General features: G+C 40.8%; 48 protein-coding genes and 4 tRNA genes (1 of these 52 running past the window's edge). 13 read left to right on the plus strand and 39 right to left on the minus strand.

Features of this window, described 5'->3' with window-relative positions:
* Positions 1–445: 445 nt before the first annotated feature.
* Together HPC41_RS08375 and HPC41_RS08380 are read left to right on the plus strand one after the other, a co-directional pair.
* Entirely contained in the window at positions 446–1,852 is a 1,407-nt protein-coding gene (locus tag HPC41_RS08375; protein WP_172393590.1) for a Gfo/Idh/MocA family protein, read from the plus strand.
* Between the two features lie 176 nt (positions 1,853–2,028).
* Positions 2,029–2,967 carry a formylglycine-generating enzyme family protein gene (locus HPC41_RS08380; protein WP_246250491.1) on the plus strand — a complete coding sequence of 313 codons (939 nt, stop codon included), beginning with the start codon at positions 2,029–2,031 and terminating at the stop codon, positions 2,965–2,967.
* Positions 2,968–3,011: 44 nt separating this feature from the next.
* Here the strand turns inward: HPC41_RS08380 and carB are convergent, their stop codons facing one another.
* Together carB and HPC41_RS08390 are read right to left on the minus strand one after the other, a co-directional pair.
* Positions 3,012–5,831, minus strand: coding sequence for a carbamoyl-phosphate synthase large subunit (gene carB, locus HPC41_RS08385; RefSeq protein ID WP_172393592.1), 2,820 nt, complete (start codon positions 5,829–5,831; stop codon positions 3,012–3,014).
* 258 nt (positions 5,832–6,089) lie between these two features.
* The gene (locus tag HPC41_RS08390; RefSeq protein WP_172393593.1) at positions 6,090–8,348 is read right to left on the minus strand and encodes a beta-N-acetylhexosaminidase; all 2,259 of its coding nucleotides are present in this window, start codon (positions 8,346–8,348) and stop codon (positions 6,090–6,092) included.
* A gap of 149 nt (positions 8,349–8,497) precedes the next feature.
* On the opposite strand from HPC41_RS08390, the gene lipA reads away from it, so the two are divergent.
* Complete coding sequence (lipA, locus tag HPC41_RS08395) at positions 8,498–9,379, plus strand: lipoyl synthase (protein WP_172393594.1); 882 nt, start codon at positions 8,498–8,500, stop codon at positions 9,377–9,379.
* 184 nt (positions 9,380–9,563) lie between these two features.
* Here lipA and HPC41_RS08400 read toward each other — a convergent pair whose 3' ends face one another.
* The 6 genes from HPC41_RS08400 to upp all read right to left on the minus strand — a co-directional run bounded on the left by HPC41_RS08400 (position 9,564) and on the right by upp (position 14,384).
* Positions 9,564–11,198, minus strand: coding sequence for an amidohydrolase (locus HPC41_RS08400; RefSeq protein WP_172393595.1), 1,635 nt, complete (start codon positions 11,196–11,198; stop codon positions 9,564–9,566).
* Positions 11,199–11,402: 204 nt separating this feature from the next.
* Entirely contained in the window at positions 11,403–11,813 is a 411-nt protein-coding gene (locus HPC41_RS08405; RefSeq protein WP_172393596.1) for a BrxA/BrxB family bacilliredoxin, read from the minus strand.
* A gap of 135 nt (positions 11,814–11,948) precedes the next feature.
* Positions 11,949–12,482: an AAA family ATPase gene (locus HPC41_RS08410; protein WP_172393597.1), complete on the minus strand. Its 534-nt coding sequence runs from the start codon at positions 12,480–12,482 to the stop codon at positions 11,949–11,951.
* A 23-nt stretch (positions 12,483–12,505) separates the two neighbouring features.
* Positions 12,506–13,108: a nicotinamide riboside transporter PnuC gene (gene pnuC, locus HPC41_RS08415; RefSeq protein ID WP_172393598.1), complete on the minus strand. Its 603-nt coding sequence runs from the start codon at positions 13,106–13,108 to the stop codon at positions 12,506–12,508.
* A 51-nt stretch (positions 13,109–13,159) separates the two neighbouring features.
* A complete protein-coding gene (locus tag HPC41_RS08420) occupies positions 13,160–13,633 on the minus strand; it encodes a ribonuclease H-like YkuK family protein (RefSeq protein WP_046672303.1) in 474 nt (157 codons plus the stop codon).
* Between the two features lie 103 nt (positions 13,634–13,736).
* The gene (gene upp / locus HPC41_RS08425) at positions 13,737–14,384 is read right to left on the minus strand and encodes a uracil phosphoribosyltransferase (RefSeq protein ID WP_172393599.1); all 648 of its coding nucleotides are present in this window, start codon (positions 14,382–14,384) and stop codon (positions 13,737–13,739) included.
* Between the two features lie 283 nt (positions 14,385–14,667).
* Between upp and uvrB the strand changes: the two genes are divergently transcribed.
* From uvrB to HPC41_RS08445, 4 genes are all read left to right on the plus strand, one after another.
* Complete coding sequence (gene uvrB, locus HPC41_RS08430; protein ID WP_216660712.1) at positions 14,668–16,701, plus strand: excinuclease ABC subunit UvrB; 2,034 nt, start codon at positions 14,668–14,670, stop codon at positions 16,699–16,701.
* Between the two features lie 281 nt (positions 16,702–16,982).
* Entirely contained in the window at positions 16,983–18,014 is a 1,032-nt protein-coding gene (gene proB, locus HPC41_RS08435; RefSeq protein ID WP_172393600.1) for a glutamate 5-kinase, read from the plus strand.
* Positions 18,011–19,261 carry a glutamate-5-semialdehyde dehydrogenase gene (locus tag HPC41_RS08440; protein ID WP_172393601.1) on the plus strand — a complete coding sequence of 417 codons (1,251 nt, stop codon included), beginning with the start codon at positions 18,011–18,013 and terminating at the stop codon, positions 19,259–19,261. Before proB ends, HPC41_RS08440 begins: the two co-directional genes overlap by 4 nt.
* 11 nt (positions 19,262–19,272) lie before the next feature.
* Positions 19,273–19,677 carry a hypothetical protein gene (locus HPC41_RS08445; RefSeq protein WP_172393602.1) on the plus strand — a complete coding sequence of 135 codons (405 nt, stop codon included), beginning with the start codon at positions 19,273–19,275 and terminating at the stop codon, positions 19,675–19,677.
* 55 nt (positions 19,678–19,732) lie between these two features.
* Here the strand turns inward: HPC41_RS08445 and HPC41_RS08450 are convergent, their stop codons facing one another.
* Positions 19,733–20,869: an acyl-CoA dehydrogenase gene (locus HPC41_RS08450; protein ID WP_172393603.1), complete on the minus strand. Its 1,137-nt coding sequence runs from the start codon at positions 20,867–20,869 to the stop codon at positions 19,733–19,735.
* Positions 20,870–21,143: 274 nt separating this feature from the next.
* Between HPC41_RS08450 and HPC41_RS08455 the strand changes: the two genes are divergently transcribed.
* Positions 21,144–21,779 (plus strand): peroxiredoxin, encoded by a 636-nt coding sequence (locus HPC41_RS08455; protein ID WP_172393604.1) that lies wholly within the window; start codon positions 21,144–21,146, stop codon positions 21,777–21,779.
* Positions 21,780–22,022: 243 nt separating this feature from the next.
* Here the strand turns inward: HPC41_RS08455 and HPC41_RS08460 are convergent, their stop codons facing one another.
* Together HPC41_RS08460 and HPC41_RS08465 are read right to left on the minus strand one after the other, a co-directional pair.
* Positions 22,023–23,129: a S1 family peptidase gene (locus HPC41_RS08460; RefSeq protein WP_246250494.1), complete on the minus strand. Its 1,107-nt coding sequence runs from the start codon at positions 23,127–23,129 to the stop codon at positions 22,023–22,025.
* Between the two features lie 24 nt (positions 23,130–23,153).
* A complete protein-coding gene (locus HPC41_RS08465; protein WP_172393606.1) occupies positions 23,154–23,726 on the minus strand; it encodes a sigma-70 family RNA polymerase sigma factor in 573 nt (190 codons plus the stop codon).
* 290 nt (positions 23,727–24,016) lie between these two features.
* On the opposite strand from HPC41_RS08465, the gene HPC41_RS25090 reads away from it, so the two are divergent.
* The 4 genes from HPC41_RS25090 (at position 24,017) to HPC41_RS08480 (ending at position 29,905) form a co-directional block, all read left to right on the plus strand.
* Positions 24,017–25,306, plus strand: a complete 1,290-nt coding sequence (locus tag HPC41_RS25090) for a sugar-binding domain-containing protein (RefSeq protein WP_216660713.1) — start codon at positions 24,017–24,019, stop codon at positions 25,304–25,306.
* The gene (locus HPC41_RS08470; RefSeq protein WP_216660714.1) at positions 25,254–28,064 is read left to right on the plus strand and encodes a glycoside hydrolase family 2 TIM barrel-domain containing protein; all 2,811 of its coding nucleotides are present in this window, start codon (positions 25,254–25,256) and stop codon (positions 28,062–28,064) included. The genes HPC41_RS25090 and HPC41_RS08470 overlap by 53 nt, the downstream gene beginning before the upstream one ends.
* 401 nt (positions 28,065–28,465) lie before the next feature.
* Positions 28,466–29,707 (plus strand): MFS transporter, encoded by a 1,242-nt coding sequence (locus tag HPC41_RS08475; RefSeq protein WP_172393607.1) that lies wholly within the window; start codon positions 28,466–28,468, stop codon positions 29,705–29,707.
* 12 nt (positions 29,708–29,719) lie between these two features.
* Positions 29,720–29,905 carry a hypothetical protein gene (locus HPC41_RS08480; protein WP_172393608.1) on the plus strand — a complete coding sequence of 62 codons (186 nt, stop codon included), beginning with the start codon at positions 29,720–29,722 and terminating at the stop codon, positions 29,903–29,905.
* 43 nt (positions 29,906–29,948) lie between these two features.
* Here the strand turns inward: HPC41_RS08480 and HPC41_RS08485 are convergent.
* The 9 genes from HPC41_RS08485 to HPC41_RS08525 all read right to left on the minus strand — a co-directional run bounded on the left by HPC41_RS08485 (position 29,949) and on the right by HPC41_RS08525 (position 35,559).
* Positions 29,949–30,025: transfer RNA gene (locus tag HPC41_RS08485), tRNA-Asp, on the minus strand.
* Between the two features lie 25 nt (positions 30,026–30,050).
* Positions 30,051–30,124 (minus strand) — tRNA-Asp (locus HPC41_RS08490).
* 31 nt (positions 30,125–30,155) lie between these two features.
* Positions 30,156–30,232, minus strand: a tRNA-Asp gene (locus tag HPC41_RS08495).
* A 61-nt stretch (positions 30,233–30,293) separates the two neighbouring features.
* Positions 30,294–30,367: transfer RNA gene (locus HPC41_RS08500), tRNA-Asp, on the minus strand.
* A 73-nt stretch (positions 30,368–30,440) separates the two neighbouring features.
* On the minus strand, positions 30,441–31,514 hold the full coding sequence (gene prfA / locus HPC41_RS08505) for a peptide chain release factor 1 (RefSeq protein WP_172393609.1): 1,074 nt from the start codon (positions 31,512–31,514) through the stop codon (positions 30,441–30,443).
* Positions 31,515–31,612: 98 nt separating this feature from the next.
* Complete coding sequence (locus tag HPC41_RS08510) at positions 31,613–31,942, minus strand: DMT family transporter (RefSeq protein ID WP_172393610.1); 330 nt, start codon at positions 31,940–31,942, stop codon at positions 31,613–31,615.
* A 64-nt stretch (positions 31,943–32,006) separates the two neighbouring features.
* A complete protein-coding gene (locus HPC41_RS08515) occupies positions 32,007–32,597 on the minus strand; it encodes a Crp/Fnr family transcriptional regulator (RefSeq protein ID WP_172393611.1) in 591 nt (196 codons plus the stop codon).
* Positions 32,579–33,334 carry a UDP-2,3-diacylglucosamine diphosphatase gene (locus tag HPC41_RS08520; protein WP_172393612.1) on the minus strand — a complete coding sequence of 252 codons (756 nt, stop codon included), beginning with the start codon at positions 33,332–33,334 and terminating at the stop codon, positions 32,579–32,581. The genes HPC41_RS08515 and HPC41_RS08520 overlap by 19 nt, the downstream gene beginning before the upstream one ends.
* A gap of 56 nt (positions 33,335–33,390) precedes the next feature.
* Positions 33,391–35,559 (minus strand): M1 family metallopeptidase, encoded by a 2,169-nt coding sequence (locus HPC41_RS08525; protein WP_172393613.1) that lies wholly within the window; start codon positions 35,557–35,559, stop codon positions 33,391–33,393.
* Between the two features lie 217 nt (positions 35,560–35,776).
* On the opposite strand from HPC41_RS08525, the gene HPC41_RS08530 reads away from it, so the two are divergent.
* The gene (locus tag HPC41_RS08530; protein ID WP_172393614.1) at positions 35,777–37,900 is read left to right on the plus strand and encodes a prolyl oligopeptidase family serine peptidase; all 2,124 of its coding nucleotides are present in this window, start codon (positions 35,777–35,779) and stop codon (positions 37,898–37,900) included.
* Between the two features lie 120 nt (positions 37,901–38,020).
* Here HPC41_RS08530 and HPC41_RS08535 read toward each other — a convergent pair whose 3' ends face one another.
* The 19 genes from HPC41_RS08535 to HPC41_RS08625 form a co-directional block, all read right to left on the minus strand.
* The gene (locus HPC41_RS08535; RefSeq protein WP_172393615.1) at positions 38,021–39,259 is read right to left on the minus strand and encodes a thioredoxin family protein; all 1,239 of its coding nucleotides are present in this window, start codon (positions 39,257–39,259) and stop codon (positions 38,021–38,023) included.
* Positions 39,260–39,518: 259 nt separating this feature from the next.
* Positions 39,519–40,757, minus strand: a complete 1,239-nt coding sequence (locus HPC41_RS08540; RefSeq protein ID WP_172393616.1) for a thioredoxin family protein — start codon at positions 40,755–40,757, stop codon at positions 39,519–39,521.
* 112 nt (positions 40,758–40,869) lie between these two features.
* Positions 40,870–42,057 carry a C1 family peptidase gene (locus HPC41_RS08545; RefSeq protein WP_172393617.1) on the minus strand — a complete coding sequence of 396 codons (1,188 nt, stop codon included), beginning with the start codon at positions 42,055–42,057 and terminating at the stop codon, positions 40,870–40,872.
* Between the two features lie 197 nt (positions 42,058–42,254).
* Positions 42,255–43,307 carry a TerC/Alx family metal homeostasis membrane protein gene (locus tag HPC41_RS08550; protein WP_172393618.1) on the minus strand — a complete coding sequence of 351 codons (1,053 nt, stop codon included), beginning with the start codon at positions 43,305–43,307 and terminating at the stop codon, positions 42,255–42,257.
* Entirely contained in the window at positions 43,307–44,278 is a 972-nt protein-coding gene (locus HPC41_RS08555) for a polyprenyl synthetase family protein (RefSeq protein ID WP_172393619.1), read from the minus strand. The genes HPC41_RS08550 and HPC41_RS08555 overlap by 1 nt, the downstream gene beginning before the upstream one ends.
* 49 nt (positions 44,279–44,327) lie before the next feature.
* The gene (locus HPC41_RS08560) at positions 44,328–44,891 is read right to left on the minus strand and encodes a DUF3109 family protein (RefSeq protein ID WP_172393620.1); all 564 of its coding nucleotides are present in this window, start codon (positions 44,889–44,891) and stop codon (positions 44,328–44,330) included.
* 5 nt (positions 44,892–44,896) lie between these two features.
* Positions 44,897–45,682, minus strand: coding sequence for a DUF3108 domain-containing protein (locus HPC41_RS08565; RefSeq protein ID WP_172393621.1), 786 nt, complete (start codon positions 45,680–45,682; stop codon positions 44,897–44,899).
* 95 nt (positions 45,683–45,777) lie between these two features.
* A complete protein-coding gene (locus tag HPC41_RS08570) occupies positions 45,778–46,323 on the minus strand; it encodes a DUF2480 family protein (RefSeq protein ID WP_172393622.1) in 546 nt (181 codons plus the stop codon).
* Positions 46,324–46,387: 64 nt separating this feature from the next.
* On the minus strand, positions 46,388–48,493 hold the full coding sequence (locus HPC41_RS08575) for a peptidylprolyl isomerase (RefSeq protein ID WP_172393623.1): 2,106 nt from the start codon (positions 48,491–48,493) through the stop codon (positions 46,388–46,390).
* A gap of 300 nt (positions 48,494–48,793) precedes the next feature.
* The gene (gene lptC, locus HPC41_RS08580; RefSeq protein WP_172393624.1) at positions 48,794–49,417 is read right to left on the minus strand and encodes an LPS export ABC transporter periplasmic protein LptC; all 624 of its coding nucleotides are present in this window, start codon (positions 49,415–49,417) and stop codon (positions 48,794–48,796) included.
* 4 nt (positions 49,418–49,421) lie between these two features.
* The gene (gene bamG, locus HPC41_RS08585) at positions 49,422–50,750 is read right to left on the minus strand and encodes a BamG family beta-barrel-assembly machinery protein (protein WP_172393625.1); all 1,329 of its coding nucleotides are present in this window, start codon (positions 50,748–50,750) and stop codon (positions 49,422–49,424) included.
* Positions 50,751–50,926: 176 nt separating this feature from the next.
* Positions 50,927–51,910, minus strand: coding sequence for a DUF6427 family protein (locus tag HPC41_RS08590; protein WP_172393626.1), 984 nt, complete (start codon positions 51,908–51,910; stop codon positions 50,927–50,929).
* A gap of 17 nt (positions 51,911–51,927) precedes the next feature.
* Positions 51,928–52,137: a CcmD family protein gene (locus HPC41_RS08595; protein WP_172393627.1), complete on the minus strand. Its 210-nt coding sequence runs from the start codon at positions 52,135–52,137 to the stop codon at positions 51,928–51,930.
* Positions 52,138–52,340: 203 nt separating this feature from the next.
* Positions 52,341–53,009, minus strand: coding sequence for a cytochrome c biogenesis protein (ccsA, locus tag HPC41_RS08600; protein WP_172393628.1), 669 nt, complete (start codon positions 53,007–53,009; stop codon positions 52,341–52,343).
* A gap of 35 nt (positions 53,010–53,044) precedes the next feature.
* Positions 53,045–53,704: a heme exporter protein CcmB gene (locus HPC41_RS08605; protein ID WP_172393629.1), complete on the minus strand. Its 660-nt coding sequence runs from the start codon at positions 53,702–53,704 to the stop codon at positions 53,045–53,047.
* Positions 53,705–53,781: 77 nt separating this feature from the next.
* A complete protein-coding gene (locus tag HPC41_RS08610; RefSeq protein ID WP_172393630.1) occupies positions 53,782–54,180 on the minus strand; it encodes a hypothetical protein in 399 nt (132 codons plus the stop codon).
* A 103-nt stretch (positions 54,181–54,283) separates the two neighbouring features.
* Complete coding sequence (locus HPC41_RS08615) at positions 54,284–56,119, minus strand: ABC transporter ATP-binding protein (RefSeq protein ID WP_172393631.1); 1,836 nt, start codon at positions 56,117–56,119, stop codon at positions 54,284–54,286.
* Positions 56,120–56,290: 171 nt separating this feature from the next.
* Entirely contained in the window at positions 56,291–56,842 is a 552-nt protein-coding gene (locus HPC41_RS08620) for a hypothetical protein (RefSeq protein WP_172393632.1), read from the minus strand.
* 172 nt (positions 56,843–57,014) lie between these two features.
* Positions 57,015–57,671, minus strand: the 3' portion of a protein-coding gene (locus HPC41_RS08625) for an SAM hydrolase/SAM-dependent halogenase family protein (RefSeq protein ID WP_104385071.1). The gene runs 132 nt beyond the window's last position; only the last 657 of its 789 coding nucleotides appear in the window; the start codon falls outside the window, past its right edge — the gene reads right to left on this strand; its stop codon occupies positions 57,015–57,017.

The raw sequence follows: 57,671 nt of genomic DNA on the forward strand, positions 1-57,671 counted from the left end.
AATTGGCAAGAGGCTATAAGCGCCTGTACCCATCAAGTAAATTAGTTCAGTTTAAACAGGTCTTAAGAAAACAATATAAGATTCGGCAGTCCCACCATCTTATCGGCCGTTAGGCTTGCCATCTCAAGCACATCGATTTTTCAAGAGTAAATATAAATCCGGAATTCGTATATGTATCTAATTGATACTCTTTTGAAGAAAAAGACAAGACATTAATAAATTAAACAATCGTTTGTGTAGATTAAGCAAACGATTGCTTTTAAATTTGATTTTTTATTATAAAAAAAGTGTTATATCATTGTTATAGCGATTATGTTCTTTAGTTAGAACCAAGTATAAATCCAAATCCAAACGGATTTTTCTTATTGACTGTTTAGTTTGTTTTAAAATAGGTGATTTTTAGAGGGACCATTTTGGTCCCTTTAAATTTATATGACTTTAAATTATGGATTCTAGAAGAGATTTTTTAAAAAAGGCGGGGATTTTATCATCATTGGCTGTTTCACTTCCTACTTTAGTTAATGCCAATGCAACAACCGATGGATTTAATATGTGCGGTTATGCTGCGCCCAAAATTGATAAAGTGCGAGTTGCCGTAATTGGATTGGGAATGCGCGGTCCGGGGGCAGTCGAAAGACTATCTTTTATCGAAGGTTGTGAAATCGTCGCTCTTTGTGACAAACACTCGGAGCGGGTTGAGAAAGCACAAAAGATTCTTACTTCAAAAGGTTTGATAGCCGCAAAATCTTATTTCGGTGAAGACGGCTGGAAGTCATTATTAAAGGAAGAAAAGTTGGATTTGGTGTATATCTGTACTCCATGGGACTACCATGCACCCATGAGTATTGCAGCAATGAAAGCTGGTAATCATGTGGCTTGTGAGGTGCCAATTGCACTGACAATAAAGGATTGTTGGGAGGTGGTGAAAACATCTGAAGCAACAAAAAAACATTGTATGATGTTAGAGAATTGCTGTTACGATTTCTTTGAGATGTTAACCTTAAATATGGCACGTCAGGGCTTATTTGGAGAACTAATACACGGTGAGGGTGCTTATATCCATGATTTGTTGGATCTAAATTTCGCAAAGAATGGTTACGATCAGATGTGGCGCTTAAGGGAAAATATTAAATATAACGGTAACCTCTATCCAACTCACGGACTTGGACCTGTGGCGCAGTGTTTGGACATTAATCGAGGAGACAAGATGGATCATCTTGTAGCCATGTCATCCAATGATTTTATGATGGGTGAGAAAGCGAAAGAGCTTGCAGGCAAAGATTCTTTCTTTCAGGAATTCGCCGGAAAGAAATACCGGGGCAATATGAATACGACGCTTATTCGTACGGCTAAAGGGAAAACAATTATGTTACAGCATGATGTCACTTCACCGCGGCCATATTCGAGGTTACATACATTAAGCGGTACAAAGGGCTTTGCGCAAAAATATCCAACCGAGAATATTGCCTTTGGACATGAATTCATCAAAGAAGAGAAACTAAAAGAATTGTATGATAAATATACACCTGAATTGGTGAAATATATCGGCGATAAAGCGAAGGAAGTTGGTGGTCACGGGGGAATGGACTTTATGATGGACTGGCGCTTAATCGACTGTTTGCGGAACGGATTACCATTGGATCAGGATGTTTACGATGCCGCTTCATGGAGCAGCATCGTTCCATTGAGCTTTGAGTCCGTTGAAAAGAACTGTAAAACTGTGGCTATACCGGATTTCACAAAAGGCGCCTGGAAAAGTAATAATCCTGTAGACATCACATTAAAGGGTGGTGGTAATACACCTATCCGCTCAAAAAATGCGAAAATAGAAAATGTACAATTGGATGTTTAATCTGAGTATCTGAAGTAATAATAGGAGGGGAGCATTTTATTGTTCCCCTTTTATGTTTATCTTTAGGTATGTTTATCAATCTGACGCTACTCACCTGTCTATCTCTGTTTTCCACGAAGGATACGCTCGATACGCTCTCATGTTGTGTTGGGGAAAATATACCCACACGAGCAAGCATGATTAAATCTCAGTTTTCCAAACAAAGCAATTCCGAAGTTGGAAAGATGGTTCTAGTTGAAGGTGGTAAATTCCTGATGGGAAGTTTGAATTTCGAAGATAGTAAACCTGTACATCCTGTCGAGCTTCATTCATTTTATATGGATGAACATGAAGTAACAAATGCACAATTTACCCAATTTGTAAAAGAAACAGGATATGTGACTGTAGCTGAGCGGAAATTGGACCCGAAGGACTTTCCCGGTGTAGATCCGAATATGCTTGTTCCCGGATCTGCGGTATTTTCTAAGCCCAAAGAACTCAATTCATTAAATAATTACCTGATGTGGTGGGATTATGTCCCTGGTGCAAACTGGCAACATCCCGAAGGACCGAATAGCTCAATAAAGGACAAAATGAATTATCCCGTTGTTCAGGTTGCCTATGAAGATGCCGCAGCTTATGCGAAATGGGCAGGCAAGCGATTGCCTACAGAAGCGGAATGGGAATATGCGGCCAGGGGGCGTAATGATGCAAACGACGACTTGTATTATTGGGGAAAGGACTTGAAGCCTAATGGTAAATGGACCGCAAATATTTATCAGGGAAAGTTTCCTGTACAAGATTCAAAAGAAGATGGATTTGAGGGGACAGCACCTGTAAAATCATTTCAGGCAAATGCGTTGGGACTGTATGATATGGAAGGGAATGTGTGGGAATGGTGTGCTGATTTTTATAGACCCGATTATTATCAGCATAGTACAGCCGCTAATCCCAAAGGACCACAAGATTCTTATGATCCGCAGGAGCCAAATCTTGAAAAACGCGTTCAGCGGGGAGGCTCATTTCTTTGCAATGATCAATATTGCGAAAGGTATAAAGCCGGAAGCAGAGGAAAAGGGGAAGTCAACAGTCCTACAAATAATGTTGGATTCCGCTGTGTAAAAGATATAAAATAGAAAAGGCTTGCAAATGCAAGCCTTTTCTATTTTATTGAAACGCCTTATTGTGCATTCAAAAACATTGATTTTTGATTGTACAATTCTCTGAAATAAGGATCGTGAAGATCTTTGATAAAGCGAATTGCTTCACCAGTTGATTTCATTTCAGGGCCTAATTGCTTGTCTACTTCAGGGAATTTATTGAAAGAGAATACAGGTTCTTTAATCGCGTATCCTTTTAGTTTACGTTCGATTGTAAAGTCTTTCAATTTATTGACACCCAACATGACTTTAGTTGCGATATTGATGTAAGGAACATCATAAGCTTTAGCGATAAAAGGAACTGTACGCGATGCACGTGGATTAGCCTCGATGACATACACATTTTCACCTTTGACAGCAAACTGAATGTTTAATAGACCTCTTACGTTCAACGCTTTTGCTAGTTTAATAGAGTATTCTTCCATTTTGTCCTGAACAGCTTGTGATAGGCCAAATGGAGGCAATACCGCCGATGAGTCACCAGAGTGGATACCTGCAGGCTCGATGTGTTCCATCATACCAATGATGTGTACATCTTCACCATCACAAATTGAATCTGATTCAGCTTCTTCTGCACGATCCAGGAAGTGGTCGATCAGGATATGGTTTCCGGGAAGGTTTTTCAACAAGTTGACGACAGCTTTTTCTAAATCTTCATCGTTGATGACAATGCTCATGCCTTGTCCACCCAATACGTAAGAAGGACGAACCAATACTGGATAGCCAACTTCGTTTGCAACTTGTAATGCTTCTTCTGCTGAAGTTGCGACACCGTATCTTGGATATGGAATATCGAGTTCTTTCAATAGATCAGAGAAACGGCCACGGTCTTCCGCCAAGTCCATATTCTCGAAAGATGTACCGATAATTTTCACGCCAAGTTGCTCTAAGCGCTCAGCCATTTTAAGTGCTGTTTGTCCACCCAATTGAACGATAACGCCTTCTGGTTTTTCCAATTCGATGATCTCACGTACATGCTCCCAGAATACAGGCTCGAAGTATAATTTATCGGCCATGTTGAAGTCTGTAGATACAGTCTCCGGGTTACAGTTCACCATGATCGCTTCATAACCACATTCTTTCGCAGCTAATAAACCATGTACACAGGAGTAATCAAACTCAATACCTTGACCGATACGGTTTGGACCTGAACCTAAAACGATGATTTTCTTTCTATCTGAAGAAATGGATTCGTTTTCTTCTTCGAATGTCGAATAGTAGTATGGCGTCTGCGCAGGGAATTCAGCAGCACAAGTATCTACCATCTTGTAAACACGGTTGATGCCAAGCTCCTTACGACGATCGTAAACTTGATCCTCTGTTACATTTCCTAATAACCATGCGATTTGTACATCTGAATACCCTTTTTGTTTTAAGGTCATGAAGAAATCACGAGGGATGTTATTTAATTGATAACGACGTAACTCTTGCTCAAGGTGTACTAACTCTTGGATCTGTACTAAGAACCATTTGTCGATACGTGTTGCCTTACGAATTGATTCTAAAGGAACACCTAATTCGAATGCATCTTTGATATGAAATAGACGGTCACCGCTTGGATGCTCAAGGCTATCCATGATCTCGTCCAGGTTTCTCCATTGACGGCCATCAGCACCTAAGCCAGCGCGGCCGGTCTCCAAGGATTGACATGCTTTCTGTAAAGCTTCGATAAATGTCCGGCCGATTGCCATGACTTCACCTACCGCTTTCATTTGCAGGCCTAATTCCTTGTTTGCTCCTTTAAATTTATCAAAGTTGAAACGCGGGATTTTCACGATAACGTAATCCAATGTTGGTTCGAAATACGCTGAAGTTGTTTTCGTGATCTGATTCTGCAACTCATCTAGGTTATATCCGATTGCTAATTTAGCGGCAATTTTTGCAATTGGGTACCCCGTTGCTTTCGATGCTAAAGCGGATGAGCGAGATACGCGTGGGTTGATTTCGATCGCGATGATTTCTTCATTTTCTGGATTTACAGAGAATTGAACGTTACATCCCCCTGCAAATGTACCGATTGAACGCATCATTAAGATCGCTTGATTCCGCATATCTTGATAACATTTGTCCGATAACGTCATTCCTGGTGCAACTGTGATCGAGTCTCCCGTATGGATACCCATTGGATCGAAATTTTCAATTGTACAGATGATAATGACATTATCGTTGGTATCGCGAAGCAATTCCAACTCAAATTCTTTCCAGCCCAATACCGCCTGTTCGACCAAAACTTCGTGTGTTGGTGAAGCATGCAACCCTCTGTTCAAAGCGGCATCGAAATCTTCTTTTCTGTGTACAAATCCACCTCCTGTACCAGCTAAGGTGTAGGAAGGACGTATAACAAGGGGGTAACCAATTTCTTGTGCTGCTTCTTTACCTTCCAGGAAAGAGTTTGCAATCTTTGAAGTTGCAACACCCACACCAATATCAACCATTAATTGACGGAATTCTTCACGGTTTTCAGTTTTTTCAATGGCAGCAACATCAACACCGATAACTTTTACGTTGTATTTTTCCCAAAGGCCTAGGTTGGAAGCTTCGATACATAAGTTCAAAGCGGTCTGGCCACCCATGGTAGGAAGTACTGCGTCAATGTTATGTTTTTGCAATATCTCTTCAATACTTTCGCAAGTTAATGGAAGTAAATAGACATTGTCTGCAACAACTTTGTCCGTCATGATTGTTGCAGGGTTTGAGTTGATGATGGATACTTCAATACCTTCTTCTTTCAATGAAAGGGATGCTTGAGATCCAGAATAATCAAATTCACAAGCTTGACCGATAACGATGGGACCTGATCCGATGATTAAAACCGACTTAATGGAAGTGTTTCTTGGCATTATATCTAGTTCAAAAAATTAAATTTCCTATTGTAAATCTGAGCAAAGACAATCAAAAATAGCTCATGGGGAAGGGTCATTCCGACTGCTTTGTCGGAGTGCAAAGTTACATTTTAAATTTTGAAAATTAAGTATTTATTTTAAGAATATTTCAAAATAAATGACTGTTGTTGTAGAAGTAGGCTCGGAAATCGTAATAATAGTTGGAAAAACGTGAGGAGTAAGTTATCCAACTATTATTGGAAATCATTGTTTATGTTAATAAACAATGATTTCGTCTGTAAATAAATACCCTTTTTTCGGATTGCTGGCCTTGACCTTTATATACCGTGCCTGTTGCACTTTATCAAGTTTCAATTCAAACCGTTTGAACGTCAATTTTGATTCGTTGTCGGATACATCGTTTTTCACTGTTCCTATTGAACGGAATGTACGCCCATTGTCAGAAACTAAAACTTCCATTTCCCCAGGCATATAAACCCCAGGCCCAATCATTTGCATAAAATTCATGGCAACGAGATGGATTTCTTCTCTTCGTTCCAAATCAACGACAACATCAATCGGACTCGTAAAACCCTGCCATTGGCCATCATGGTAGGAGAGCCCACCCATAATTCCGTTTGTCAATGTTGAATCTTTTTGTGCTGGATATCCAGACCATTGCGTATTGTAAGTTACTTTTTTACCAATAGCGCGGTGAATATCAATATTAAATGATAATGTAGGACCGATTTTGATAGAATCCTGAAAATATGCGGCATTGATGTGTCCTGTCGCACTTAGCTCAAATGGGCCGGTATAGGGGGTGGACTGAATCGTAGGCTCACTTCCATCAATGGTATATCGGATCTGATCTGTTTTAAGTTGCTCTGTTGTAAGCGTAATCTTGTTGTTATTTTTAATCGCATTATAAGAAGCTGTATAAGCTACATTGAAGGAAGGGCGATAATAATTTAGATTTAGCTCCTGCATTAACTTATAGTGAGATTGTAATCTTCTCTGGAAGTCCGGCCAGCTTTTTGCGTCTTTATTTGTCCAATTGACCTCAGATAAGGCCAGGGCACGTGGAAATACCATATATTCAACGTGCTCTGTCGTCGGCACATATTCCGTCCAAATATTAGCTTGTGCCCCCAGGATGTGTTTCGCCTTGTCCCCTTGTATCGCGTTTGGAATAGGGTCATAGGCATACACCTTATCAAGGGTTAGGTATCCGCCAATTGCTTCGGGTTGTGTCCTTGGATCGGTCTGATAAGAATCAAAATACAGATGTGAACCGGGAGTCATAATGACATCATGGCCAGCATTTGCTGCATTTATTCCACCGTCTTCGCCGCGCCAGCTCATGACCGTGGCACCTTCAGTCAGGCCGCCTTGCAAGATTTCGTCCCAGCCGATAAGCTTTCGGCCCTTTGATTGCAGGTATAAATCCATTTGCTTGATGGCATAACTTTGTAATTCATCTACTGATTTTAAACCTTCCTTCTGCATCAGTGCTTGGTCTTTTGGACATTTTTCCCAATGTTTCTTTTCAGCTTCGTCCCCGCCAATATGAATGTATTGGGAAGGGAATATGGTGAGTACTTCATCCAATACGTTTTTTAAGAACTCAAAAGTCTTTTCATTTCCGATGCAAAACTCGCCCTGGCTGTAGGGTTTACCCGAACAGGAGAGTTCGGGATATACGGCCAGTACTTCTTCCGAGTGTCCGGGCATTTCTATTTCAGGAATGACATTGATGCCTTTTCGGGCAGCGTAGTCTACCAGTTCGCGGGCTTCTTCCTGTGTATAGAAGCCACCACTTGCATTTGGATTACCCTTTTCTACATATTGACGTCCATTGTTCCACCAATCTTTCCAATGGGCATGTGTACGCCAGGCTGCCTTTTGTGTTAACTCCGGATACTTTTTAATCTCTAGTCGCCAACCAGCGCCATCGGTCAAATGCCAATGAAAGTTGTTGAACTTATAAATGGCCATGATGTCGATATATTTCTTTATGAAAGAAAGTGGCATAAAATGACGGGAAACATCCAAATGAAGCCCACGGTAGGAAAAACGTGGCTCATCAATGATTGTCGCAAATGCTATTTGGCTGGGGTCAGTTTGTAGGTAACCCAACTGAATCAAGGTATAGATTCCATTGATGGCCTGCGGCGTATCCCAAGCTTTAAGCAGAAGACCTTTTTCATCAATTTGAATCGAATAGGCATTTTTGCTCAGGTTGTCTGTATCGACAGCTTTAATAATGCGAAAACCTTCTTTTGGTGCTTTTTTATTTTTCTTTAGCACCTCAACGGTTAAGCCTTTGATTGCGGGGTGCTCGGTAAACAATTGCGCCGCAGCCTGGAAATCATCGGAAACAATAACGGAGAGCTGTGCTGGGATATTATATATTCCGGTAGCTACGGTCACCCTGGATGGCTTGGGAATGATATCAAAATTCGTTTGGGCCTGTGCATTAAAAAAGCAAGTTCCCCCAAGCAACAAAAGGGATAAGGATTGACTCAATCGCATAGTAAAGTATTTAGATCAATAGATAATCAATACAAATATCCTAATTTTTGTTTCATTATTTATTATTGCTGTCATTCGATAAGCTTTTATGATATAAATCCAACAAATTGCCGGATAGAAATTACATTTTTAATCCTTAACTTTGTTGTATGATTGAACTTCCAGTTATTCCGGCAACTCCTGCACAACGCAAGCCAGATTGGTTGCGTGTCAAATTGCCTGTTGGTAAAGAGTATAGACATGTCAGAAGTCTTGTAGACGAGCACAAATTGCATACGATTTGTGAGAGTGGAAATTGCCCAAATATGGGTGAATGTTGGGGGGCTGGAACAGCGACCTTTATGATATTAGGGAATATCTGTACACGTTCATGTTCGTTTTGCGCGGTGGCAACAGGTCGTCCTTTGGCGGTCGATTTGGATGAGCCCAACAGGGTTGCGAATTCAGTGAAGCTGATGCAGGTAAAACACTGTGTCATCACTTCTGTTGACCGAGATGATCTGAAAGATGGTGGTTCGACAATTTGGGCGGAAACAATTAATGCCATCCGTAGAGAGAGCCCAGAGACAACTTTGGAGACACTATTACCAGATTTTAAAGGGCAGTGGGACAATCTTGATCGCGTCATTGCTGTTCGTCCGGAGGTTGTATCACACAACTTGGAGACTGTACGTCGTCTGACGAGAGAAGTACGTATCCAGGCGAAATATGATCGTTCTTTAGAATGTTTGCGTCGGATTTCGGAAGCAGGTCTTCGGACAAAGTCAGGTATTATGCTTGGCCTTGGTGAAACGGAAGAAGATGTAATCGAGGCCATGCAGGATTTATATAATGTAGGGGTTCATATTTTGACGCTTGGTCAATATTTGCAGCCTACAAAAGCACATCATCCTGTTATTGAATTTGTTACACCTGCTCAATTTGAAAAATATCAAAAAATAGGCTTGGAAATGGGCTTCAAATATGTTGAATCTGGGCCGTTGGTACGGTCGTCTTATCATGCTGAGAAGCATTTGTTTGATATGCAATAATAGTTGTTGAATAACTTGACTTTGTAGAAAACAGGATCTGTTTTCATATTAACATAATAAAAGCCTGCGTAATTTTTTCACGCAGGCTTTTTTATCGTAATTTTTACTGAACTTTTTTGTTGAATCTGAATAAGCAAGCAGGAGATAATCTGTGTACTTGTTGCAGGGTAAAAATAACCGGTCCTTAGCGTTTAAAAACCGTTTCCCCGGCAATGACAGTGCGTAAAGTTTTTACGTTTCGCAGTTGTTCATTTGGTATTTTGAGAATGTCTTTCGCTAGGATGACAAAATCGGCGTCTTTGCCAGTTTCTATGCTTCCCCGTTTTTTCTCCTGGAAGCAAGAGTATGCTGCCCAGATCGTCATTCCACGCAATGCATCTTCTCGGCTGATGGCATCCTGCATTTGGAAACCCTGATCTGGATAGCCTTTTTTATCGACGCGTGCTACAGCTGCGTGAAAACCATATAGCGGATTGAAATGTTCAACAGGGAAATCACTCCCTAAAGCGAGTTTGCCATATTCTTTTAAGAGGTGCTTGTATGCATAGGCTCCTTTCATACGTTCTGCTCCCAGACGGTCTTTTGCCCAATACATATCGGATGTGGCGTGGGTAGGCTGTACTGAGGGAATAATCTGGAATTTTTTGAATTTATCGAAATCCTCCGGCGAGATAATCTGTGCATGCTCAATGCGCCATCTGCGGTCCGTATGCGGCTGTAGGTATTTACCATAGATATCCAGGATAATCCGATTGGCTGAATCACCGATCGCATGGGTATTCGCCTGGAAATTACTTGCGGCAATCTGTTTGATCATCTCTTCATATTCCGCAGGGCTATGCAAGAGGAATCCATGGGTAGGTGCGTCATGATAATGAGCAAGGAGGCAAGCACCCCTTGAGCCTAATGCACCATCTGCCAGTAATTTGAAAGACTTTATTTCAAGACGGTCCGTTTCGTAAAAACCCGCTGCAATAGAAGAAGTGATATTTTTGGGGTTGCCAAGGATCATCGCATAATCCCTAAATTTCAATTCCCCATCCTGATAATATTTTTTTAAGAGGTCGAGTCTTTCTTTTGATAAGCCCGCATCTACAATGGAAGTAAGTCCGACAGAAAGTAGCGAATCTTGTGTTCGCCTGAGCATTCTCAAATATTCTTTTTCATCCGGGACTGGTATTGCTTTGTTGACCAGATCCATTGCATTGTCGATCAGCAGGCCATTCGGTATATTGTTGCTACCGCCGACAACACCACCATGAATACTGGGAATGCTTGTCAATTTAGCCCATTCCAGGGATTTGGAGTTTGCCACGGCGGCATGATAGTCAACACGGATTAAATACACCGGTATGTCTGGAAAAGCGCTATCCAGCAACTTTTTCGTAGGAAAGGATTTGTCTTTCCAGCGATTTTGGTCCCAGCCGCCCCCGATAAGCCAAGTTTTATTGGGATTCTTCTGTTGATAATTTTTAACTCGTTGAATCACTTCTTCAAAAGAATCGGCTCCATTGAGATCGACCTGATCCATCAGTTCGGCTTCGTCAAATAAATGTGCGTGTGCGTCATAAAATCCCGGATAAATGGCTTTTCCATCAGCGTCTATTTTTTCCTTGGCCTCGTACTTCTGCTGAATTTCGTCGTTCGAACCGATTGCGATAAATTTCCCATCCTTGACTGCAAATGCTTGCGCTGTACTGAATGTGGAATCTACGGTGTAGACTTGCGCATTGTATACAATGAGATCTATTTTCTCTTGCGGAGAACAAGCGAAGAAGATGAAGCAAAAGAGGAAAGGAATAATTGGAAAATTTTTCATAATGCTAAAAATAGAAAAAAGCGCTTACATGGATGAATCTTTCTTTAAAATATTAATCACCTAAAATCTAAAGTGAGTGAATAATAAGGAAGCTTATAAGGATGGAAGGCGAAGGCGGCTAGATGAAGCCACGGCTGTTTAATCGCAAAAAAGGCTATCCAAATAACTCGGACAGCCTTTTTAATTCAAAAATCAAAATACGGATTAACAGTACTCGTCAAATGCAGCAGCCAAATTGTCAGCAATCATTTGTGCTGGGCGACCTTCAATCATATGTCTTTCAATCATATGTACCAACTTACCATCTTTGAACAATGCCATCGCAGGTGAAGATGGGGGGTAAGGCAGCATGTAATTACGTGCTTTGTTAACAGCATCAGTTTCCATACCTGCAAAAACGGTAACCAATTTTGCAGGATGTTTTTCATTTTTTACAGCAGCTTTTGCCGCTGGGCGCGCATTTGCTGCTGCACAACCACAAACGGAGTTTACAACAACAAAAACTGTCCCCTCTGAAGCGATAGCATTGTCAACTGCTTCTGGAGTTTTTAATTCTTCGAATCCTGCATCAACTAACTCTTGACGCATTGGAGCTACTAAATATTCTGGATACATTATTTCTTAAGTAAAAATGTTAATATTCTAATTCACTTCTGGTATTGCAAGGCTTTCAATTTTGATCAGTGGCCTAATGCAATACTTTACATTACAAATATAGGTGTAAAAGACAGGCTCGTCAAGGTGCTTGTCTCAAATCAATGTCAGAAAATCGTTAACAGCTGCTAAGCCATTTTCCAGCCGCTGCTGTCCCACGCCCGAGATAATGTGATATTGACCATTGACAGCATTTAATTCCGTCTTCCATACTTCCATAAAGTGTTCTCGTTGCTCCGGAAAATCTCTTAAGGGATCGTCTTGCCAGGGAAGGTCGATATCCATCAGTAAATAGAGATCATAGGGATGTTGTTGTATTTTATCCCTGACTTCTTTTGGGGTATGTTTGAATAGATGGTCAGACCAAATTTTTACTGTCATAAAGGTGGTGTCACAGATCAGGATATTTTCCTTTGCTAAAGGAAGGAGTGCTTTTTCCAAAGCAACCTGCCCATAAAACATATTGACCTCATCCTGCAATGTGTATTTATTGTTGAGGCTTTGACAATAATAGCGTGAATACTCCGGTACACATACGGTTTGAAATTTTTTAGCAAGATACTGTGCCATGGTTGACTTTCCTGTAGACTCGGGTCCAACGACAGCAATTTTTATTAACTCTTTTCCCACATCTATCTTTTTGATAGGCAATATTACGCAAAATTTTTATAGGTTTTTTGCCAATCCCGATAACCTTTCCAAGCGATAATGGCGAATACGAAATACAATACTGCTGTTAACATAAGTTGCTTGTGTACATAAAGCGGGATGTAGCAGATGTCAACAAAAATCCAAAGAAGCCAGTTCTGGAGGATTTTTCTCGTCATTAAAAATTGGGCGATAAAACTTACAGCAGTGCAAAATGCGTCAATATAAGGCACATCAGAGTTTGTCTTACTGTCCAGAAGATAGCCAATTGCGGCCGTCAAGCAGATGATAGCAAGGATGCTTAACACCAACTGAACGTTATTGGCTTTAACAATAGGTTTTTTATTCTCCTCCTTTCGCTTAAACCAATAATACCAACCATAAACTGCCGTGGATAGAAAATAAAACTGCAATAAGGTGTCGCCGTAGAGCCTAGCATCATAAAAAAGAATGGCATAGGAGATCACGCTGATGATGCTAATGGGCCAGTTCCATATATTTTGCTTTGCGGCCAAATAGACACAAAGGAAGCCAGTTAGCGTACCTAACCATTCGAGCCAAGTGGTCTGGGCAAATTGACTGACAATCTGCTGAAAAAAATCCTGCATTTGGTGTGTTAAAAATTACACCTAAATATACGAAGTCTGCCCAACAGTCAGCTACTGCACCTGCTTATTAGCACAATTGGTGCTTGCAAAAGACTCTGGTTTGGCCTTAAAGACGAATCCCATACCCATAATATACCCCATGGCTTCCTTGAGAGCTACATTTGACTGAAAATTTGGATTGGTGTTGATGTCGGCGTGGACTTCGAGGTCTACTTTGTGTTTTTCGAGGAGGGGGCAGAGTTGGTAGGCGATGTCGATGGATTTTTGGACTTCGAGTAGCATCCGTTCCTTGATACTCATTCGATGATGCCTTTTGTCTCGTTGGATAAACATAAACCCACCTTTATGTTCTCTGAGAAAGACGATGACGGTGGCGAAGTCGATGATTCCTCTTTTGACTTGGGAATCGGTGCCGATATAAACCTTGAGCTTGTTCCCTAAGGCGTCTTCTCGTTTAATGACTTCCTCAACAGCATCGAAAATCGTAGAGCGAATGGATTCGCCATTGTATTTTTGCCATCTCATAGTGGTATAAATTAGATATAAAAAAATTAAACTTCATCATTGATATAAATTTACTGAATTTCAATGAGCTAAGTGTTAATTTAATTTTAAATAATTATCCACATTAATGAAGTTTTTCACCATAGGCCAGGTCTCCTGCATCGCCAAGACCGGGAACGATATAAGCTTTAGTCGTCAATTCGTTGTCGACATCTCCGACCCAGATATTTGCGGTAGGGACAAAAGCTTTAACATGGTTTAATCCTTCTTCTGACGCAATGGCAGCAACAATATGCAACTCCTTGATCTCATATTCTGCTAAAAGGTCTTTACAGCATAAGACCAGACTCCTTCCTGTCGCTAGCATAGGATCGACGATGATCACTGTTCTATTATCTAAATTCGGTGTGTTCACATACTCTTTATGAACTTCAAACTCACCGCTCTTTTTCGTGTGTCGATACGCCGCGATAAACGTATTGTCGGCTTGGTCGAAGATATTCAATAAACCTTGATGGAATGGAAGTCCAGCCCTTAGTATGGTAGCCAATACAGGCTGTTCCATTAACAGATGAGTCTTGGCCACCCCCAATGGTGTTTCAACTTCCACCGGTTTAAAAGCCATGGTTTTACTGATCTCATAAGCAAATACTTCTCCGAGTCGCTCTAAGTTTCGACGGAATCGCATGCGGTCCCGTTGGATAGTGACGTCTCGCAATTCTGCAATAAAATGATTTGCAATGCTGTTTTGAGTAGATAGAATAGTGACCATGACGTGAGTGCTAGTTCAGTTTAAGCTAAAGATAGTAAATAATCAACTGAAAGTAATAACATCTGCCGCATAATATAGTTTGCTCTAAAATGGTAAAAAAATTAGTAAATTTGTGTGTAGATCATCTAAAATATGGCCCTAGACCACATGTTGCAAAATCGCAATATGAATAGATTACATCATGGTGCTAGCGTGACGAATTTTTAAGCAGAAATTTAGGGATATACCTGCTGAGATGTTTACCGAAAGACCGAAATAGTTTTCTTTAAGAAATAGGATTTGTATGAAATTTGAATTGACATCAGAATACAGGCCGACGGGTGATCAGCCAGAGGCAATCAAAGAATTGGTAGCAGGTGTTGAACAAGGTGAGCAATATCAGACGCTCCTGGGGGTTACGGGATCTGGTAAAACATTTACTATAGCCAATGTAATTCAAGAAACGCAGAAACCGACCCTAATATTAAGTCATAATAAAACATTAGCGGCTCAGCTATATGGCGAATTTAAACAGTTCTTCCCAAATAATTCGGTCAATTATTTTGTTTCTTACTATGATTATTATCAGCCAGAAGCATTTATAGCTTCTACAAATACCTATATCGAAAAAGACTTGGCGATCAATGAGGAAATAGAAAAGCTGCGATTAGCAACGACTTCATCATTGATGTCAGGACGGCGGGATATAGTTGTGGTCTCTTCGGTGTCCTGTATCTATGGTATGGGGAATCCAGAAGATTTTTCCCGCTCAATTTTTCGTTTTGGTGTTGGGATGACAATAGCCCGGAATGCTTTTTTACATAAATTGGTTGAGATACTCTATTCCAGAACAACAACCGAATTTAAGCGTGGTACATTTCGCGTGAAGGGTGATACCGTCGATGTATATCCGGCTTACCTGGATTTTGCAATCCGTATTTCGTTTTTTGGCGATGAAATTGATGAATTGAGTGAGATCGATCCAATATCCGGCAAGACCTTAAATAAAATGGAAGATTTAGCGCTTTTCCCTGCGAACCTTTTCGTTACGCCGAAGGAAAAATTCAAAGAATCGGTTTGGGCTATCCAGGATGAATTAATGCAGCGTAAGACGCAACTGGAAGAAGAGGGACTGATGTTAGAAGCCAAACGTTTGGAAGAAAGGGTGAATTACGATCTGGAAATGATGCGCGAACTGGGCTATTGTTCAGGCATAGAAAATTATTCTCGATTCTTTGATGGTAGAAAGCCAGGGATGCGTCCATTCTGTCTGCTGGATTATTTTCCCGAGGACTACCTGCTTGTTATCGATGAAAGCCATGTTACTTTGCCTCAGTTAAGGGCTATGTATGGTGGTGACCGTTCACGCAAAGTATCTTTGGTAGAGCATGGTTTTAGATTGCCAGCAGCGTTGGATAATAGGCCACTCAATTTCCCGGAATTTGAATCGTTGACCAATCAAACTATTTATGTCTCTGCTACCCCTGGAGATTATGAACTTCAACAGACAGAAGGTGTTGTTGTTGAGCAGGTCATCCGTCCAACTGGATTATTGGATCCTGTTATTGAGGTCCGTCCAGCTATCAATCAGGTAGATGATTTCTTAGAGGAGGTCGACAAGACAATCAAAGAGGGGGGCCGTATCTTAGCGACGACGCTGACCAAACGGATGGCTGAGGAGTTATCCAAATATATGACCAAGCTAAACTTGAAAGTGCGTTATATACACTCCGAAATTAAAACCCTGGAACGAGTGGAGATTTTACGGGGATTGCGTTTGGGTGAGTTTGATATTTTGGTAGGTGTGAATTTGCTTCGGGAAGGATTGGATTTACCTGAAGTGACACTTGTGGCTATTCTTGACGCTGATAAGGAAGGTTTTCTACGCTCGGAACGCTCGCTAATCCAAACGATCGGACGTGCTGCACGGAATGATAAAGGACGGGTTATTATGTACGCGGATAGGATGACGGATAGTATGCGTGTAACAATAGACGAAACAAATCGTCGACGGGATAAGCAAATGAACTATAATGTTGAACATGGCATCACCCCTCGAACGGTAGGTAAGACGAGGGAAGAAATCCTGGAGCAAACCTCTGTTGCCGATTTCTCGGGAATTGAGCCAAAGATTTATGTTGAGCCAGATCCTACACAAGTTATTGCTGCTGATCCTGTCATGCAGTACCTGAGTGAAAAAGATCTGAAGAAGGCCGTCGATAATGTTCGCAAGAAAATGGACAAAGCAGCGAAAGAAATGGATTTCTTGGAAGCAGCAAAATACCGCGACGAAATGTTCTCTTTGGAGAAGCTCTATGATGAACGCTTCCCGTCGTAAAATTAGCAACTGAATTATTTAGGGCTATCCAGCCTTCTTGGGCAGCCCTACTTTTATTTAATCTTGCAGGTCTTCTATAGTATCGTCTCATAGATTTGATTCTCACGGAGAACGAATTTACATTCTGGCCTCCTCTTTTGCTTTCAAATCTTCGTTCGATATGCATCATAAAAACAGGCTACATTTATTTACTTAAAATTGTTCAAATATTAACATATTTTGCAAAAATCAAATTCTTCTCAGTAAATTAGAGCTTTAATCTAAACTAAAGCATACTTACAATGAAAAAGCCTATTCTCGTTGTCAAATTTGGATCGGCTTCTATTACCACGAAAGAGGGAGAAGTTGATGAACGTATTGTTTTGGAGATTGCCCGACAGATTGCTTCTTTACAGAAGAAATACAATATTGTCCTGGTATCTTCGGGTGCTGTTGCTGCCGGCAAGCGTTTTCTCCCCAGTTACACAGGCACGCTGTCGGAGCGGAAAGCTGCAGCTGCTATTGGGAATCCAATATTGATTAATACGTATTCAACTTATTTCAGACCTTTCAAGATTTCATTGGCGCAAAGTTTATGTGAAAGGCATCATTTTTCCAATCGAGACCAGTTTCTCCAGTTAAAGAACACTTATGAGGAACTATGGCGCAACAACGTTATCCCGGTAGCAAATGAAAATGATGTAGTGAGTAATAAAGAGTTGAAGTTTTCGGATAACGATGAACTGGCAACGCTGATTGCGGTTGGATTTGGGGCTGAAAAATTATTGTTTAGTACCTCTGTTCCGGGCGTGTTGGATGCAAATAATAAAATTATAGAAAAGATCGAAACCATTGATCGGGGTATCTTGGGATTAGCAAGAAAGGATAAGTCAGCTGTAGGATTAGGCGGGATGACTTCAAAATTGAATTTTGCCCGTCTTGCCAATCAGATGGGCATCGAGGTTGTTATTTTTAGCATGCAGACTGAAGATGCGATCACAAAAGCCATCAAACATGAGACGGGCACGCTGTGCTTGCCTGAGAGCAAAAAGATCTCCTCGCGAAAAAAATGGTTGGCGAGTGGGAGCCTAATTAAAGGCGAGTTGATGGTCGATCGTGGTGCCGAGGAGGCTTTATTAAAACATAAAAGCTTATTGGCTGTTGGCGTCACCCGCATTGTCGAACATTTTGAGAAAGGAGAGGTGTTGAACATAGTGAATCTCGAAGGTCTGACGGTGGCCGTGGCCCGTGCAAAAATGGATTCGTCCTTATTATCCCAATCCAGTAAAAAGAATTTAGAAATTGCGCATGCAAATGATATCGTATTGTTATGAGTGAATCAATAATCAAACAACTGAAGTCGGCAGCGAAGGCGAAGCAGTTCTTGCAACAATTTGCGCCTGAGGCCAAAAAGACAACTTTAAATGCCATCGCAGCGGCACTTATTGAAAAAGAAGCACTTATCCTGCATGCCAATAAAATGGATTTGGATCGTATGGATGATGGAGATCCAAAGAAAGACCGTCTTCTGCTGAATAGTGATCGCTTACAGGCACTATCAGCTAGCGTAAAACAGATTGCTGATCTAGCAGATCCGACCGATCAGCTGTTGTTCAAGAAAATTTTACCCAACGGATTAGAAATAGAGAAAATAACGGTCCCGCTCGGTGTTGTCGGGGTGATCTATGAGTCCCGTCCAAATGTAACGATAGATGTCGCAGCTCTTTGCCTCCAATCGGGCAATGTTTGTTTGTTGAGAGGTGGCTCCGATGCATTATATACAAATGAGGCTTTGTTGAACGTCATTCATGGCGTCTTGGAACGACAGGGCATCACAAAAGATATCGTCCAATTGTTGCCCGTCGACCGTAAGCACGTATCGGAATTGCTGGAGGCAACCAAATATGTTGACATTATTATTCCGCGCGGTTCACAGTCTTTGATAGATTTTGTCCGGGCAAATGCCAAAGTTCCTGTTATTGAAACCGGAGCCGGTGTATGCCACACCTATGTGGATAACACTGCCGATCTCGAAATGGCAGCAAAGATTGTGGCCAATGCCAAGATCTCAAGACCATCGGTGTGTAATTCTTTGGACACAGTTTTAGTAGATCAGAATGTGGCACCGGAGTTTTTAATTAAGTTGGCGCCTTATCTTGAAAATGCTGCAGTGGAGGTATTTGCGGATTCCTTTGCATTTAAGCTATTGGAGCAGCAAAGATTTTCAAATTTAGTGGCGGCGGAAGAGGCGGATTTTGGAAGAGAATTTCTAGATTTGAAGTGTTCGATAAAAACGGTCAATGGACTGGACGAAGCATTGGAACATATCGAAAAGTATTCTTCAAAACATTCGGAGTGTATTGTGTCTTCAAACGAGTTGGCTATCGAGCGGTTTTTGAATGAAGTGGACGCCGCAGCGGTATATGCAAATGCTTCCACACGTTTTACGGATGGTGGGGAATTTGGATTGGGAGCAGAAATAGGTATCTCCACGCAGAAACTGCATGCACGTGGGCCCTTTGCATTGGAAAAATTGGTAACAGAAAAATGGATTGTCCGCGGTAATGGACAGATCCGATAATAGATTTCAAAATGGGAGTAAGTTTTAAAAAAGATTTAATGGTGCGTTGGGTTGAAGATATCGGAAAATTTCTTCGCATATGGATCGAGGGTTATGATGCTTTTGCTGAGCCTAGTGATCCGGCTTTATTTGCAGATGCCTATCAAAAGTTTTTTGAAAAAGACCGGGATTTTTACCTAAAGCTTTCCGACGATGAACTTACTTCCTACACAAAAGAAGATTTGCAAGCACAGCAGCTACATCCACTGGCATTGACCTTCTTCTTTGATGGGTTGAATGCACAGGGTGAAGAGCAGCAGAATTTATTGCGGAAAGCAAAACTCATCTTAAATTTGGCTATGGCTGAGACGGCGAGTTTTTCCTTTCAGGATTATCAATACCTGTCGATGATAGATAGTAAATTGAATAATCAATAAGAAAGCATGTCCATTTTTTAAGAGTGGACATGCTTTCTTATTGATCTTATCACTTTTACCGCAAAATTTCCCGTGCGATGACCAGACGTTGTATTTCAGACGTTCCCTCGTAGATCTGCGTGATCTTGGCGTCGCGCATTAATCGTTCGACATGGTATTCTTTCACATAGCCATAGCCACCATGCACCTGCACAGCTTCGACCGTATGTTTCATGGCTACCTCAGAGGCATGGAGCTTGGCCATTGCGGCCTCCTTTCCATACGGCAGTCCCTGATCTTTAGTCCACGCAGCCTTATAGGTCAATAGTCGGGCCGTTTCAATATCGACTTCCATATCGGCCAGTTTAAATTGGATGGCCTGATGTTCTGAAATGGGTTTTCCAAATGTTTTGCGTTCCTTGGCATAGGCAAGTGCCAGATTGTAAGCACCAGCAGCAATCCCTAATGCTTGTGCAGCAATCCCTATACGGCCCCCATCGAGCGTTTTCATGGCAAATTTAAATCCAAAGCCATCCTCACCAATTCGATTTTCTTTTGGCACTTTAACGTCCGAAAATAATAGCGAATGTGTATCCGAACTTCGAATTCCCAGTTTATTTTCCTTTGGTCCAATGCTGAATCCCGGTAATCCTTTTTCAACAATTAATACATTGATTCCTTTATGACCTTTTTCTGGATGAGTCTGTGCAATGACTAGGTAGATATCGGCGTGCCCACCATTTGTAATCCAGTTTTTCGTACCGTTCAGCAGGTAGTGATCACCTTTGTCTTCGGCTGTTGTATGTTGTGAAGATGCGTCCGACCCAGCTTCTGGCTCTGAGAGAGCAAACGCACCCAATTTTTCCCCTTTAGCCAATGGAACCAGATACTTTTGTTTTTGTTCTTCGGTTCCAAATGCATTGAGGCCATAAAGCACCAACGAATTATGTGCTGAAACAATAACGGCTGCAGATGCATCAATCTTGGCGATCTCCTCCAATACAAGTACATAGGCTAGGGTATCCATTCCCGCCCCGCCATAAGCTTCAGGCGTCATGATACCCATAAAGCCAAGTTCGGCCATTTGTTTGACAAAATCTGCTGGAAATTGAGCTTCTTCATCCCGTTGTATGACACCTGCTTTTAGTTCCTGAGCAAACTCCCGCGCTGCATCACGGATCATTTTATGTTCTTCACTTAGTTCAAAGTTCATGTTATCTCAATTTTATGGTTTATAACTTATTCGTGCGGTCTTGTACAAATCGTTTCGAAGCAAAATATTTTACCTTATGCCTGTGGAGCTAATTTTTGCCACCTGTTAGATGCTAGCTTACACCCAAATATACAAAATATATATTATGCTTGCATAGTATATAGGTCCTGTTTTTTCATTTGAATCAAAAAAAGCGGGGAATTATTTGTTTGCTAAATTTAATCTACTATATTTGTAGAGTATGTAGTTTTGAACATATTTAAATGATAAGATTATGAGTTTAAGATTAGGAGACGAAGCGCCAAATTTTAAAGCGCAAACGACAATCGGTGAAATAGATTTTCACGATTATATTAAAGATAGCTGGGTGGTATTCTTTTCACATCCATCTGATTATACACCGGTATGTACAACAGAGTTGGGACGTACTGCGAAATTGAAGTCTGAATTTGATAAAAGGGGTGTCAAAGCGATTGCATTAAGTGTGGACAATGTAAATGATCACCTGAACTGGATCAAGGATATCAATGAAACGCAGCAAACTGAGGTGAATTTTCCAGTTATTGCCGATGAAGGCCATCATATTTCTGAGCTTTACGATATGATTCATCCGAATGCTTCAGTCACCGCTACCGTGCGCTCGGTTTTCATTATTGGCCCGGATAAAAAGATAAAATTGACCTTGACTTATCCAGCCTCTACAGGGCGTAATTTTGATGAGATCTTACGGGTGATAGATTCATTACAACTCACTGCAGACTATCAAGTTGCCACACCTGCTGATTGGAAGCATGGAGAGGATGTTATTGTTGTGCCTGCTATCAAGACCGAAGACATTCCCGCAAAATTTCCAAAAGGATTTAAGGAGATCAAGCCTTATCTGAGAACAACTCCGCAACCTAATTTATAATAATTTAGTTAAAATTCTTATATATGAAAATGGAGTGTCCGAGAAGAGAAGACACTCCATTTTTTGTATCCTCTTATCTTCTTTTCATACTTACGGCATCTTTTTTTATTCTACGTGAGAGGTTTCTCTGTGAAATAACCCACTTTTACATGGAAATCACGGTGTTAAGCTATATCCACCACTGTGGCAAAAAAGAAAAAGGCGGTACTTACGTTCCGCCTTTTTATAGTATAAGATTAGATCTTAATAGACTTTAACCATATAAATATAGTCTTGTAATTTTTTGATTTGTTCGGTTCTTGGTAAACCAGCCAAAGCATTCTTTTTATTGATTTTAACGCCTGTGGTCAATGAGTCACTTGGGATATCAGCAAGCGCATTCATGATTGATTTGGTTTTGATGGCAAAAGCAGCGCCATCTATTCCGCGTTGTTTACCAGAGATAATACCGATCACATTACCTCTACTATCCAGTACTGGGCCACCACTGTTCCCTGGATTGACAGGAACGGATATTTGATAAGCAATGGTGTCACCCGCATAACCCGTTGAAGAGCTCAAGTATCCTTGACCATATACCGCTTCATCACGAGGGAAACCGATGGTGTAGATATCTTCTCCTAAATCCGAAGTAGATGTTTTGAACGTATAAGGCAAGCTTTTAGCCTTTTTAAAGTTTTTATCTGCGATGTATAGGATTGCTAAATCTTTGCTGGCATCCGTATGAACGACTTGGGCCTTATAAGATTCTCCTTTGCTATTTTGCAGATAAATGGAGTCAGCTCCACTGACTACGTGATAATTCGTCACCACATAGCCATCTGTTGTTAGCATAAAACCTGTCGCTCCAAATTGGCTCTCGCTACCTTTAACCGACTTGTTATCATTCATATCCCTGATCGCAGCGTTATGTGCATTTACGTTCTTTTTAACATTATTCATGTCGCGACGTAATGCGCTGTAATCCGAAGAAGCTTTTTCCAAGTTGCTATAATAGCCGCTAAGCCATAAGGTGCCAAATACCGCAAATACTGCCACAACTGCAGCTACTAGAGAGCTCGCTTTTATCCGTTCCCAAAGTGAAATAACAGTAGATTGTTTTATCGGAACCACTTTCGTGGTTTTACCTTGGGATTTATGATATTCCTTGGCTGAGTTTGCCAATACTTTTTTGAAATCAAGCCTTTGGCTAGTTTCCTTCATATTGGTAACAAAGTCGCGGTGTTGTTGTAATTGGGCAGCATACGAAGGGTTTTCGGCACAAAAAGATTCGAAAGCAGCTTTTTCCGCTGCAGGCAATTCCCCGCGCAGGTATTGGTCGGCCAATTCGAAAAATTCTCTTTGATTCATTGTTCCCATGGTGTTACTCAAATTTTAATCTGCTGAAAAAAATATTTTTTTCAGCCGTTGTAGGCATTTATACTTTTGAGTTTTGGCGTTATCTGTATTGGTATAGCCAAATTTTTCACAGATGTTCTGCATCGAGTGGTTTAAGATATAGAAATCGTGTAAGATTGTCTTACAGGGTTCACCCATTTTCTCCAGCGCAAGCTCCATTTGATCAAACTTTTTCTCAAGTTCTTGATGCTGTTGTAAATCTTCTTCCTCAAATAAAGAGTCTTCATAACCGCTAATGTCACTATTGCCAAAACCAGCACGATTGAGTTGCTTTAGCCAAAGCCTCCGGCAAATCGAGTAAAGATATGTTTTTAGTTTGCTGCTGAGTTCAAAGTCGCCTTTGGCAACTTTATCATAGAGCACAATCACAGCTTCCTGAAAAATATCTTTTGCTTCATCCTCACTTCCATTGTTTTGCAGTATCATATGGCTTATGGACGGATAATATCGTTTATAGATACTATCTATCGCCAAGCTATTGCCTTCTTTAAGGCCTTCAATGATTTGCTCATCATTTTCTAGCAGGACTGATTTACTGAATTTACTCACCTATTAATACCTTAATGCCTAAATTGTAACCCTTTGAAAAATAAAAATCTCCAAAATATTTTCAAACGTAAACTTTTATTTGTTTAACGCGAAATCTATGCCCAAAAATACTGCTTATTCCCTGAAACCGAAAGCATTTGTTTTTTCTCAATTTTCAGGCGGGCAGATATATCATCTGCTTTTTCTATGTATCGAAAAAGTTTCGCAATCGAGTGCTTTAATAATCTGCTTGTTATTCCTCTTAAATGAAGTTACATTTGGTTTCCTGAACTAAAATGCTTAAATACATTATGTTAAGAAAATCCGTTATTTTTTCAACCTTGCTGGCTTCGTTGCTGACCCTTCATTCGACTTCAACAAGAGCACAGTCATTCACGGCCCCTATCGCAGGCTTCCAATATGAAAATATGCTATCTCCAAAAGGGAATGAATGGGAATCGCCACAATTGCTATCCCTCAATAAGGAATTACCACACGCTTCATTCTTTTCCTTTTCAAACGTCGAAACCGCAAGAAAAGTACTTCCCGAGTATAGTAACTTTTGGCGCTCACTCAACGGTTCCTGGAAGTTCCATTGGGTCAAGGCACCGGATGAACGGCCAAAGGATTTTTATGATCCTAACTATGATGTTAATGCCTGGGAGTCAGTACCCGTTCCAATGAGCTGGAACATATTTGGTATTCAGAAGGATGGCAGCTTAAAGTATGGTGTGCCTATTTACACCAACCAGCGCGTGATTTTTCAACACCAGGTCAAGGTAGATGACTGGCGTGGAGGGGTGATGCGTACACCTCCGCAAGATTGGACCACTTATGTATACCGTAATGAAGTCGGTTCATACCGCCGTAATTTTACCGTTCCGAAGGATTGGGACGGTCGTGAGGTATTTCTCAATTTTGATGGGGTAGACTCATTTTTCTACCTTTGGGTGAATGGCAAATATATTGGCTTTTCAAAAAATTCCAGAAACCTCGCTTCATTTAATATTTCTCCTTTCTTAAAAAAAGACGGGGAGAACGTGTTGGCGGTAGAAGTCTATCGCAGCTCGGACGCATCATTCTTGGAAGACCAGGATATGTTTCGCTTGCCGGGAATATTTCGCGATGTATCCCTGACTTCAACACCCAACATCCAAATTCGTGATCTGGCAGCAATTCCGACATTGGATGACCACTATGAGGATGGTGCATTGAAAATTACCGGTACCGTCCGTAATTTGGGCAGTAAGAAAGCTGAAGGGTATAAGGTTGTTTATTCCTTGTATAAGAATAAACTGTATAGCGATGAAAATACCTTGGTAGATCAGGCTGAAGTGTCTGCTGTCGTTCCACAGTTGGATGCGAAGGCTTCGAATAGCATCGAAGCGACATTAGCGGTCAAAAATCCAGATAAATGGTCCGCTGAACTTCCCTATCGGTATACCTTAATAGCAGAATTAAAGGACAAGAAAAATAAAACGGTTGAAACGGTTTCCACTTATGTCGGGTTTCGGAAGGTTGAAATTAAAGATACCAAGGCATCTGACGATGAATTTGGTCTTGCCGGACGTTATTACTACATCAACGGAAAAAACGGTTAAGCTGAAAGGTGTGAACCGCCATGAGACGAATCCTGAACATGGAAAAGTCGTCACCCGGGAGCAGATGGAAGCCGAGGTAAAGCTGATGAAAAGTGCCAATATCAATCATGTGCGCAATTCACACTATCCGGAACCGCCCTATTGGTACTACCTTTGTGACAAATACGGTATCTATCTGGAGGATGAGGCTAATATTGAAAGCCATCAATACTATTATGGAAAGGAATCGCTTTCTCATGTTCCTGAATGGAAAAATGCCCATGTAGCACGGAATATTGAAATGGTGCATGCCACCATCAACCATCCTTCTATCGTGATCTGGTCACTTGGTAACGAGGCTGGTCCCGGAGATAATTTTGTAGCGGCTTATGATGCGATCAAGAAAATAGATACCTCAAGACCTGTTCAGTACGAACGCAACAACGCGATCGTAGATATGGGCTCAAATCAGTATCCCTCCATTGACTGGGTCAGAGGGGCTGTCAAAGGAACCTACAAGCTGAAGTACCCTTTCCATATTTCTGAGTACGCGCACTCCATGGGAAATGCTGTCGGTAACTTAATTGATTACTGGGAAGCCATCGAATCGACCAACTTCTTTATGGGCGGCGCAATCTGGGATTGGATCGACCAAGCCATGTATTACTACGATAAGAAAACTGGCGACCGCTTTATGGCTTATGGTGGTGATTTTGGGGATAAGCCGAATGACGGTACTTTCGTCAACAATGGATTGATCTTTGCCGATATGAAACCCAAACCTCAGTATTTTGAGGTCAAAAAGGTTTATCAAAATGTAGGCGTTAAGGCCGTTGATATTCCACAGGGAAAAATTGAGCTATTCAATAAAAACTATTTCAAAGATCTTAGTGACTATCAGGTTCAATGGTCACTGTTCAAAGATGGGGTAGCTGTTGCTGGAAGCACGGGTACAATAGCCTCTGCTGATCTACCCAAAGCGCGCCAGAAAAAACAAGTTGTCCTACCGATCGAATACGCTAAATTGGATGTGGGATCTGAATATTTTGTCAAGGTTCAATTTTTGCTCAACGAGGATAAGCCATGGGCAAATAGGGGTTTTGTCCAAATGGAAGAGCAGCTGTTTGTCAAAGCCGCGGAAAATAAACCGTTGATTTCGACTGTTGCCAAAGGTAAAAATCCCGTACTTTCCAAGGAAGGTGAGCTTCAGGTCGTGAAGGGGGATCAGTTTGTCGCAAAATTTGATAATAAGACTGGGTCAATCTATAGTTTGGCGTATGCTGATAAGCAAATTATACGTGATGGTGAAGGACCTAAACTGGATGCATTGCGTGCGCCTGTTGATAATGATAACTGGGCTTATCAGCAATGGTTTGAAAAGGGCTTACACAACTTAAAACATAAAGTATTGTCTTCAAATAGCTATACGAAGAAAGACGGGACAATAGTTTTGGCATTTACAATCGAGTCTCAGGCTCCCTATGGAGCTTCATTGTTAGGTGGAACATCAGGAACATATACCCTCAAAGCACATACGGATAAACCGTTTAGCAATGATGATTTCAAATTTACGAGCAATCAGATCTGGACGATATACCAAGATGGTTCGATTGAATTGTCGTCTAGTATCACTTCAAACAATGCAAGTGTCGTATTGGCTAGACTGGGCTATTCCTTGCAATTGCCGGGTGAATTTGGCAACTATACCTATTATGGACGTGGCCCGATCAATAACTATGCGGATCGAAAAACGGCACAATTTATTGAATTGCATAAAAGTACAGTGAAAGATCAGTTCGTATCATGGCCCAATCCGCAGAATATGAGTAACAATGAGGACGTGCGCTGGACATCCCTGACCAATAAGGATGGGCAAGGGGCGGTCTTCATTGCGAAAGAACATCTTGCGACATCCGCTTTGGAATACAGCGAACTGGAATTGACATTTGCACCGCACCCTTATCAGCTACCAAAGAGTTCGGGAGTGCATTTGCACCTAGACGCTGCGGTCACCGGTCTGGGCGGTAATAGCTGCGGTCAAGGGCCGCCATTGGAAAAAGACCGTGTGAAAGCTGTACCAACGTCAATAGGATTTATTATCCGTCCGATCCGACAAAATGACTACTTGGCCAAAGCACAGGTGGCTACGGCGGGTGATGCCCCGATTTCTTTTGCCAGAAGTTCGACCGGTGAAGTGTCCATTCTTTCGGGAAATAAAGCGGAGACTGTGCTGTATACGGTGAATAACGGAAAAGCAAATACCTATACGAATGCTTTTGATCTGCGTCAGGGCGGAACAATAACGGCCTGGTATCAGGAGAATGAAAAACTAAAAGTAACACAACAATACGGCAAGATCGAGACGGTTCCGATGGAAGTGGTCTTTGCTTCCAGCCAGGAGACTGGTGAAGGTGATGCCAAGAACCTATTGGATGGAGATCCTTCGTCGATCTGGCATACAATGTATTCAGTCACCGTCGCTCAATATCCGCATTGGGTTGATTTCGATGCCGCGAGTGTGAAAACAATCAAAGGCTTTACTTTTTTACCGAGACCGGATGGCGCGAATGGCGATATCAAGGATTATAAGATTCAGATAAGTAAAGATGGCAAAAATTGGGAAGACCTGATGTCGGGCACATTCGAACGGAGTAAGAAACTCAAAACCGTTCGGTTTGAAAAGCCTGTCAAAGGACGTTATATCCGCTTTATAGCATTGAGTTCGCAACATGGTGATGATTTCGCTTCAGGAGCTGAATTTGCTGTTATTGCCGAATAAAAAACGTGTTAAAAGCGATGAAAGCCAGCACTTGAAACAGAAGGGCTGGCTTTTTTATTATAGTTGCTGACTTGAGTAGCTTAGCTGTTTTTACGGATGCAATAGGCTTTAATAAAATCAGCTGTTTCTGCGAGAGAAGTAAGGTAGTGGGTAAATTAAATCCAGTGGGTTTGCTTATTACATGGTAGCTTGGGCGTTGACCGCGAATTTACCGATAGGGGTCGGGTAAGAATTGTAAAATGTTGGCTGTAGGTCTACCAAAACACCATAGGATTTGGTAAAAAAAAATGGATTTAAGCGTGTTAAAATGAAATATAAATAATTTTTATAAACTTATTAGTTAGAATGTTGCGGCGCTTCTGTATTTTTAACCCAGTTTAAACCAAGATCAACGTTATCGTATGGAAATAGACCAACAGGCGAATGCCCCGTTTACGGCGTACCAAAAACTCGTTGTGTTTTTGCTGGCGATTACACAATTTACCGTCGTACTTGATTTTATGGTGATGTCTCCGATGGGCGATATTTTGATGAAAGCCATCGATCTAAAACCAGCTCAATTTGGGGTTGCAGTTTCGGCCTACGCTTTTAGTGCGGGCACGTCAGGCCTGCTAACGGCAGGTTTTGCGGATCGCTTCGACCGGAAGAAGCTTTTGCTGTTTTTTTATTCCGGTTTCATTATTGGGACCTTCTTCTGCAGTTTCGCCAATGACTATTGGACACTGGTTGCAGCGCGTGTGGTGACCGGATTATTTGGCGGTGTCATTGGGTCTATTTCGATGGCTATTATTACTGATATATTTACGCTTCAGCAAAGAGGACGCGTCATGGGCTTTGTGCAGATGGGCTTTGGCGCCAGCCAGGTTCTGGGGATTCCAATAGGGCTGTATATCGCAAATAATTGGGGCTGGCACAGTGCTTTCCTGTGGATCGCAGTAATGGCTTTGGTTATTGTCATTATCATTGCGGTTAAATTAATTCCTATTACCGCACATATCGGTCTCCAGAAGCGTCAATCGGCACTTAAACATCTTTGGACTACTTTTTCACAAAAGGAATATCGCATAGGCTTTTTGGCTACTGCGCTGCTCTCCATCGGCGGTTATATGATGATGCCTTTTGGAAGTGCTTTCGCCGTCAATAATCTGAACGTTAGTCATGAGCAGCTGCCCATGTTATTTATGATATCCGGTATTGCTTCATTGATTATTATGCCTATCGTTGGTAAATTAAGCGACCGTTACGATAAATTTAAAATCTTTGCTTTCGCATCGCTATGGTTGATGGTTGTCGTGTTGATTTATACAAATTTGGGGGTTACGCCATTTTATTTGGTCATCTTTTTGAATATACTGATGATGGCTGGTATTCTGAGCCGTATGACGCCCTCTTCGGCTTTGATCAGTGCGGTTCCTGAGATGAAAGACAGAGGGGCATTTATGAGCATTAGTTCGTCCTTACAACAGTTGGCTGGGGGAATAGCAGCCTCCCTTGCCGGGGTTATCATTGTGCAACAGACCAAGGAAAGTCCGTTGGAGCATTATCCGACACTGGGAATTATTGTCGTTCTACTCTCCGTTGTGAGCATATTTATGTTGTATCGTGTCAGTAGGATGATTAATCGAAGACGTCAGGTGACTTAAGATAGCCGTACTTTGGATGCTCAACAATATGAGCAGGCTGCTGTCTATTCCAAATGTACGCTGCAAGGAAATGATCCAAAGATTGACCTTGGGCGCTTCAAAGTGTCCCGTACACAAGAGCTGATCGATGAGATCAAGCATTGTCTTTCGGAAGCGACGCAATATGAAATAAAAAGACAGGTGAAGGAATTCGTGTAACAAAAAAAAGCATCATTTTATTCAAATGATGCTTTTTTTTGTTTGGCGGTCTGGACGGGACTCGAACCCGCGACCCCATGCGTGACAGGCATGTATTCTAACCAGCTGAACTACCAGACCAACAAGGTGTTTTTTAAAATTTTAGCGGTCTGGACGGGACTCGAACCCGCGACCCCATGCGTGACAGGCATGTATTCTAACCAGCTGAACTACCAGACCTAAAATCTTAAAGGTTGTTTTTAATAATTTTTGGCGGTCTGGACGGGACTCGAACCCGCGACCCCATGCGTGACAGGCATGTATTCTAACCAGCTGAACTACCAGACCTAAAAATCTTAAAAACTTATTTTGTTAAAGAACTTACCGAGATTACTCTCTTTTTTTGAAGCGGTCTGGACGGGACTCGAACCCGCGACCCCATGCGTGACAGGCATGTATTCTAACCAGCTGAACTACCAGACCTCAACCCTTCTCCTCAGAAGGTGTGCAAATATAGCGTTTGTTTACGTATCTGCAAAGATTTTTTGAAAAAAAACTAGTCTACTTGGCCGTCTTTCATCTTCTCCGCATTCTCTGCAAACTGCAGTGCATCGATAATTCCTTGAATATCACCATCCATAATTGCAGGTAGGTTGTACATTGTCATACCGATACGATGTTCAGTCACTCGACCTTGTGGATAATTATAGGTGCGGATTTTTGCAGACCGGTCTCCTGTAGATACCAAAGTTTTTCTTTTTGCTGCAATATCACCGTTCTTTTTGTTCAATTCAAGTTCGTAAAGTTTGTTGCGGAGCATCTCCATTGCCAGCTCGCGGTTGGCCAATTGAGAGCGTTCGACTTGACAAACAACAACAATACCCGAAGGTTTGTGCGTCAGCTGTACTTTCGTTTCCACTTTATTCACGTTCTGCCCTCCGGCACCACCTGAACGAGAGGTCTGCAATTCAATATCGCCCGGATTGATTTCAACATCCACCTCTTCTGCTTCTGGCAATACCGCTACCGATGCTGCAGATGTATGTACACGGCCTTGTGTTTCCGTATCGGGAACACGTTGTACACGATGTACTCCGGATTCATATTTCAATTGACCATAAGCATCCTCACCGATTACTTTGAGGATAACCTCTTTGTAACCGCCTGAAGTACCTTCGGTCACATCCATTACCTCGTTACGCCAGCCTTTTGTCTCAAAATAACGGGTATACATGCGGTAAAGGTCGCCAGCAAATAAAGCCGCCTCGTCACCACCAGTTCCGCCACGAATCTCGATAATGGCATTTTTGGCATCCTCCGGATCCTTAGGGATCAACATCAACCGGATTTCTTCTTCTTTTTCTTCCTTTTCAACCAATAATAGGTCCAATTCTTCCTTGGCCATCTCACGAAGTTCCTGATCCTTCTCGTTCATGATGATGTCCTTATTGGTATCAATATTACTGACCACATTTCTATAAATATGGTATTGGTCCACGATTTTGCCCAAATCCTTGTATTCTTTATTTAATTTGGCAAAACGTTTCATATCTTGCATGGTGTCAGGGTTGCTTAATTCAGCTTCCACTTCTTCCCATCTTTCTTTGATCGCTTGTAATTTATCTAACATATATCAAAAATGCTTCTTCTAGGAATTTATGACCTAGATTACTATTGAGAGTACAAAAGTAAGGAAATTTTGTTGCTTTTGAACTACCTAGCCAGCTATTAATGAGAGGAAACTGCTTTTAGGCCGACAATGGAAGCAATCAGTGTGAAAATAAAGAATATGCGCCAGAAATCTGCTGGTTCTTTAAAGAAGATAATACCCATTAAAACCGTTCCGACAGCACCAATACCGGTCCATACGGCGTAGGCTGTTCCAAGAGGAAGCGTTTGTGTAGCTTTGATCAACAAGCCCATACTTGCGAATAGGAAAACAACAAAGGCTCCATACCAAAGCCATTGTGCATTGCCCTGTGCATCCTTGGCTTTCCCCAAGCAGGTGGTAAAACCAATTTCGCATAGTCCGCCAAGAATTAAAAATACCCAGTTCATATTTCTGTTTTTTTGTTTCAGGAACAAAGTTCTAGGTTTTCCCGCAAAATAATTTTAACAAATGTTAAAAATTTGAAAGGATATTTGCCCGGATACGGCTGAGAGTCACCTGGCTAACCCCTAGATAGGACGCTATGTAGCCAAGTTTGATCCGTTGTATGTATTGTGGGTATTTTTTCAACAGTTCAGCATATCGTTCTTGCGCCGTATTAAAAAGTTTGGACATGGTTCGCTGTTCGGCTTTGATAAATTCCAGTTCAGCCATTTTCCTTCCCCAGTTGGCTAGAGCAATATCACTTTCGTAAAGAGCAAAAAGCTGTTTTTGGTCAATTCGGTAGACAATACTGTCTTCCAGTAGATCGATGTTTTCATATCCCGGTGTATCATGGACATAACTGTTCATCGAAATTAATGTGCCACCGGGAGAGACAAAGTCTAAGGTGATCTGTCTATCTGCAGTTTCGTAATAAACACGTGCAAGTCCGGAAGCCAAAAAATAAATGTCTTTCTGTATCTTATCTTGTCTGATCAGTAGATTATTCCTTTTGCAGATAAGTTTTTCACTGATCTGCTCCAGTTTATTGATGCTTTCAGACTGTAAAAAATGATAGCCCAACAAGCAGTCTGCTAAGGAAATTACGATTTTTTCTCCCATTTTTCCAAACGTAAGGTTTCTCCATCCCATACCGCATAGGTATAGTAATTGATCCATTCACCCAAGTTGACAATACGGCTTTCAGTACCCAGTTGGACATCGTAGGGAAGGTGCCTATGACCAAATAGATAGAAATCGTGGTGTTGTTTACGCTCGATTTCCTTGGCGTGACCGATCAGCCATTCTTTGTCTTCACCTAGAAATTTCTCATCTTCATTATTGGAGAGTCTGCTATGCTTGGACCATCGGGTGGCGATGCCTATCCCTAGGTTGGGATGCAATCGTGCAAATAACCATTGGCAGATACGGCTCCGAAATACTTTCTTGAGCAATTTATATTTGTAGTCACCCGAACCTAAGCCATCGCCATGGTGAATATAAAAACGTTTGTTGTCGAGTTCAAGTTCCAGCTCATTGTCAATGATCTGTGCGTGTAATTCCTTCTTAAGGTAATCAAACATCCACATATCGTGGTTGCCCTTGAATAATGTAATTGCGATGCCCAGGTCGGCAATTTCCGCTAGTTTGCCCAAAAAACGGATGTAACCTTTCGGTACTACAGTTGCATATTCAAACCAAAAATCGAAAATATCGCCAACAAGATAGAGTTGTGCGGCATCAACTTTGATCTCGTCGAGCCACTGAATAATAGACCGTTCTCTTTCGCGCGAACGTTCCACTGGATGGGATCCCAGGTGGAAGTCTGAGGCAAAATAGATTTTTTTTCTTGTTGACATGTGCCCAAATCTAAAGAAAATGGAAGCGAATACAAAATGCGCTCCCACAATATATTTTATGATTTGGATAGGTTTGCGATGTGGGCCTTTAGATATTCAGCTGCATCTGCGTCAACGCGCTTGAGTGCCTGTTGTAGTTGCGCAGGATAGTTCGCTTTAATGGCCATTAATGTGCTGGCAATAACCATATAGGATTGATCTTTTAGACCGTTCAATACCAGGGATTCATATTTTTTACTTTTTAGTCCAGCCAGTTTAGCGATCGCTGATGCACGTATAATTGATGCTGTTGATTTCTCGGCTAGCGATGCGATCAATTTTTCTGTCGATTTGTGTACAGTTGGATCGGTTAGCTCAATCCCCTGAATAGCCATCGCTACAAGGTCGGGATCGCTGTCAGCCAATGCTTGTGTCAATAACGCTTGTCCAAACTTGTTTTTTGGATTTTTAAAGGCAAATAATACTGCAGCAACACGGTTGGCAAAAGAAGGAGCATGTTCATATTGATAGCGATAATCGGCTTCGGTTTTATCGATACGGATCTCGCCGACAAGTGTTTTTTCGGGATCGATATCAATAAATTCCAGGGCACTTGCTAGGGGAATAGTAAACTGCGTGGTGCGTTGGTTGAGCTGTACCGTCTTGCTGATTTTTCCTTCCTTGGTATAAATGTCAATAACAAGCGATAATTGGAACGTCTGAATCGCGGAATCTTGCACTTGATCGATGTTGAGGACAAGCATATTGTTCTCATTTTTGCGGGTTACTTTGAGGATCGGATGACCACCTTTGTAATACCACTGGTTGAAATACGGAGCCCAGTCTTTACCCGTAACTTCTTCCATTGCAAGGCGCAACTGTTGTGGCTCCCCCGTTTTGAAAGAGTTTTCGGTTAAGTATTTTTTGAGTGATTGATAGAACGCCGTATCGCCCATCTGTTGTTTTAAGGCATATAATATCAACGAACCTTTCGCATAGCTGATATTGTCAAACATATCTTCTTTGTCGTGGTAATAGTATCGCGCAAGTGCTGGACTATTACCATTTAGCGTTGATTTGAGGTATGATTGTAGTTTTTCAAATCTAGATTTATCACCTTTTTCCTTCCCTCCATCATGTTCATGCCAGATGATTTCACCAAAGGTTGCAAAAGATTCGTTCATCGTTAGGTTGGACCAGGATTCGGCCGTCACCAGATCACCAAACCACTGATGGAACAGCTCATGCGCAATAGTACCTTCTTCGTTGTCATCCAAAAGTTCTCGTTTGGTCTTTTGAACATGTTCACCATGTAAGGTCGCCGTGGTATTTTCCATGGCGCCAGAAACATAATCGCGACAGACGATCTGTGCATACTTGTTCCAAGGGTAAGGAACGCCTAAGGTTTTACCATAGAAATCCATCATGGCCGGAGTTTTACCAAAGATATCTTTCGCATAAGGCGCATACTTCGGTTCCAGGTAATAATCAACAGGGATATTATTGTATTTATCGTGATAGATCTTAAAATCTCCAACGGCCATCATAAACAGGTAAGGTGCATGTGGAAGATCCATTTTCCAGGTATCGGTACGCGTTCCGTCGTTATTTTTTTGCTGATTGACCAGGGCACCATTGGATAGACTAGTGTAATTGTCCAAAACAGTCATGGATATTTCTGCTGTTGTCTTCTGGTTTGGACGGTCAATTGTAGGAAACCAGGCTGAAGATGCCTCTGTCTCGCCTTGAGTCCAGATCTGCCGCGGTTTATTCGGCATGCTTTCATCGGGATTGATAAAATAAAGCCCTTTTGCATCATTAATTGCCGCACTGCCTTGTGCTTTTAATAGATTTGGTTTGGCCGTATAATCAAGGTATATCGTATATTTCTCATTTGAAAGGTAATTGCGATCCAGTCTGATTAGCAGGGAACTATTGTCGTACGTATATTTTAAAGGAACGAGCTGTTGACCACTGACTAACGCAATTTTCTTGATATCCATGCCTTTGGCGTCTAAACGCAGTGAATCCGTTGGGTAGAAATGCGGTTGTAGCGTGACCCATTCTTTTCCGTTCAAAAATTGATTTTTATAATCAAAGTGGACATCGAGTTTGGTATGGATAAGGTTGTTCACCTTAGTGGGGGTGGAACGATAGTGCTGATCCATTGAAAGCTGCTGCGCTTGACTCATACCAATAGCAGAAATGGATATGACCAAGTAAAGGAAAGCGATTCTTTTGCGCATTGTTGAATAATTAAGAAGATTTAAATAAAGCTAAAAAAAAAATCAGCGGATGTAAAAATAACCATCCGGGATATTCCATCAAGGCCAATACCTGCTCTTTGGTTACGGGGCTTGAATTGTTTTTTAAGATCCGTAATAATGACATTACTTTAAACTATCTCTATGAAATCTGAAATTATATTTGTTATTTTTGGATGAAACAAGTATAAAGTTTTTTATGATAAATAAAAAAATTGGCCTTATTCTGATGATGATCGGTATGACTGGCACTGCAACGACGGTTTGTGGACAACAATTGAAATATCCAACGACTAGCAAGGGCTCTGTCGTAGACGAATTCTGGGGCGAGAAAGTAGCAGACCCCTATCGTTGGTTGGAAGATGATCGATCAGCAGAAACTAAAAGTTGGGTCCAGGCTGAAAATAAAGTCACTTTTGATTATCTAAATACGATTCCTTTCCGATCGAAGTTGAAAGAACAATTAACGGAAATCTGGAATTACGAGAAAATAGGAACGCCTTTCAAAGAAGGCGCCTATACCTATTTCTTTAAGAATAATGGGCTTCAGCAACATTCCGTTCTTTACCGTAAGCAAGGCGAGAATGGTGTGGAAGAGATTTTTCTTGATCCAAATACGTTTTCAAAAGATGGATCGACTTCCCTGGCCGATGTTTCTTTTTCAAAGGACGGAAGTTTGGTTGCTTATTCGATCTCTGAGGGCGGCTCAGACTGGAGAAAAGTAATTGTATTGAATGCCAAGGATAAAGCTCCAGTAGGGGAGACGCTTGTCGATGTGAAGTTTTCTGGGATCGCCTGGAAGGGTAACGACGGATTTTATTATTCTAGTTACGATAAACCCAAGGGATCGGAACTATCTGAGAAGACCGATCAGCATAAATTGTATTACCATAAACTCAAAACAGCACAATCTACAGATCAGTTAATTTTCGGCGGTTCGGCGACACCTAGACGTTATGTCGGTGCTTCATTGACGGATGACCAACGTTATCTGATTATCTCTGCCGCCAATACAACAACCGGAAATGAACTGTATTACCAGGATCTGAGTCAACCCAATAGCAAAATTATTTGCTTACAGGATCATTTTGATGCCAATACGGGCGTAGTCGATAATATCGGGGATACTTTTCTATTGGAAACAAATTATAAGGCAGCCAATAACCGCTTGGTGAAAGTTGATCTAAAACAACCGGGCAAGGAAAACTGGAAAGATGTCATTCCTGAAACTGAAAATGTACTTTCGATCAGCACGGGCGGTGGTTATCTATTCGCAAATTATTTGAAAGACGCTGTCTCTGTTGTGATCCAATACGATTATACAGGTAAAAAAATCAGACAGATCGAATTGCCGGGTATCGGGACCGCGAGTGGGTTTTCGGGTAAGAAAAAGGAAAAGGAAATCTACTTTGGATTCTCGAATTATATTACGCCTTCATCGAGTTATAAGTTTGATGTCAACTCCGGGCAATCGTCTCTTTATATCAAACCGAAAGTCAAATTTGACAGTAATCAATATGAATCGAAGCAAGTGTTTTATACCTCCAAGGACGGAACGAAAGTGCCCATGATTATTACCTATAAGAAAGGGCTGGTTTTGAACGGCAAAAATCCAACAATTGTTTACGGTTATGGTGGATTTAATATCAGCCTGACGCCAGCTTTCAGTACTTCTGTTGCGGTCTGGTTGGCAAATGGTGGGGTGTATGCTGTTCCAAATTTGCGCGGTGGCGGTGAATATGGTCAAAGGTGGCATGATGGCGGCAGACAATTCAATAAGTTAAATGTATTTAACGATTTTATTGCAGCAGCACATTATCTACAGGAGAATGGCTATACTTCGCCTGAATATACGGCTTTGTCAGGCGGTTCCAATGGTGGGTTGCTTGTTGGAGCGACAATGACCATCGACCCTAAGGTGGCTAAAGTTGCGCTACCAGAGGTCGGGGTATTGGATATGTTGCGTTATCATACGTTCACCGCTGGTGCTGGTTGGTCCTACGATTATGGTACAGTCGCCGACAGCAAAGAGATGTTTGATTACCTGAAAGCGTATTCACCCGTGCACAATGTGAAAGCAGGTGTTTGTTATCCGGCAACCATGGTATTGACCGGTGATCATGATGACCGCGTTGTTCCGGCGCACTCTTATAAGTTTGCCTCCGAATTACAAGCCAAACAGGCTTGTGCTAATCCGGTGTTGATCCGTATCGAAACAAAGGCAGGACATGGTGCTGGCCGGTCTACTGAAGTGTTGATCAATAGTACGGTTGACAAGTATGCTTTTGCACTCTGGAATATGGGTGTTAAAGAATTAAAATAAGAACATCGGAGGAACGATCTGCAGTCTGCTTTTGGCTGTAGATAGCTGTACCCGAAATTCAATAAAAAAGTCCAGATCAAGCTTGTTGATCTGGACTTTATATTTTATTTGGGATAGGAATTATTCCCAGGTTTTTTCGCCTTTTTTCATTTTTTGCAGCGTTGCTACATAATCCTCTTTTTTATCATTAGTGGTCAAAAGTGAGATGGCTTTCTCCTGTGTTTTGATTGCCTGATCTTTTTCCCCTAGACGATAAAGAAGATTTGCAAAGGTATCCAAGTACATCGGTGTATCTTTTGCTTTCTCAAGCGATAATTTACTCCATTCTGAAGCTGCTTTTAAACAAGCTGGATCATCACAGTTTTCAAAGATGGACCAAGCCATCTGGTTTAATTCCATTGCTGTGATCGTTGAACCATATTTTTCGATATACTTATTAAAACTGTCTCTTAAACCGGGATAGTTTTTGGTATAAGAGAAATAGCGGGGTTGCATTTCCAGACTGGCCTTTTCCGTATTGACTGTTGGGTATTTCTGAGCCAGCTCTTTTTCGATAGCGGGAAAATCTATGGCTTCTTTCGCCTGAATTTTGCTGTTTACAGCATTGCTGATGAGTAACTGTGCCAAGAAATCGTTTGCTTTTACTTTTTCGCTAACGGCATCAAATTTAGCTGGATTATCTTTGATTAAGTTGAACGCTTTGGAATCAACCACCTTAGCTGCGGAAAGTAGCAAGCTAACATTTTCTTTTGTAAATATCTGATCCGTTGATAGCGAAGCTAATACAACGCCTTCTGCTTTTGCCTGAGTTTCCTGGTCATAAGCTTCCTTCGCTGCTTCAGCCATGGCCTTTGCAATCGATATATTTTGGGGATCAGCATTGAATTTTGCCAATAAGGTTTCATATTGCGTATCTGGATCCAGTGCTTTTTGGGCTTTAGCGATAAAAGCTTCTGCTTCTCCGCCACCGACAATGCGGTGGACAAGATTGCCTTTCGCATCGAAGACCAAGAAAGTCGGGTAAGCTCTTACTTTATAATCTTTGGCAAAACGATCTGCTTCGGCATACCAGGATTTTATTTCCTCGTTGTCGTCCTTGGTTTTATCCATTTGGATTTTAGCATTGATAAATTTCGCATTGAAGAAATCACCCACTTTAGCCTGTGGAAAAATTGTACTTGCCATATACTTACAGGGGCCGCACCAGGTGGTGAAACAATCCACAAAAATAAATTTGTTTTCTTTGGCGGCTTTTTCTTTGATCTGATTCCAGTTGAGACCATGCTCAAATTTTACACCTTCACTCTGCGCAAATAAGAGCGTTGGAATCAGGAATAAAATTAAAATTAACTTTTTCATAATCCGTTGATATTTAGGTGTTAATTTACGGAATTAAAATTGCGATCAAGAAAAATATTGTGAAAAAAATTAATCAAAGAGTTTACTATTTTAAAACATTCATCGATGGATTCGTCGAAATAAAAATCCGTATCAATAAAATAAGGCAATTTCCCCGAGGGAGTGCCTGAATTTTTCATCCCACATGTTAAAGATCCGTCCATTCCATTTAAAGCATATACTTTAAAAAGTCATGCGCGGAATCCGTGAAAGCGGAGCTCTAATTTTCCCAGGTTTTTATCCCTTTGGTCATTTTGTCCAACGTCTCCTGATAGATCGGACGATCATCATCGCTGGCCATCTCTACGGCTTTGTTTTGCCACTTGATCGCTTTATCCTTTTCTCCTTTTTTATAAAGTAAGTTGGCGTATGTATCCAAGAATGCCGAACTGGGATCTTCCATGATTGACTTTTTGCTCCAGCTGATTGCGGCATCGATACATTCCGGATCATTGCTGTTATTAAAGATCGTCCAGGCGAACGTGTTCAATTGATGTGCTGTGAAATCTTCAGATGACAAATAATCATTGATCGTGTTTTTCATAGCCACATAATTCTTAACCTGAAGATAGTAGTGTGCTTTGATCTTTTTAAACATCGGGACAAAATCTATGTCGGGATATTTTGCAGATAGCTCGCTTTGGTAACTGTCCCAGTTGGGTTCATGCTTGGCGTCTATTTTAATTTGAAAGAGTTCATTGACCACGACGTTAGCCAAGGTACGGTTGGCAATCCCTGGTGATTCCAACAAAATGTCTATTTTTTCCTTGTTATTACGAATTAGGTTAAAGGCTTTTGAATTGGTAAACTTGGCGGCAGCCAATAGAATATGGACATTTTCTTTTTTAAAAAGCTCGTCTGTACCTAAAGAATTTGCTAATGTGTTTTCGGCTTTACGAGCGGTGTTCTCGTCATAGGCTATATTGGCCGCTTTTAACATTTGTTTGGCTGTATAAATATCCTGTGGCCTCTTATCAAACTTTTTTAATAGTGTATAATACTGTGTTTCGGGATATAGTCCATCCGTAACATGTTGGACGAATTCGGGAGCATCACTTGCGCCAACGATACGGTGCACAGCTTCTCCGTCAGGATTGAAGATCAGAAAAGTTGGAAATGACTGGATATTGTATTCATTGGAAATGGTGCGGGCATCAGCATACCATTTTTTTGTCGCAGCATTATCAGCTTCCGTAGAATCCATCTGAACTTTGACACTGATAAAATTTTGATTGATGGGCTGGCCCACCTGCTCCAGTGGGAAAATTTCATTGCTCATGTATTGACACGGGCCACACCAGGTTGCAAAAAATTCCACGAAGATAAACTTATTTTCTGCCTTCGCTCTTTCTTTGACCTGTTTCCAACTTAATCCTTCTACAAATTTTACCCCTTTGGTCTGGGACTGTGCTAAATTCCCAAATAAAATCGTAAGACATAATGCGATTATACTTCTCATACTCACTGAACAACTAGATTTATAATTATGTTTAAGTTATCAAATTAATCTGAAAACAAAAACACCTCTGAAAGATTAATTTCAGAGGTGTTTTAAACGATGGATATATCGCTTATTTAATATTTATCTTAGATTTTAAATCTTTTGTCAAACCATCTTTATGTAACAGCAAAGACGTTGTTTTATAGCGAACAAATTCTTTGGAAGCATATAGATATCCTTTGTAATCATTGGATGTCCCCCAAGAGTTTTTAACAATATAATATTCTTTGCCGTTTTGATCTTTTACCAAACCTACAATATGCATGCCGTGATCGTCCGTTGTTTGCCAATTGTCGAAAGCTTTTTGTCTTTCTTCTGGCGTAATCTTCATTTCTGGTTTAGGACCAACGAACATGCTTGCCTTTTCTTTTTCGCTCATTTGCTCGAACGGTTTTTCTGGAACATAAGCGACCCCATTTTTCCAGGAGAATCCTTTTTCCGATACGTCAGTTGCCCAAGCAACTGTATAACCTTTTTGTAATGCGTTATCAATGATATCCGTTAAATCATTCATTTTAACGTTGTAAAAACGGTCAAATGACCAGTTGTCTGGAATTAACAGAACAAATTGGCTGTAATACGGATGATCAGTAACTGAGGCTATACCAACATAATCATCCGGGTTGATACCAATGACCTGATCAGCAAACGTACGTGGTGTATACGATTTACCATTGTAATCAAACTTTTCTGGCACTTCTCCCAAGTAAGAATCCATTGCTGCCGTATAAGCTTTTTCCCAGTTTGGTGTCAGTGCTTTTCCTTTTACAATTGAACCTAACATCGCATCCAACATGGAGGTCATTTCTCCAAAGTTATTGCGTGTGCTACCATAGTGAAGGCCTGTATATGCCGATTGAGGCATTGTCCCGTATTTACGGAATGAATTCAGTACGTCGTGAAATTGTCCGCCTTCACCCAATGATAATCCGCCATGAAGACGCACATAAGTCCGTGCTTTATCTAAGTATGTATTACGCGCAGTATAGATCTGAGAGATCTCCACAGGCTGCTTACCCATACGGATCATCTCGGATTCTAAAAAAGAGTTTCCTGAATAAGACCAACATGTACCTGAAGAACCTTGATCTTTGATCGAAGTGTTCCCTAAATTGATAACTTCTGTAAACGTAAATCCGGATTTGCTATTGTCATTTTGATTTGCTTTTAATGCATTGATCAAATTGTCCTGGGCTTGTACTTGGAATGAAGCTGCAAAAAGAGACGCAGCTAGTACAATCGATTTATTCCAATTCATTTGTTAGTATTTTGTTAATTTAAAGTGGTGCTAAATTAAATAAATAAAATTTAGTACGGTAAAATCGTCTGTAAAATAATTGTTCCAAAAAAAGGTGCAATTTATACATTTATATCAGCAGAATACACGAGGAGAGCTGCACTAAAATAGTGATAAACAAAAGGGTCGTATAAATTACGACCCTTTTGTTTATCAGATTACTCGGCAAGTTCCTTATGTTTTGGAAAGAGGAGTGAAGCAATAATACTTAATGCCAGTATACTGATGATGACAATTAATGAATGGGTGGTGGTGAAACCCACTTCTGCCAACCAATGATGCAATAACATCTTTAAACCAATAAAGACCAATAGAAAAGCCAAACCGACTTTTAGATATTGGAACTTATGAATAATATTCACTAGTAAGAAGAACATAGAACGTAATCCCAGGATGGCAAAAATATTCGAGAAGAATACCACGTACGGATCTTTGGTCACCGAGAAAATAGCAGGAATAGAATCCACTGCGAAAATAAGATCGGTGAATTCAATCACTAATAAAACCAAAAATAAGGGTGTCATGTATTTTACCCCATTCTCGATATGGAAAAAATGACCACCATCCAATTTCGGTGTTACTTTAAAATATTTAGAGGCAAATTTGACAACAGGGTGGTTTTGCGGATCGACTTCTTCCTCTTGGTTGCGGTTGATAAACATCTTGACACCTGTGAAGACCAGGAATGCACCAAAAACATATAAGATCCAGCCGAATTTGGCGATCAATGTTGCTCCTAGGAATATAAACAAAAACCGCATAATAATCGCTCCTAGAATCCCCCATACTAAGACTTTATGGTAATATCGTTCGGGAATCCCAAATGAGGTGAAAAGCAATACCATCACGAAAATATTATCCACCGAGAGCGCATATTCAACAACATATCCCGTTAAATATTCCAAGCCCAGGTTTTTATTATAGATGTCTAAACTTGCCGCAAGATCGCCGGGAATTATTTTGATCTCGTGGTGATGTTTGGTGATGACCTCTTGTAGATGATTTAAATCATGGATATTATGCAATTCAAACCCATAGTGGCGTAGTAGCCAATAGAAGCCTAACGAGAACAGTACCCATACTGCGCTCATAATTGCTGCAGTCTTTAAGCTAACAGGCTTATCACCCTTGGAAAATAGTCCAAGGTCAATGGCTAGCATAAGCGCAATGAAGATTAAGAAACCTCCAAAAAACATTAATTCGTGACTCATTATTTTTTTCTTTCTGTTGTATATTTTACCAATTGCAATAATCCTTGTTTGTATTCATTATCTGGAAAATCCTCCAGGATGCGAAAGGCATCTTGCTGATATTCCAGCATTTTATCTGTTGCATATTCAAGTCCGCCACTACCGCGTACAAAATCGATTACTTCAGCAACCTTTTTTGGATCATCGTTATGGTTTCGAACCAGATTGATAATCCGCCGCTTTTCGCTGGAGCTTGTCTGGTTTAAGGCATGAATCAAGGGCAAAGTCATTTTTTTCTCTTTGATATCATTGCCTAACGGCTTGCCCACATCATCTAATCCAAAATCGAATAAGTCATCCTTAATCTGGAAAGCAATACCAATTTTCTCACCAAATTGATGCAGTTTCTCCACGGTCTCTTGATCAGCATTGGATGAAGCAGATCCACAGGCACAGCAAGAAGCAATCAATGAAGCTGTTTTCTTACGTATAACTTCAAAGTAGATAGTCTCTTCAATATCCAGTTTGCGTGCTTTTTCAATTTGAAGCAATTCCCCTTCACTCATTTGATCGACTGCTTCCGAAACAATTTTTAGCAGGTGATAATCTTGGTGTTTTACAGAAAGCAGCAAACCTCTTGAAAGCAAAAAATCACCGACCAGCACCGCAATCTTGTTTTTCCAAAGGGCATTGATGGAAAAGAAACCCCTTCGTTCGTAAGAGTTATCAACGACATCATCATGAACCAAGGAAGCAGTATGCAATAATTCCACCAGGGCAGCACCTCGATAAGTCGACTCATTAATCCCATTGCAGATGCCCGCTGAGAAAAAGACAAACATGGGGCGCATTTGTTTGCCTTTGCGTTTGATCAGGTATTGTGTAATACGATCCAACAAGGGAACGGAGCTTTTCATCGACGCTTTGAATTTCTTTTCAAAAGCTTCAAGTTCGTGGGTAATAGGGCGTTGGATCTCTTTTAATTTTGACATGAATTGGAATGAAATACCAAAAAGTTAAAGCTTAAAGATAGTAATTTTGTTACAACTCATCGACTGCTTGTTCGAGATTTTTGTACCATTCTTCACCATATGTACGGATCAGAGGATCCTTCAGAAATTTATATACCGGCACTTGGAGTTCTTTGCCAAAGCTACATGCATCCTTACAGATGTGCCAACGGTCGTAATGAAGCACGTCGAATTCTGGATAATGCGTTGTACGGATAGGATAGAGGTGGCAGGAAACAGGTTTCCGCCAGTGTATTTCCCCAAGCTCGTAAGCCTTCTCGATTGCACATTTGGTGATCCCATTTTCCCAGGTTACGTACGCACATTCTTTGTTGCCATCAACGCATGTTGTGGTTAGGTCACCATCTACATCGACGACGTATTTGCCTTGTTCCTCGATGGCTTCGATTCCCTTCTCTGTCATATAGGGTTTTACCTTTGGATATATCTCCTCCAGAATTCCCTTTTCGCTTTCTAGTAAAGGTGCACCCGAGTCCCCCTCGATACAACAGATTCCCTTACATTTTGATAGATTGCACACAAAGTCATTATTGATCAGATCTTCGTGTACCAATACATTTCCTACTTCAATCATTCTATTTATTTTGAGTAGCTTGCTTTTTGGCCCAATTTATATTTTAGTCCGCTTGCTTCCAGAAGTTCTAAAGTGACAGAGCCAATTAATATATCGACATTGGCCTTCACTGGAATGCGGTTACCATCGTTGGTTACCCAAAGGTAAAGCTTGCTATTTTTTTTAAAGATACGCCCCGGTTTAATTTCGGGACTGAATTTAAGGCATTCCAATGTGCCCAATTCTGTTTTTATTTTTTCGATTCCAATATATTGAATGCCGAGGGTAGCTATTTCATCATTCAAGAAATAGGTCAGTTTAAAGGATTCCCCGGGCTTTACCGAGCTTAAATCCAAATTGCGGGCAAAATAATAGGAGGATAGCAAATCAAACGTCTGATCCACCTTGGATGTAAATGTTCCCTTGTTACCGACCACCGTATGAGTTTGCTGATTGAAACGCACTTTGTCGTTCCTTCTGTAGCCACCTTCACGGATGTTTTCCGTATAATAGTAAGGCAAGAATGTCTTACTATTGATATACGAATTATATTCGTTTCTTACGGTATAAATGGCAAATGCTCCAGCTGTTTTACCTGCAGCATACAGATGAAAAGATGGATTCCCAAATCCGTCTTTCGTATCACCGACAGTCAACGTTCCCGTTGCTGCGGAAATTATGCCATAGCGGAGTTTATACTTTAATTTCTCTCCACCTTTAAATGCAGATTCCTTTAAATGGGGTAAATCCTGAGCGAAAACTGTACTTACAAAAACGGATAAGTATAGGAGCAATGTCGATATAAGTTTCATGTACGTAAGTTTACGAAAATTGTTTGAAAAGAAATGTTAATTTCATCAGAATAAATTGTCTTTTTAAGGTGATGAAACCCACATAAGCCAGCTGCTTAGACTTGTTTGTCAGCGGCTTTTGGGGCTTGAGGACTTCTCTTAAAAACTGGAACTGTTGAACAAGGTTCCCCGTACATAATACTTTTAGCTACTTTGCTAAGCTTCACCGTGAACTGAACAAATGTCGATTCCGGAATAAACGTATCTCCACAACCCTTCACAACTACCCGTTGATCACGAAACTGCTCCATGTCGATTTCGTTGATAGCGGCGGCGTACTGTATGCGTACGAGCTCATCTAAATCTCCGAAGATGACTGTTGAAGCGTAGGGCTCCAACTTATTTGCCAGAAGCATATAAGCCCAGGTAGGTATGATAGCATCTGCCGTACACGTGATTGCAACATGTTTGTCGGCATACTGTGACCAGTCATGTATTTTGATGAACTCGCGGAAATCTTTTTCCCGTAACATCAGACCATGGAATAGATTATCCTTGATATCATACAGGACATTATCAGTGTTCGGGTGATAATCCGCCAGATCAACAGTTATTAATCCACTTTGCGCAACTTTATTGACAATATTTGTTTGAATTTCCATAGCTATTTTATCAAAAAAAAGCCGGACGATAATTCGTCCGGCTACAAATTTACTTAAAAATCTTCTAAAAGAATTTCACTCTATTGTCAATGATTTCAGCTTTGTCCTGTAATGCACGGAAAATAGATCCCCAAGCACGTTGCGCTTTAGCTGCAAGCATTTGTTTCTTTTGTCCGTTGATGTCAGAGATTGCTGATGGGTTTGTGAAACCATTCACTTGCACGACATATACCCCTGTATTTCCTTCAATTGCTTTCGAAGGTTTGTTTGGTTGAAGTCCAAATACTGTACCGACTACCGCATTTTCTAAGGCTACACCCGGAATAACAGGGTTGGCAAATACCACATTCTCCACATGGATAGCAGATTTGCCCACTTTTTGAGCCACCTGGTCAATGGAAGAAGTTCCAGCTAAAGCCTTTGCAAATCTTTCTTTTAAGACTTTCGCTTTAACCTTGTTTTTAACTGCAGGCTCAATGTCTTTTTTCACTGCATCTAGCGAAAGTACGCCTTTAGGTTGTACATCCACTAGGCTTGCCAAGATATAAGAAGTTTCAGTTTCAAATACTTTATCAGAGATATCACCTTTTTTAGCTTCGAAAGCCCATTTTATTAAATCACGGGGCGCTTCAGTACCATCAAGTACATTATCCATTGCTGTTACGCGAGATGCTGTACGCGCTTCTAAACCAAGTTTTTTAGCTTCTTGCGCAAAGTTTTGTGCATTAGCTGCCGATAAGAATGCAGTAGCTTTACTATGCGCATTGTTTAAGGTTTCTTTACCGCTATTGATTACTTTATCGATGATCGCTATTTTAGCGTATTTTGCTGTACCGATCTGTTTCTCAATTTTGATAATATGTACACCAAACTGGGACTTTACAACTTTAATGTCTCCGGTTTTACCTTCAAATACAGCTTTTTCAAATTCAGGTACCATGCGGCCCCTTGTAAACGTACCCAGTTCACCACCATTTGTTTTACTGCCCTGGTCACTGCTGAACTGTACTGCCAATGCGGCGAAGTTGTCTCCTTTTAGGATCAACCCTTTAATGGAATCCGCTTTTGCTAAAGCTTTGTCAACACCGCCTTCTGCGGCGGCATCCAAAAGGATATGAGATGCTTTTACTGAATCCGGACCTACAACAGTTGAAACTACTTTCGCTATCTCGTAAGCACTATTGTTAAGAAATGGGCCTACCGTCGTACCTGTTGCTACGTTAAAGACAACAGAATCCAAAGAAGGACTCAATTGACCTTTTTTTACGTAGGTGAATGGATATTTATTGTCTGAATTGATGGAAGCAAATAATGAATCGTCCTTCGCAACAATAAGATCTTGTTTTAACTTGTTGATTGCTTCTTTTACTGCCAATGAATCTTTCGCAAGAGGTTTTGCATCCACAGTAACGTATTGGATTGCACGTGTTTCCTCCTGCGTTTTGAACATATTTTTATGTTCATTGTAATATTCTTGGAAATCAGCATCAGTTACTTTGGCTTCAGCATCTTTTACCGAAGCATAGTCTAAAAGAATGTACTTGAAGTTGGCCAATTTATTCCGTTCTTGGTATTCTTCGTTGGCTTCCAAAGAAGTCACGTACACACTATTCGAAAGTAACTCGCCATATTTGCTACTTAAGCGTTCATCTTGCACACCTTCAAGCAAAGCGTTCCATTGATCGTATACCGCTTGGTTACCCGCTGAGTTCACTTGGCTTATGAAAGTTGTCAATTGCGTACGGTCAAACTGACCTGTTTGAGGATTGGTAAATGCTTGTACGATCTGAGGTGACGGATTTGGTCCTTTTACTAGATCATTTAATTCGTCTTTACCTACTGTCAAACCGATTTTTTCGATCTCTTTTTTCAAGATCTCCCTGGATAAGAATTGGTTCCAAACCTGTTGTACGGCATATGTCCTCATCTGAGGGGTAACAGCGCCGCCCATTTGTTGTTTGAACATTTCTTCTGCTTGTTCTACTTGCTGGTTGAACGCAGGATATTCAATTTCAGTTCCGTTGACTTCCCCTACACGATTTTGATGTCTGGCCCAAAAAGGGGCGCCTCCTCGAACGACATCGCCTAGTAAAAATGCTAAAATTGCGATAGCCATGGCTGCTGTCAAGATAACACCAGCTTTGTTTCGCAAAAAGCCCATTAATCCCATAGTCTGCTTATTGTGTTTATATTGTGTAAATACTTGTATTTCGTTAATTTATGCATAGCATAGCAAAATGCGGTGCAAGATACAATTTTTATAAAAAAAAACGGAATATTTTCCTGAATGTAATAAAACAAATTTAAAAACTATTTGTATCGGTCCATTTTTTATAAGAAGTGATCATGACCAAGCTGTCGCGATATGCCGTAAGTAATCTGTTGCAGTATCATTTTTGCTCCCCGCTATCTAACCCTAGCCTAGCCATACATCGGATCTTGCCGAATTTTAGGTAAGAAAGGTGATTTATTACCGCCCTATGGACGGGAATAAATTATTGTCCTGGATGATAACAACGCCAGTTGCGTTCTGTATGTTGGCGTGCAACAGATCCTTATCTGAACTAAAAGAGGATCCTTGTAGATTGCCCCTTTGGTCCTTAAAGAATGCCTGAACTGGAAGGTTATTATAAAAGGTTCTATTCGGATCTTTCGCTCCCTCATCATAGATAATTTCCTCGGTTTTCAAGACAGATCCATCAGCCATGGTGACAACTACATTTTTAGTAAAGATTGTTACTTTATCTTTTTCCCTTCGGACGGCGTGATCAGATGTAATACGCTGTGTTTCCTTAAGGTTTTCATCGTAGAAAATAATTTTTATGCTTTTTGGAAACTCGTAAATTTCAGTGCTATCGTGTTTGATACGCATTTCGGGTGCTGTGAGGTTGGCTTTGACCCGGGTTGAATCGCTGTAGATGATATCGACGTGCCGTGATATATCCACTGCTTCTTCTTTTTTTAAATTGGCAATCCGATCGACCTCTTTTAGATCTGGTTCACAGGCGGTCAATAAGAGCGCCCCTAGCAAAAATTGAATTACCAGGGGCGATATATGTTTAATTATGGATCGTGCAGATACTTTGCGTACCATTATCTTAGTCAAATTGATTTCTTCTAAACCAACGGTCATTTAGCGTAAAGCCAATATTGAAGTTGATATAACGTTCACGTAACAGGCCATTGGATACTTTACCCATCTGACCAAATTCTGCCGAGAAATTGATTTTGGAGAAAGCAGTTGAATAGCTGGTTCTCGCTAGCGGTAAGCCTATACCAACAGTAACAGCCATGTCGTTGATATTCTCGCCACCTTGAAAGTATTGGGTTTTGTTGTATCTAAATCCAAGACGATAGTCTACTTGATTTAAGTATTTGAGGGATGATCTATCTGGAGTCAATTGTCCGCCTACGGCTACACCGTAATTTTTACGTAATCGATTTTCACCATTCCTAACCTGAAACTTTGACCAATCTGCATATTTAAAATCTGCTCCAACTAACCAGCGACCATTTCGCGCAAGTGTTACCCCTACATTATGTTTTAATGGTAGGGTCAAATGCCTACTGACCCGATCAGACATGTAAGTTGTATCTAACGGGATATTTTGATTGTCTGGATCCGATGAGGGCGAAGTCCTGGTATCGATGATTGTTGTTCGCTCCTTTATATCATTGTTTAATGATCCTGAATACCCAAAGGTCAATGAATACTCCTTGCCTAGGGGTTGCTCGTATTGTAGACCATAATCAAAGATAATACCTTGGATTTCGCGTTTATTTTGACGTTGTGGGTTCAAAGCTCCGGAGGATACCGGAAATTCAACCCGGCTAAAGTCGTTTAATGTACCAAAGAGATAGGACATATTCGCTCCTATGCTCAATCCTTTATAGACACGCACGCCCCAACCTGCGTATGCTTTTGTTAGTCCTCCTTCACCAGTAAACACCTTATTATAAACATCTTGGTTGATTCCTTCCTGTGAGCTTGTCCGGTACCCCACGTCGGAGAACGGCAATATTCCCATACTGATACCACCAAATTTTTTCATCGGAAAAGTCATGGTAATATGACTAAAGGCAAAGTCGGCAGTATTATCAGATTTCGTTGTTGATTTAAGTTGTGTGTAATTGCCATACAGACCTGCGTCAAAGATGCTGTAGCGTGCAGCTGAATAAGACGCCGGATTACTGGGGTTGGTGTTGTAAAAGACGCCATCTAATGTACGGATAGCTGTATTGATCCCCCCCATAGCTCTGTATTGAGGTAATAAATCTTCACGGATCTGACCTATTCCTAATTGAGAATAAGGGGATGCGGATGTCGTTTTTTGGGCAAATGCGGTAGTAGAACTAGCTAAAATTCCACCTGCTAACAACAGTTGGAGTGATTTATTTCTTAGAGAGCTTATAAAGCGTTTCTGCATGGTCAACCTATAAAATTGAGAAACTAATGTTTATTTAGTTTTTAGTGAAATCTTTGAGTTTTTGACTCCTGTAATTAAATGTTCTTTGCTTTTATTCGCATACAAAACTATTCAATTTTTATGAGCTTGTTAAGCCGATTTTGTTAAAAAAGGTTAAACACTTGCTGTACAGTTTGTTAGAAAAACTGAAAGTAGATTATTGTGAAGGCGATGATGGCATATATAATCTCAAAAAACCATTTCTTTTTGGCATAGGTGAAGTAATATGCCATATAAATGGCGATTGGAGGAGCACAGAGTAAAAAATGGGCCTCAGTCAATTTCTTGTTCCAATAAAAGGAAGCCACAGCCAGACATAACATGAAAAACAACAATTGGAAGGACTTTCGGATGTGGACAATACTTTTGAAAAAATTATCTTTGAGGATCAATAGAAAAAGGATCAGCGTAAAGAGTACAGGCACCAACACCAAGTAATCGAGCAATTGAATGCGGATAGCCGTAGGAAATTTATAAGTGAACGGCAACCATATCGTGTAAAATAGCTCCATTTTGCCTACCCATAAGTAGATGACCGCAAGTATAAAATAGACTGTGGCCAAACCCAAAAGTGGTGTGATCCATTCACGCCAGTTGAAGGGTCTGAATATAAGCAGACTGATCCACAGCAGGAAGAACATGCTCAAAAAAGGAAAGTAAATGAGACTTCCTATGCCAACGATCATACCCAGATCGAACATTTCCGCTTTCACATCTGTCTGACGATACAACGAGAGCAATTTGCTCAGCATCCAGATCGAAATAAAGTTACAAATAAGCGTAGGCGACAGAACCAAAAAAGGTAAAAATAAACTGGCTAATGTCATGTACATCAGCGCAACCAAAAAACTAGGTTTTCCTAGTAAGTTGAAATGGCTTGTGATCCGATTGAGTATCGTCGCCTGAAAAATGGTCAATATGAGCGTTATAAAGACATTCGTTGCCGGAGAAAGATTAATTAAATTATTTTCACCCAATAGATTGCCAAGCGCAGGTTCAAAAATGACGGAATCTAATTTATCCGGAAGGTGCAGGAATATGCCTAGGCATAATACAAAACCTACAAGGGATAAAAATAGAATATTTATTGGTGTATAATTTCTGAACTGACTTATAATCATGGTAAGTGATAAGTATACTATTTATTCTTTTTTTCCAACTTCGTGATGCGGCGGTCAAGCAGGAAAAGGAAGAACCCCAAACCTAGAAAAATGACTAACATCACGAGAACAACCACATAGATTTTGCCTTCACTTCGCAATCCCGTTGCCATATCAACGTCATCCTGTGCAAAGGTGCTTAAAGTTGATAAAATTAATACTGCAATTGATAATGTTATTTTTTTCATCCTATTCTTTGTCTTTAATACTTGAAGTGAAGCCGATTAATTTTGATTCCATCTAAATTAATTTTTTTATCAGTGTCACTGCTATTTATGTTCTATAACCTTATGGAAGCGTTATAGTATATATATCCTGTTTTGTTATACGCGTAGGCGTTTTAAGGAGGCTGTCTATCTGTTAAATAGCTGAAATACCTACCTATTTATTTTTACGATTCTATTTCTTGCTGTTTTCTTTCCAATAGACGTACTCGATAACGAAGGGAGCAGATCCAAAAAGCGATCATGGGCCATCCGATCATTGCAGCATAAAATGTTGGGCGAAGCTCATTGCTCATTTGTAGCTGGCCAAAAGTAGCATTTCCACCGCTTCCAGGGTGAAGGGAATCTGTCATTTTCGGAAGAATATAAAGCAAAACGATAATGATCGGAAACGCAAAAATGTTGTAAACAGCAGAGATTTTAGCTCGTTTTTGCTCTTCCTCGAGCGCATTACGCAATACGAGGTAGGCCAGGTACATTAAAGTGGCTATCGCTGAACCATTTAGTTTCGGGTCATTAGGCCATGGCTCGCCCCATGTGATATTGGCCCACAACATTCCCGTTGCCAAGCCAAAAAAACAAAAGGTAATACCTGTATTAACAGCTTCTATAGCCATTAAATCGTATTCTTGTTTTCCTGTATTGAGGTATTTGATACTATAAATAACAGAAATCAGATACATCACGATCATTGCAGACCACATCGGGACGTGGAAATAGACGTTTCGGATGCTTTCGTGAAGGATAAATAGGCGGGGGACAGGGCCCAAAAGACCGTTGATAATGACTGCACAAATTATGGTGACAGCTAATATTTTCCACCATTTTTTTCTCATGGTAAATTGAATTTAATTTGTTTTCAATTCTAAATTTAATCTCGCCAAAGGTACGGAAATAACAATAAAGAAATAGTGATCGTGATTACATTAATTGCAAGTAATACAATTATTTCTTTCGAACTGGCGGCCCTTTCTAGGCCTTCTATTGCGTTGCGGGAGAGCTTAATCAATACGATAAGCAGGGGGATAATAGCCGGAAAACTTAAAATGGCCATTAGTGTACTATTATTCCCGGCCTTGGAGCTGATGCCAGAAATCATGGTAAATACACTGGCAAAACTGATACTGCCTAAAATAACTGAAATAAAATATAATATGGGATCCCCGAGGGGATTTTTGAATATGGTAGAATAAACGAAATATGCTATAGTGGCCAAGATGGTCATCAATAACATATTGTAAATGACTTTGGCGAGGATAATTGCCCGGGGATCGACTAAAGCGTAGTAGTAGAGTTGCCGGTTGGGGTTTTCTTGAACAAAACTCTTGTTAATGGCATTAATGGATGCAAATAATAGGATAATCCAAAACAATGCATTCCAAACTGTGGTATCTACTGATTTGAATGCTTGATAACAAACAAATACAGTAGATACGACATATAGTAGGATTCCGTTTATGGCGTATTTTGACCGCCATTCCAGAATGATGTCTTTAAGAATTAAGGTTTTTACCTGTTGCAGTAAAGTCATATTCCGCAAAGATACAAATGTATTTTAACCACAGAAGGAGGCCAAACCATCAATTCTTAAAAAAATGCTTTTTTTACTTATGTATTAGAAATTTTTGATTTAGCCGCATCGGTAGTGTCGTCGATTTTGCTGGCTAAATTTTGCGCTGCGTTGTTTGCGTGGTCTAATGCTTCTCTACCAGCCTCTTTTGCTTTGTTTTTCAATGCATCGGCATCATCGGTAGCTTTGCTGAAAGCAGTTTGCGCTTTTGATTTTAAGTTATCCAGCTCAGCGGATGCTCTATTCGCTAATTTTTGTGCTTTTCTAGCTTCTTTTTTCGAAAGATCTTTCAATGACTTAGTTAAGCTTTTGATGCCATCATTTGCACGATCTAATTGTTTTTTCCCGTCATCGGTTCCTAAAAGATACCATGCAGCAGCTCCCGCAGCCAATCCTACCAAAGCAAATGCCACTAATCCATTTTTGCTATTTTTCATAATTCTTCTATTTTATTGTGTATTCAAATGATAATCAAGTATAATACCAAATGAACAATCACTAGCACAATTTGTTTAAAAAGAATCAATAATTAACAAAATTTTACAAATCTACCTTTTGCTGTTTGGATTGCAAGGTATAGAGGTGGCGGTACAGTCCGGTTTCTTTCTGTAATAATTCGAAATGTGTTCCGCTTTCCGAGACAACACCATTTTCGACCACGATAATTTTATCGGCATCAACAATCGTCGATAGACGGTGGGCAATGATAACGGATGTACGGCCACGCATTAATTCTTCCAAAGCGTCTTGAACCTGACGCTCCGACTCTGAATCCAATGAAGATGTCGCTTCGTCTAGAATAAGTATAGCCGGATCTTTGAGTAAAGCTCGGGCAATGGCGATTCGTTGACGTTGCCCGCCGGATAGTTTTACGCCCCTTTCACCGACCACGGTATCATATCCTTCCGGAAAATTCAATATAAATTGATGTGCATTGGCCCGTGTGGCGGCTTCAGTTATTTCATTTTCCGTGGCATCTAACTTGCCATAAGCGATATTTTCGCGAATCGTTCCGCCAAATAGCAAAACGTCCTGCGGTACGATCGCTACCTGGTTTCGTATATCGCAGAGGTCGAAGTCTGTGGCCGGCTTGCCATCGTAAAGTACTTCTCCCTTATTGCTGGTATAAAACTGAAGTATTAAAGAAGCAATGGTTGATTTTCCGGTGCCGCTCGGGCCGACGATAGCGATTTTATCGCCAGCATTGGCTGTAAAATTAATGTCTTTTAGAATGTCAATATCTGGACGACTAGGGTACGAAAATGCCACATGATCAAAACGGAGATCTCCGCTCATTTTCTTGCTGATATCTTTGCAGCTCGGTTCAACCTTGATGTCTTCCTGTGGTTCATCAAGAATTTCCAGGATCCTTTCGCTGGCGCCAAGTGAGCGCTGTATGTTTGCGTATAATTCAGGGAAACTACCCATAGACCCGGCGACAAACATCGAATATAGGATATATGTCGTTAGATCACCAACAGACATCTCATGGATAGAGACTAAAGCTGCCCCATACCAAATAACGGCGATAACAGCACCGAAAATACAGAATATGATAAATGAAGCGAAGGCTCCACGAAATGTTGCTCCCTTGACCGCTAATTTGACAACAGAGTCCATCTGATTGCTGTAACGATTGAATTCAAAGTATTCGTTTACAAAAGCTTTGACATTGCTAATGCCCAATAAAGTTTCTTGAACTATGCTATTTGATTCCGCCATCTTATCCTGCGCCTGTCTGGATAATTCACGGATAAATTTACCGAAGACAATTGCGGCAACCACGATGACAGGCAATATGCAGAGATTCATTAAGGCTAATTTAGGCGATACCCAGACGAGCAGAAATACACCAAAGCAAAGGCTGATCAATTGTCTTAAAATTTCAGCTAATGTGGTGGTCAAGGTATCTTGGATCTGAGATAAATCGGCAGAAAGTCTGCTATTTAATTCTCCCACGCGACGATTGGCAAAAAATTCAATCGGCAAGGAGATCAGCTTATGATAGGTATCCTTACGGATTTTTGCCAAGGCGCGTTCAGCAATCTCAACAAAGATACGAATACGAAAAAAAGAAACGACCGAGGTGAACGATAGAATAATAAAGGCTATTCCACCAATATAATAAACTTCAGGCGTCAGCCAGGCGTACGTTTGCTTTCCCTGAGCAGCATCAATCATCGCACCCAACAGTGCGGGAAAAGCCAGCATGGAAAGGCTGGATAATACCAAAAATAACATTCCGATTCCAAACTTAACCCGATAAGGCCTTAGATAGGTCATTATTTTCGAAGCCCGTAATAGGAGCTCCTTATTTAACTTTGGTTTTGGTAGATCTTCTTCTTGTTTATTACCACTATTGAAACCTCTTGCCATAATCCGCTACTTCAATGTTTTGTTGCGAGGACAAATGTAAAGAGATTAAAAATATTTTGCTATCATACTTTGGTCAATTTTTGGCTTTTGACTGGTTTTAACCAACTAAAGTTGTCATTTGACCAACTTTTGGAATGCAAGTCACCGCTGTACACACTAAAGTAACAGGTGCTAGTCCGTATTTTTAGGAATAGGGACTGGTTTTTGTGTACGGCTACGATACAATAAGACCGCTAGCACAATGATGACGAGCAGAGCAAGGTAAAGCCATACATTGCCGGACAGTCCGTTTCCCGTTGATTTGTCCAATTGTGTTCTAAGTCTTTCATTTTCAAGCTGAAGTTTATTGATTGTGCCCATATAGGCCGAGATCTGCTTATCGTATTCAGTGGCCATCTGCCGGAACTTGTCTTTTTCGAAATCTTTGATTTTGAGCAGCTGCTGGGTTTCCAGGAAGATGTTATTATCCGTGATCACGACATCCTTGAGGATATCGATACTTTTTTGCATATCGCCCTTGGATTTAAACAGTCCAAATAGTCCTGTTTTCTGGGTGAGGCTTGTGTCGTAGGCACCAAACTTCTGCTGTCTTGCCTCAAGAAGGCTATTGACACGTTTACGCTGTACTTCAAATGCACTGGAATCCGCATTTTCCTGGGCCATCAAATACCCCAGGTTAAAAAATAGAAGAAAAGATAATAGCGTGTATGTTAAAAACTTCATAAGCAATGAACCAATCAATCTAATATTAAGTTTGCTTAAAATTGCTTTGATTTGTTGGCACCCGTTGCACTGATAAAGTCCGATAAATTACCTGTGTGACTGTTGCAGGTCGAATCCCTACTTGGGAGTGGAGACAAACAAATCAACAATTTCTAGAAATGAATTTATGAAATTAATCTTTAAATTCGATACGAATGACATTGGAATCATCATCGTGTAGTCCCAAAAGTTGGCTCGCATTACCCTTATTAATGGCAATTTCTAAATAATTACTGATGCCAAAGAGACATAATTTTTCGCCCTCACCCACCTCATTGTAGTGCCAGGAAAGGTTGGTGATGGTTTCGTTGCGTTTGAAGTACAAGATGAAATTTCGCCCTTTTTGGACTTTGTTAAATAGATCTTTTGAAATGTTGGTAATGGCATTGCCAAAAGCATCAACGTAAATGACATTGCCTCGGATCATATCCTTATCAAAGATCGGCTGTAACGTAACTTTTTCGATCAGTTGATGCATGGGGGTACCTACATCTTTCAGTTTGCCACCTTTTGCAATATGGCAGGCTGATTTGGATAGGATGTCTGCAAGGGGGAAATGGAGGTATCGCAGATCCTGCATCAAATTGAGCTCGTACAATTCCTGCGGTTCATTCCCATTCAACAATAAGCTGAAAATACCATTGTCTGCACCTACAAAATAATGATCCTTGTATTTCATGCCAATGTATTTGGATTCCTCATGAAACAAGGTGTTGATACCAATGATATGTACCGTCCCTTTGGGGAAATAATGATAGGCATTACCAAGAACGAAGGCTGCGCGCGGAAT

It is taken from the genome of Sphingobacterium prati, assembly GCF_013167215.1.
Taxonomy (GTDB): Bacteria; Bacteroidota; Bacteroidia; order Sphingobacteriales; family Sphingobacteriaceae; genus Sphingobacterium; species Sphingobacterium prati.

Coding starts and splice junctions, on each gene's coding strand:
- uvrB (WP_216660712.1), top strand. CDS start 14,668: ATGAAATTTGAATTGACATCAGAATACAGGCCGACGGGTGATCAGCCA.
- HPC41_RS08560 (WP_172393620.1), bottom strand. CDS start 44,891: ATGATTGAAGTAGGAAATGTATTGGTACACGAAGATCTGATCAATAAT.
- HPC41_RS08390 (WP_172393593.1), bottom strand. CDS start 8,348: ATGCGATTGAGTCAATCCTTATCCCTTTTGTTGCTTGGGGGAACTTGC.
- HPC41_RS08565 (WP_172393621.1), bottom strand. CDS start 45,682: ATGAAACTTATATCGACATTGCTCCTATACTTATCCGTTTTTGTAAGT.
- HPC41_RS08380 (WP_246250491.1), top strand. CDS start 2,029: ATGATTAAATCTCAGTTTTCCAAACAAAGCAATTCCGAAGTTGGAAAG.
- upp (WP_172393599.1), bottom strand. CDS start 14,384: ATGGTCACTATTCTATCTACTCAAAACAGCATTGCAAATCATTTTATT.
- HPC41_RS08575 (WP_172393623.1), bottom strand. CDS start 48,493: ATGGGATTAATGGGCTTTTTGCGAAACAAAGCTGGTGTTATCTTGACA.
- HPC41_RS08445 (WP_172393602.1), top strand. CDS start 19,273: ATGGGAGTAAGTTTTAAAAAAGATTTAATGGTGCGTTGGGTTGAAGAT.
- HPC41_RS08540 (WP_172393616.1), bottom strand. CDS start 40,757: ATGAGAAGTATAATCGCATTATGTCTTACGATTTTATTTGGGAATTTA.
- HPC41_RS08535 (WP_172393615.1), bottom strand. CDS start 39,259: ATGAAAAAGTTAATTTTAATTTTATTCCTGATTCCAACGCTCTTATTT.
- HPC41_RS08595 (WP_172393627.1), bottom strand. CDS start 52,137: ATGAAAAAAATAACATTATCAATTGCAGTATTAATTTTATCAACTTTA.
- HPC41_RS08450 (WP_172393603.1), bottom strand. CDS start 20,869: ATGAACTTTGAACTAAGTGAAGAACATAAAATGATCCGTGATGCAGCG.
- HPC41_RS08520 (WP_172393612.1), bottom strand. CDS start 33,334: ATGTCAACAAGAAAAAAAATCTATTTTGCCTCAGACTTCCACCTGGGA.
- HPC41_RS08375 (WP_172393590.1), top strand. CDS start 446: ATGGATTCTAGAAGAGATTTTTTAAAAAAGGCGGGGATTTTATCATCA.
- HPC41_RS08405 (WP_172393596.1), bottom strand. CDS start 11,813: ATGTATCCAGAATATTTAGTAGCTCCAATGCGTCAAGAGTTAGTTGAT.
- HPC41_RS25090 (WP_216660713.1), top strand. CDS start 24,017: ATGTTAAGAAAATCCGTTATTTTTTCAACCTTGCTGGCTTCGTTGCTG.
- HPC41_RS08570 (WP_172393622.1), bottom strand. CDS start 46,323: ATGGAAATTCAAACAAATATTGTCAATAAAGTTGCGCAAAGTGGATTA.
- HPC41_RS08525 (WP_172393613.1), bottom strand. CDS start 35,559: ATGCGCAAAAGAATCGCTTTCCTTTACTTGGTCATATCCATTTCTGCT.
- HPC41_RS08440 (WP_172393601.1), top strand. CDS start 18,011: ATGAGTGAATCAATAATCAAACAACTGAAGTCGGCAGCGAAGGCGAAG.
- HPC41_RS08455 (WP_172393604.1), top strand. CDS start 21,144: ATGAGTTTAAGATTAGGAGACGAAGCGCCAAATTTTAAAGCGCAAACG.
- ccsA (WP_172393628.1), bottom strand. CDS start 53,009: ATGAGAAAAAAATGGTGGAAAATATTAGCTGTCACCATAATTTGTGCA.
- HPC41_RS08555 (WP_172393619.1), bottom strand. CDS start 44,278: ATGTCAAAATTAAAAGAGATCCAACGCCCTATTACCCACGAACTTGAA.
- pnuC (WP_172393598.1), bottom strand. CDS start 13,108: ATGCAGGATTTTTTTCAGCAGATTGTCAGTCAATTTGCCCAGACCACT.
- carB (WP_172393592.1), bottom strand. CDS start 5,831: ATGCCAAGAAACACTTCCATTAAGTCGGTTTTAATCATCGGATCAGGT.
- bamG (WP_172393625.1), bottom strand. CDS start 50,750: ATGCAGAAACGCTTTATAAGCTCTCTAAGAAATAAATCACTCCAACTG.
- HPC41_RS08590 (WP_172393626.1), bottom strand. CDS start 51,910: ATGATTATAAGTCAGTTCAGAAATTATACACCAATAAATATTCTATTT.
- HPC41_RS08620 (WP_172393632.1), bottom strand. CDS start 56,842: ATGAAGTTTTTAACATACACGCTATTATCTTTTCTTCTATTTTTTAAC.
- HPC41_RS08475 (WP_172393607.1), top strand. CDS start 28,466: ATGGAAATAGACCAACAGGCGAATGCCCCGTTTACGGCGTACCAAAAA.
- HPC41_RS08460 (WP_246250494.1), bottom strand. CDS start 23,129: ATGAATCAAAGAGAATTTTTCGAATTGGCCGACCAATACCTGCGCGGG.
- HPC41_RS08530 (WP_172393614.1), top strand. CDS start 35,777: ATGATAAATAAAAAAATTGGCCTTATTCTGATGATGATCGGTATGACT.
- HPC41_RS08605 (WP_172393629.1), bottom strand. CDS start 53,704: ATGACTTTACTGCAACAGGTAAAAACCTTAATTCTTAAAGACATCATT.
- HPC41_RS08420 (WP_046672303.1), bottom strand. CDS start 13,633: ATGAGATGGCAAAAATACAATGGCGAATCCATTCGCTCTACGATTTTC.
- lipA (WP_172393594.1), top strand. CDS start 8,498: ATGATTGAACTTCCAGTTATTCCGGCAACTCCTGCACAACGCAAGCCA.
- HPC41_RS08400 (WP_172393595.1), bottom strand. CDS start 11,198: ATGAAAAATTTTCCAATTATTCCTTTCCTCTTTTGCTTCATCTTCTTC.
- HPC41_RS08545 (WP_172393617.1), bottom strand. CDS start 42,057: ATGAATTGGAATAAATCGATTGTACTAGCTGCGTCTCTTTTTGCAGCT.
- HPC41_RS08510 (WP_172393610.1), bottom strand. CDS start 31,942: ATGAACTGGGTATTTTTAATTCTTGGCGGACTATGCGAAATTGGTTTT.
- HPC41_RS08615 (WP_172393631.1), bottom strand. CDS start 56,119: ATGGCAAGAGGTTTCAATAGTGGTAATAAACAAGAAGAAGATCTACCA.
- prfA (WP_172393609.1), bottom strand. CDS start 31,514: ATGTTAGATAAATTACAAGCGATCAAAGAAAGATGGGAAGAAGTGGAA.
- HPC41_RS08470 (WP_216660714.1), top strand. CDS start 25,254: ATGAATTTGGTCTTGCCGGACGTTATTACTACATCAACGGAAAAAACG.
- HPC41_RS08515 (WP_172393611.1), bottom strand. CDS start 32,597: ATGGGAGAAAAAATCGTAATTTCCTTAGCAGACTGCTTGTTGGGCTAT.
- HPC41_RS08610 (WP_172393630.1), bottom strand. CDS start 54,180: ATGAAAAATAGCAAAAATGGATTAGTGGCATTTGCTTTGGTAGGATTG.
- lptC (WP_172393624.1), bottom strand. CDS start 49,417: ATGGTACGCAAAGTATCTGCACGATCCATAATTAAACATATATCGCCC.
- HPC41_RS08550 (WP_172393618.1), bottom strand. CDS start 43,307: ATGAGTCACGAATTAATGTTTTTTGGAGGTTTCTTAATCTTCATTGCG.
- proB (WP_172393600.1), top strand. CDS start 16,983: ATGAAAAAGCCTATTCTCGTTGTCAAATTTGGATCGGCTTCTATTACC.